The sequence below is a fragment of the Klebsiella sp. H-Nf2 genome, from assembly GCF_002806645.1.
Taxonomy (GTDB): domain Bacteria; phylum Pseudomonadota; class Gammaproteobacteria; order Enterobacterales; family Enterobacteriaceae; genus Klebsiella; species Klebsiella variicola.
This window is the reverse complement of the sequence record NZ_PIBL01000019.1, coordinates 1-55861: the sequence shown is the minus strand read 5'-3', so window position 1 is coordinate 55861 and position 55861 is coordinate 1. Positions and strand designations below refer to the sequence as shown.

Here is a 55861-nt window from a genome sequence, read left to right as displayed (position 1 = left end):
GCCACCGCGCCCAGTACCGAACCGGCGATGCGGTTTTCATCCTGGACCGGACGACGATGGGTCACCGTGACATTGCGGCATTCCTGACGCGGCGTTTTCACGGTTTCTTTAATCGGTGTACTGGAGACCACTTGCGCATACTGCGGGCCGCGATCTAACACGTTGAGACCAGCGACAGCTGCAACGCCCAGCGCGGCAGCCACGCCTATCCCTATACCCGCCAACATAGATTTATTCACGGGAGATCCTCCTTTGTTGCTGTTGATACAATTTTGCAACCGGACCCGGGAAGGCGCAAATCAGATAGCGGATGAAAAGTGCGAGAATTCGCAGCAAATCAAAGGGATTCAGAGGATTCTGAGCGGGATCGCCGCCGTTTCAGCAGACGAGCCCAGAGGCACCGCCAGGGTGCGCTCCGGGTAGAGACAACGATTAGTGCAGCTTAAGGCGCGGGCGAATGATGCGGTTGATGCGCCCGACCAGCATCATCAGGCCGGTCTTAAAGTAGCCGTGCAGGGCGATCTGGTGCATACGGTACAGGGAAATGTACACGAAGCGCGCAATGCGCCCTTCCACCATCATCGAGCCGCGCATCAGGTTACCCATCAGGCTGCCGACGGTGGAGTAATTAGACAGCGACACCAGCGAGCCATGGTCTTTATAGGTGTACGCCTTCAGCGGTTTGCCTTTCATCTGCGCCAGGATGTTGTTCAGCGCGCAGGTAGCCATCTGGTGCGCTGCCTGGGCACGCGGAGGGACAAAGCCGCCTTCCGGACGCGCACAGGAGGCGCAGTCGCCGATGGCGAAAATATCCGCGTCGCGGGTGGTCTGCAGCGTCGGCTCGACCACCAGCTGATTGATACGGTTGGTTTCCAGGCCGCCGATCTCTTTCATGAAATCTGGCGCTTTGATCCCGGCCGCCCAGACCATCAGATCCGCCTCAATATATTCGCCATCTTTGGTGTGCAGACCGCCCGCATCCGCGCTGGTGACCATGGTCTGCGTCAGCACCCGTACGCCCAGCTTGGTCAGCTCATTATGCGCCGCCCCGGAAATGCGCGGCGGCAGTGCCGGCAGAATACGCTCGCCCGCCTCGACCAGCGTGACGTTCAGCGCTTCGTTAGTCAGCCCTTTGTAGCCGTAGCTGTGCAGCTGTTTCACCGCATTATGCAGTTCAGCGGAGAGCTCCACGCCGGTAGCACCGCCGCCGACAATGGCGATGTTCACTTTACCGTTGGCACCCAAATTGGCGGAGTATTTGAGGAACAGGTTGAGCATTTCCTGATGGAAACGACGCGCCTGATGCGGGTTGTCGAGGAAAATGCAGTTCTCTTTCACGCCAGGGGTATTGAAGTCATTCGAGGTACTGCCCAGCGCCATCACCAGCGTGTCGTACGGCAGTTTACGCTCAGCCACCAACAGCTCGCCTTTTTCATTGCGCAGCTCGCCGAGGGTGATGGTCTTCCCTTCGCGGTTGATATCGACCACCGAACCCAGCTGGAACTGGAAACCGTGGTTGCGGGCATGGGCCAGATAGCTCAGCGCATCGACACCTTCATCCAGAGAACCGGTCGCCACTTCATGCAGCAGCGGCTTCCACAGATGGCTGTGGTTACGGTCCACCAGGGTGATTTTCGCTTTTTTATGGCGCCCTAACTTTTTCCCCAGCTGAGTTGCCAGTTCCAGTCCGCCAGCGCCGCCACCCACAATTACGATTTTTTTCAATGGCGTAGTCATGTGTACCCCTAAAATTATTAACCAATTGTTAAATAAAAGTTATGATAATAGCCTTTATTTAACAACAGGTTACGTCAATGAAACCATTCAGCACCGTCGAGAATACCATGAACGGTGCATTGGTCATACCAAAATTGATATGCATCAAGTTTTGTCGCGTATTTTTTCAGCGAAACCAATAAGTGTAGGCATAAAAAAACCCGCGCGGTGAACACGGCGCGGGTTTGGCGACAGGGGAAAAGGCTTAACCGAGGGTTTTAAACGCTTTCAGCCGCTGCAGGTGCGGCGAGATGTTTTTAAACTTATGGGTCTGCTCTTCATCCCAGATTATTTCATAATAATGGTGCAGGAGGTCGGCGGAACGCTGGCTGTCCAACGCTTCGTCCTGCCGGGAGAGCACCACCAGGCAGCGATCGCGATTCTTCTCACGGAAGTTGGTCACACACTTGGTGGCGATGTCAGCATACTCTTCCGGGCGGTCGATTTTGCCTTCCATGTTCTCATGCGGAAACAGGTTTGGATTGAACACCGCCTGGCGGATATCGCACAGAAAACCAATCCGCTCCGCCCAGTATCCGCCAAGGCCGACGCCGCAGATCAGCGGCCGGTCATCGGCGGTAAGCTGCAGCATTTTATCGACCTCTTTCAGCAAATGCTGCATGTCGTGCTTGGGGTGACGCGTACTGTAGCTAATCAACCGCACGTCCGGGTCGATAAACTGCAGCTGCATCACCTTCTCATGGTTACCGGGGCTGTTCGAGTCAAAACCGTGTAAATAGATAATCATCGCATCCTCACCAGACAACAACGCCCCACAGAGCGTTACGCGGACTTCGCCTCTTGCCAGCGCGCATGAAGCTGCTCCAGCTGGGCACTCACCGTTTTCCAACGGGCTGAATCCCTTAACTCCTGACGGGAAAAGGAACCTTTATGATACAATTTCGTAACACGCTCTGCTTTGATCGGCGACAGGTTATCCAGCACACTGACCGCGCCTTTACGATTATTGCAGACCAGTATCATATCGCAACCGGCGTCGAGCGACGCCTGACCGCGTTCGGCATAGCTGCCCATGATCGCCGCCCCTTCCATCGACAGATCGTCGGAGAAAATCACTCCGTCGAAGCCCAGCTCGCCGCGCAGCACCGTTTTTAACCAGTACGCTGAGCCGCTGGCCGGACGCGGGTCGAGCTCCGGGTAAATCACATGCGCAGGCATAATGGCATCCAGACGCTGTTCGGCGATGAGGCTTTTGAACACCGCCATATCGTGGTCGCGAATAACCGACGCCGGCCGCGGATCGAACGGAGTCTCTTTATGTGAATCGGCGGTCACCGCCCCGTGTCCCGGGAAATGTTTGCCGGTGGTTTTCATGCCCGCCGCGTGCATGCCGTCAATGAAGTGACGCGCTATCGCCAGCGCTTTTTGCGGATCTGCATGATAGGAACGTTCGCCGATCGCGGCACTGATATGGCCCACGTCCAGCACCGGCGCAAAGCTGATATCAATATCCATGGCGATCATTTCGCTGGCCATCAGCCAGCCGGCCTCAGCGGCCAGTTTGCCCCCCTCTTCCATTCCCAGCAGGGCGGCAAAAGACTGGGCTGCCGGTAAACGGGTAAAGCCTTCACGGAAACGCTGAACACGCCCCCCTTCCTGATCCACCGCCACCACCAGATGGTTCCGGGAGGCGTCGCGGATCTGGCGCACCAGCTCCCGTAGCTGCGCCGGATCATGATAATTACGGGTAAAGAGGATCAATCCTCCCACCAGCGGATGCGCCAGAATCTCTCGCTCTTCCGCATCCAGTTCATACCCTTCGACATCCAACATGACTGGGCCCACACTGACCTCTCTTATCCTTTACGTTCGTTGTCTAACTGACACCATATTTCATCTGCCAGCGTGATAAATTGCCGATCGCCGCTCTGCCGCCAGCGCATTTCATACCACCCCGCCATCAGCAGCAAGACCCACGGGCGCCAGCGTGCAACCTGCCGCCAAAGCTGCTGCGCGTCGATGGCCGCCCGCCGGGCATAGGCCGCCACCAGCTGGCGGCGCTGGTGAGGGGAAATCCACACCGCGGCCAGCTCCAGCGCGATATCGCCATCGCCGGCATATTCCCAGTCGATCAGCCTCAGGCCGGATTCGCTGTGGATAATATTGCCGGCATGGACGTCCATATGCAGCGGCGCCAGCCGCAGAGGACGGGGCTCGCCCTGGCGGCGCAGCCGCTGATGCCAGCGCAGCCAGCGCGGCGTGCGTCGTGCCGGATCGCACGTCTGCCAGTACTGGGCCAGCAGCGGTGCGAGGGTAACACGCCAGCCGAATCGCGGTTGCTGATGCACGTCATACAATAAGTCTGACAGCATCGGGCAGGCCGGTAACTCACTTTTCACCTCCCCCGCGCAATATTCCACCACCATCCAGCAGGGTGAGTAAAACAGCGGGGCTGGCGCCAGCCTGGCAGGCAGTTGGCGGAGCGCGCGATACTGACGGCGGAAATAACAGGAAGCGGCTGACGGGTCGTGCGGCTGACGCAGCACGTGCCGCCGGTCGCCGTCGCTGATAATCACACTGCCGCCGCTGAGGCCATTCTGGCTCAGCGAGGCGACAGGATGATAACGGGGGAAGAAGCGCGACAAGAGCTCATCGCGCGTCAGCTTATTGTTGCTGAACAGCACCTTTACCTGACCAGATAATCTCGCCGGTTTGCACCAGCATCAACTGCATCTTCAGTTCAGGCGCGTTGACGTTGCCGGTGGCATTGGAGTAAAGCACATACTGCGCGCCCACGTTGCGGGCGATACCCATGGCTTTGCTGCGGCTGCCGAGGCTGTCCTGCGGCGACAGGCCCAGCTGCTGTTTGGCGACCCCCAGCTGCTGCGCCGAGACCAGCGTAAACTTGCCGTTGCCGGCCAGCGCATTACGCAGCGCGGTAGTGGCTTCTCCCGCATTCAGCGTACCGTTGGTGCGGTTGTTCACGCTGTCAACCAGCAGAATGCTGCCCGCATTGACGCCGCTGGCCTGCAGCATCTGCCCCACCAGCGGCTGGACCGCGCCGTTCCAGTCATAATGACGCACGCGCGGCGCCGGCTGGCCCGACTGCTGATCCTGATGCTCAATGGGCCCCGGCTGCGACGGTACGGCAGGAACCGCCGGCACAGTCGGCACCGTTGGCTGCGGCTGCGCAGGCTGCTGCGGCTGCGGTTTGGCCTCTTCGACCGGCGCAGGCTTCTCACGTAACCCCGCACAACCTGCGAGGAATATCGCCAGTGCTGTGATTAACGCATAGCGACACATTTTCATCATTATAATTACCCCTTACAGATAAAGATAAAGGCGGGCCTTATGCGCCCCCAGGATATTGGCGCTACCATACAATGTCACCGAAGAGCGTGCCGGGACCACGATGGTGCGCGGCGCGTCCAGCGGGTGCATCTCCAGACCTCGGGCGTCATACCAGAAAAAACGATAATGCACGGTGACCGGCTGCTGGCGCTCGTTATACAGCGTTGAGGAGGCAGTGGCCTGGATCTCCGTCGCCACCACGGCAGGCTCGCTGGCGCTGATCCCGGCCGCCAGCACGCTCGATTCCATCACCAGCGCCTGCTGGTCAGAAACCGGGATCTCCGGATGTGAACTACACCCGGCCAGCAGTCCCGCCGCCAGGCAGGCGCCCAAAAGGGTCCTGAGCATGGCCTTAGCCTTTATGCGCCAGCATCGGGCCCAGCGGACGACCGCCCAGCAGATGCATGTGGATATGGTAAACTTCCTGGCCGCCATGGCGGTTGCAATTAACGATCAAACGGTAGCCATCGTCGGCAAGACCTTCATCGCGGGCGATCTTCGCCGCGACGGTCATCATCCGGCCCAGCGCCAGCTCATGTTCGGTGGTGACGTCATTCACGGTAGGAATCAGAACATTCGGGACAATCAGAATGTGGGTGGGCGCCTGCGGGGAGATGTCGCGAAAAGCGGTCACAAGCTCATCCTGATAGACAATATCCGACGGGATCTCCCGGCGAATGATTTTGCTGAAAATCGTTTCTTCTGCCATGACTGATTCCTTATTAGTTTTATCCCATACGCTGGCCTGCTTCTGCAGATAAACGCGGACGCACAGGTTCAGATAAGAGTATGAGCGACATCCTCCCTCTCTTTCAACCTGAAAGCAGTTTTTCTTATTCAACTATAGACTTAGCTGCTGAGGGATTAAGCATTTGCCGGACAATCTCCAGGGTTATCGCCTCAGAAAACCTCACCTCGTAACGTAAAAAAGGCAGCCAATAGGCTGCCTTAGTCTCCCCGATACTACGTCTTAACTGTTACGGATGTACTCATCCATTTCAGTTTTCAGGTTATCGGACTTGGTACCGAAGATGGCCTGTACGCCAGAACCTGCCACTACCACGCCAGCGGCGCCCAGTTTTTTCAGGCCAGCCTGGTCAACTTTCGCTACATCCGCCACGCTAACACGCAGACGAGTAATACATGCGTCGAGGTTGGTGATGTTCTCTTTACCGCCGAAAGCGGCGATCAGAGCCGGAGCCATCTCGCTGGTTGCGCCAGCTTTGCTCTCTTCGGTGGTATCTTCACGACCCGGTGTTTTCAGATCCAGGGCTTTAATCAGCACGCGGAAAATGACGTAGTACACGATCGCATAGCAGATACCGACAATCGGGAACAGCCACAGCTTGCTGCTGTTACCGGACAGGACGATAAAGTCGATCAGGCCGTGGGAGAACGAGGTACCGTCACGCATACCCAGCAGGATACAGATCGGGAACGCCAGACCCGCCAGAATGGCATGGATAACGTACAGGATCGGCGCCACGAACATGAAGGAGAACTCGATCGGCTCGGTGATACCGGTCAGGAACGAGGTCAGCGCGGCGGAGATCATGATACCGCCCACTTTGGCGCGGTTTTCCGGTTTAGCAGAGTGCCAAATCGCGATAGCCGCTGCCGGCAGACCGTACATTTTGAACAGGAAGCCGCCAGACAGTTTGCCCGCGGTCGGGTCGCCTGCCATGTAGCGCGGGATATCGCCGTGGAACACCTGACCAGCCGCGTTGGTGTATTCGCCGATCTGCATCTGGAAAGGTACGTTCCAGATGTGGTGCAGACCAAACGGCACCAGGCAACGCTCGATGAAACCGTAGATGCCAAACGCTACCACTGGGTTCTGATAAGCAGCCCACTGGGAGAAGGTCTGGATCGCGGAACCGATCGGCGGCCAAATGAAGGAGAGGATCACGCCGGTGAAGATAGCGGCCAGACCAGAGATAATCGGTACAAAGCGCTTGCCCGCAAAGAAGCCCAGGTATTCTGGCAGCTTGATGCGATAGAAGCGGTTGAACATGTACGCGGCGATAGCACCGGAGATAATACCGCCAAGCACGCCGGTATCAGCCAGGTGTTTTGCCGCAATCTCTTCAGCAGGTAAATGCAGCACCAGCGGCGCAACAACCGCCATGGTTTTCACCATGATGCCGTAAGCCACGACTGCAGCCAGTGCGGATACACCGTCGTTATTAGTGAAGCCGAGGGCCACACCGATAGCGAAGATCAGCGGCATGTTGGCGAAAACTGAACCGCCTGCTTCTGCCATAACGTGGGAGACCACGGCTGGCAGCCAGCTGAAGTTTGCGGAACCGACGCCCAGCAGGATACCTGCGATAGGCAGTACGGATACCGGCAGCATCAGCGATTTACCGACCTTCTGCAGGTTAGCAAATGCATTCTTAAACATAATTGAGAGTGCTCCTGAGTATTTGGTACTTTTTTACGTTTTCACGCATTGGCCCGGGGGGAGAACCGTGCCGTGGACAGGACATCTAAGCGCCCTTTATTTATTACACAGAGTAAAATAATTAACGGGATGATTGTTTGACGGCTATCACGTTTCAATCAGCCTTCCGGTAAAAATTTACATCAGCTTACATAAGTTGTATCTGGATGTTGCCAAAAAACCTTCACCGCCACTTTTGTGGCGGTGAACTTTACTCGCTTTGGTTATTAATTACGAGCCTTAAAATAATAGGCAGATCAAGCAGGTTGCAAGCGGGCGGGGTCAATGTGGAACAGGGTGGCAAAATTGTCAGTGGTCTGCTGGGCCAGTTGCTCCAGCGACACACCTTTCAGCACCGCCATGTATTCCGCAACGTCACGGACCAGCGCCGGCTGGTTCTCTTTGCCGCGATGGGGGACTGGCGCCAGATACGGCGAATCGGTCTCCACCAGCAGACGATCCAGCGGAACATAGCGCGCTGCATCGCGTAGCTGCTCGGCGTTACGAAAAGTGACGATGCCGGAAAACGAGATATAGAACCCCATGTCGAGCAATTTACCCGCTGTCTCCCTGTCCTCAGTGAAACAGTGTAGTACGCCACCGCAATCCGTCACGTTTTCTTCGCGTAAAATGGCCAGGGTATCGGCGCGCGCGTCGCGAGTGTGGACGATCACCGGCTTATTCAGCTCGCGGCCAATGCGAATGTGGTCGCGAAATGAGGTTTGCTGCTGGGCTTTGGTTTCCGGGGTATAAAAATAATCCAGACCGGTCTCCCCCATCGCCACAACGCCCTCTTCCGCCGCCAGCGTGCGCAGCGTCTCCACATCGTAGGGTTCGTCCTGGTTTAACGGGTGCACGCCGCAGGAGAAGACGACGTTATCACGCGTCCCCACCAGCTCGCGCATACTGCGGTAGCCGGGCAACGTCGTGGCGACCGCCAGGCAGAATTTCACATCACGCGCGGCCGCTTTTGCCAGAACGTCGTCGACGTTTTTGTGCAGGGTTTGATAATCCAGACCATCAAGATGGCAGTGGGAGTCGACTAAAAACATAATGTCTCACTCAGAGGTGGGATACGGGTAAAACCGTCCCGGGTTGCAGGTAATGTTCCCAGCGCAGCAAGCGCTCGGTGAGCAGCAGTTCGCGGTTGACGCCGACGACGTTCAGCAATTGCTCGCGGCAGGTACAGACGTCATGGGCGATCGCCTGCAGGCGGGCGGCGGGCAGGCTGTGCGCCAGCTGCTCCAGCAGCGGCCAGACGTCCGGGTTACTTACCAGGGCAATCCCCTGCTGTCGTTTTTGCGCATCGACCAGCAGCGATGCCAGCCAGTGCAGGCGAACCGCCACCTGTTCATGATTGAGTATCGGCAGCAATGCCAGCCAGTCGCCGCTCGCCAGGGTGCTTGCCAGCGCCTGACACAGCTGCTGACGCGCCGTCCACTGCGGCTCCTGTAACAGTTCGAGCGCCGCGGCTGGCGCGCTGGCGCACAGACGCAACGCCGTCAGTAGCGCCTCCTGCGGCAGGCTCACCTCACGCTCCAGCCAGGCCAGAGCATAAGATTCCGTCGGCGGCGACAGGTGGTGCAGACGACAGCGGCTGCGCAGGGTCGTCAGCAGACGCGCCGGCTCCTGGCACGCGAGGAAGAACCAGGTATTCTCCGGCGGCTCTTCCAGCGTCTTCAGCAACGCGTTGGCGGCGGCATCTGTCAGTAAAGCGGCATCGCTAATCCACACCACTTTCGCCCCGCCCAGGCGCGCGCGCTCATAGAGCTTTTCGTTGACATCGCGCACCGCATCAATGCCCAGCGCACTCTTGCCCTTTTCAGGGGCCAGCGGATAGTAATCAGGATGCGTGCCGGCCTGCATTAGCTGGCAGCTGTGGCAATGGCCGCAGCTTTTATGCCCTTCGGGCTGGCGGCACATCAGGAAGCGGCACAGCGCGTAAATCAACGCCTCACCGCCCATTCCGCTCAGAGACTGTAACAGTAAGGCGTGGTGGCCTCGTCCGGCCTGATAGCTACCGACCAGTTGCTCGAACGACGGGCGCAACCACGGATACCATTTCATGCCGGTTGCTCCGCCATCCACTGGGCAATCGTGGCGCGAATGTCGCGAGCGACGGCGTCGAGCGGCTGGGTCGCGTCAACCGTGCGGATCGACGGGTCTGCAGCGGCCAGCTCAAGGTAGCGCGCACGGGTGCGATTGAAGAAGTTCATGGACTCCTGCTCAATGCGATCAAGCTCGCCGCGGGCCCGGGCGCGCTGCAGCCCCACCTCCGGCGTGACGTCGAGGTACAGGGTCAGATTGGGGCGGAAATCGCCGAGTACCGCATCGCGCAGCGTCGCCAGCATCGTACGGTCGATTCCCCGGCCGCCGCCCTGATAAGCCTGAGTCGACAGATCGTGACGATCGCCGATCACCCACTGGCCGCGGGCCAGCGCAGGCTTAATCACGGTCTCCACCAGCTGGACGCGCGCCGCGTAAAACATCAGCACTTCCGCTTTATCATTAATGACTTCATCACCCGTGGACTGGATATCCAGCACCAGGCTACGCAGTTTTTCGGCAAGGACAGTGCCCCCCGGCTCGCGGGTAAACACCATATCGTGAATACCTGCCGACTGCAGCGTCTCCACCACCAGTTGACGTGCGGTGGTCTTCCCGGCGCCCTCCAGCCCCTCGATGACGATATAGTTACTGCGCATTTTTTTCCTTAAGTACTTTCAAATAGTCCTGCACCGCACGGTTGTGACTGGCCAGGTTTGTGGTAAACGTATGGCCCCCTTTTCCGTCGGCGACAAAATAGAGATATGACGTTTTCGCCGGATGGGCGGCCGCCTTCAGCGATGCCTCGCCCGGCACTGCGATAGGACCAGGCGGCAGGCCGCTGATGGTATAGGTATTGTATGCGGTCGGCGTCTCGAGATCCTTACGCGTTAACTTACCAGTATACCCCTCGCCCATCCCGTAGATCACGGTCGGATCGGTCTGTAAGCGCATACCGATGCGGAGACGGTTGATAAATACCGACGCGACGCGGTCGCGCTCTTCCGCCACCGCGGTCTCTTTCTCAATAATCGAGGCCATGGTCAACAGCTGGTTCTGATCGGCATAGGGCAGATTCTCCATCCGTCCTTCCCAGATCTTCGCCACTTCCGCGACCATTTTCTGATGCGCACGCTTGAGGATGGCGATATCGCTGGTATTGGCGGTGTACATCCAGGTATCCGGCCAGAACCAGCCTTCCACCCAGTCAGCATGCTCAAGACCTAACGCCTTAGCCACCGTCGCGTAGCTATCATCATCGAGAGTGTGCTTCACGTACGGGGCATCACGCAGCTGGCGAAGGTAGTCGCTGACGCGCATGCCTTCGACAAAGCGCAGCGGAAACTGCGCCTCTTTACCGCTGGCCAGCAGCTGCAGCATCTCGCGTACCGTCATCTGCGGCGTGAAGCGATAGGTCCCGGCTTTGAAGTGAGACAGCTCAGGTTCCACCCGCAGCAGCCACTGGAAAACGCGGGGGCGATTGATTACCTTTTCGCGATAAAGATCCTGACCCAACGCCAGACGGCCGGTACCGGTCTCCAGGGTGAAGATGGTCTCTTCTTTAATCAGCAGCTTGCTGTCCGCCAGCTGGCGTACCTTCCACATGCCTGCCGCTGCAGCGATGCCCAGCACCACCACCAACAGCAGAATAAAACGTAACATTTTCTTCATACTAACCAGACAGCTCACACAAAGGGGCTAAAAAATGGTAAAGCTCGCGCGAGGACCAGACGGTCTCCTCCCAGCGACGAACCGGCACCAGCGGCATCAGCGCATTGCAGATCAGCACTTCATCGGCTTCCCGCAATGCCTCAGGACGCGCTGTCACTTCGACAACGCGAAATGTCGATGGTGCCAGCTGCGCGATACAGTGCTGCCGCATAATGCCGTTGACCCCGGCGTAATCGAGTCGCGGAGTAAATACATCCCGTCCCTGACGCCAGAATAAATTCGCGGCACAGCATTCCGTAAGCCACCCGTCACTGTCAAGGACCAGCGCCTCATCGGCGTCCGTCTGCTCAAGATGAGAGCGGATCAGCACCTGCTCAAGGCGATTAAGATGCTTCAGGCCGGCAAGCCAGGGGTTACGACCCAGGGGCACCGGGCTCTGGGTCAGAGTAATGCCCTCCTCCCGCCAGCGCGCATAATGCGCCGGGAATGGAGAGACACTGAGAATGCGGGTGGGCGACACGCAGCCCGCCGTACTGTATCCCCTACCCCCAACGCCGCGGGTGAGGATCACCTTCAACACGCCCTGCGCGTGCGGCCGCGCCAGACGCTGCATCTCTTCGCTCAGCGTCAGCCAGTCGTGAAATGGTATTTGTAATTTTTCACAGGTTGTCTGCAAACGCGCCAGATGAGCCGTCAGCAGCGCAACCTGCCCCTGCTGAATGCGGGCGGTAGTAAAACAGCCGTCGCCAAACTGGGTGGCGCGATCGTTCGCTGCCAGCGTGTCCTGTGCAACGCCATTTATCAAGAACATAAAGGACTCCTTTTCACTGGTCAGTCAGTGTCTCAGGACCCAGAGCAGAGGACAAGCGGAGAAAACTGAATAAAAAAAGGCCCGACAAACGGGCCTTTTGTTAAAGCAGTACCGGGGCAAGCCCTGTCACACTTTTTTGAAGATCAACGAACCGTTAGTGCCGCCAAAGCCGAAGGAGTTGCACAGGGTGTACTCCAAACCGGAAACCTGACGCGCTTCGTGCGGAACGAAGTCGAGGTCGCAGCCGTCATCCGGGTTATCGAGGTTGATCGTCGGCGGAACCGCTTGATCGCGCAGCGCCAGGATAGAGTAGATCGACTCTACCGCCCCTGCCGCGCCCAGAAGATGCCCGGTCATGGATTTGGTGGAGCTCACCATGACGCGGCTCGCCGCATCGCCGAAGACAGACTTAACCGCCTGCGCTTCCGCTTTATCGCCAGCCGGCGTCGAGGTGCCGTGGGCGTTGACGTAGCCAATCTGACCAGGTTCGATGCCCGCATCGCGAATGGCATTCACCATCGCCAGCGCGGCACCCGCGCCATCTTCCGGCGGTGACGTCATATGATAAGCATCGCTGCTCATCCCAAAGCCAACGATCTCGGCATAGATTTTCGCGCCGCGTTTTTTTGCATGCTCGTACTCTTCCAGCACCACCATGCCCGCGCCGTCGCCCAGCACAAAGCCGTCGCGATCTTTATCCCACGGACGGCTCGCCGCCTGCGGGTTGTCATTGCGCGTGGAGAGCGCACGCGCCGCGCCGAAGCCACCCACGCCAAGCGGGGTACTGGCTTTTTCCGCACCGCCTGCCACCATCGCATCGGCATCGCCATAGGCGATAATGCGCGCGGCCTGGCCAATGTTGTGCACGCCTGAAGTACACGCGGTCGCGATAGAGATACTTGGTCCACGCAGACCAAACATGATGGTCAGATGCCCGGCCACCATGTTAACAATTGTGGAAGGAACGAAGAATGGGCTGATCTTACGCGGTCCGCCGTTAACCAGCGAACTGTGGTTTTCTTCGATCAAGCCGAGACCGCCAATACCGGAGCCGATAGCGGCGCCAATACGGGTTGCATTCTCTTCCGTCACTTCAAGGCCAGAATCCTGCATGGCCTGAACGCCAGCGACAATTCCATATTGAATGAAGGCATCCATCTTGCGCTGTTCTTTGCGCGAGATGATGTCCTCACAGTTAAAATCCTTTACTAAGCCAGCAAATTTCGTTGCATAGGCGCTAGTATCGAAATGGTCGATCAGGCTGATGCCACTCTGACCGGCAAGGAGAGCTTTCCAGGTAGACTCTACGGTATTGCCGACAGGAGACAACATGCCCAGTCCGGTCACAACTACACGACGCTTAGACACGTTTGTCCTCCAGGGAGGGAAAATAGATTCTTGTGGGACAAAAAAAAGATAAAACTCAGGCGGTCGAATGACCGCCTGGAGATGTTCACTTACGCCTGGTGGCCGTTGATGTAATCAATGGCAGCCTGAACGGTGGTGATTTTCTCAGCTTCTTCGTCCGGAATCTCAGTATCAAACTCTTCTTCCAGAGCCATTACCAGCTCAACGGTGTCAAGAGAATCAGCGCCCAGGTCTTCAACGAAGGAAGCATTGTTGGTAACTTCTTCCTGCTTAACGCCCAGCTGCTCGCCGATAATTTTCTTAACGCGTTCTTCGATAGTGCTCATACTCTTAAATTTCCTATCAAAACTCGCTTTCGCGATGGTTTTCGTAGTGTATAAAATGTTGAAAAATTTGCAACTAAATCCCGGCAGGTCTTACCACGATTTTGCGCTATTTTGAGGCCGTTTGCCCTAAGAACGCAAATCTTTTCGCACAAAACCGCACAGGGAACCGTGCGAAGTGCGCGGTTCCTGAACGTTTTGCACAAATCTCGGTCAGACCATGTACATTCCGCCGTTAACGTGCAGCGTTTCACCAGTGATGTAACTTGCTTCGTCAGAGGCTAAAAATGCAACCGCGCTGGCGATTTCATTTGGGGTGCCAAGGCGCCCCGCAGGAACTGCCGCCAGCGTACCCGCACGCTGCTCATCGGTCAGCGCACGCGTCATGTCCGTTTCAATAAAGCCCGGAGCAACAACGTTTACAGTAATACCGCGTGACGCAACTTCACGCGCCAGTGATTTACTGAAGCCAATCAGACCCGCTTTCGCCGCAGCGTAGTTGGCCTGACCCGCATTTCCCATGGTACCAACCACAGAACCGATAGTGATAATACGTCCATGACGCTTTTTCATCATAGCGCGCATTACCGCTTTTGACAGACGGAAAACAGATGACAGGTTGGTTTCGATAATATCGTTCCACTCATCATCTTTCATGCGCATTAACAGGTTGTCGCGAGTGATCCCGGCATTATTCACCAGGATATCCACTTCGCCAAACTCTGCGCGCACATTTTCCAGAACAGATTCAATAGATGCCGGGTCGGTCACATTCAACATCAGACCTTTACCGTTGGCACCTAAGTAGTCGCTGATGGCCTGCGCGCCGCTTTCGCTGGTCGCAGTACCGATAACTTTCGCGCCACGAGCGACGAGCGTTTCAGCGATTGCACGGCCAATACCGCGGCTTGCACCGGTAACCAGCGCGATTTTTCCTTCAAAACTCATGGTTTTCCTCTTTTATTGCTCAAGCGCCGCAGACATCGCCGCCGGCTCGTTAAGCGCGGAAGCGGTCAGGGTGTCAACAATACGTTTGGTCAGACCGGTGAGGACTTTACCCGGGCCAACCTCATACAGATGCGTTACGCCCTGAGCAGCCATAAACTCAACGGTTTTGGTCCACTGAACCGGGCTGTACAGCTGGCGCACCAGCGCGTCGCGAATGGCGTCTGGCGTGGTTTCGCATTTCACGTCGACGTTATTCACCACCGGAATCGTCGGCGCGTTGAAGGTGATTTTCTGCAGCTCCAGCGCCAGTTTTTCTGCAGCTGGTTTCATCAGCGCGCAGTGGGAAGGCACGCTCACCGGCAGCGGCAGCGCACGTTTGGCGCCTGCAGCTTTACATGCAGCGCCCGCACGTTCAACGGCCTCTTTGTGCCCGGCGATAACCACCTGGCCCGGCGAATTGTAGTTCACCGGCGAAACCACCTGCCCTTCGGCGGACTCTTCACACGCTTTGGCGATAGAAGCGTCATCGAGACCGATAATCGCGGACATGGCGCCGGTACCTGCCGGTACGGCTTCCTGCATGAATTTCCCGCGCAGTTCTACCAGACGAACGGCATCCGCGAAATCGATAACCCCTGCGCAAACCAGCGCGGAGTATTCGCCGAGGCTGTGACCCGCCAGCAGCGTCGGCGCTTTGCCGCCCTGCTGCTGCCAGACGCGGTACAGCGCCACGGAGGCGGTCAGCAGCGCCGGCTGGGTCTGCCAGGTTTTATTCAGTTCTTCTGCCGGGCCCTGTTGAGCCAGCGCCCACAGATCGTAACCCAACGCTGCGGAAGCTTCACCGAAGGTCTCTTCAATCACCGGCCAGGTGGCAGCCATATCGGCCAGCATACCTACGGCCTGAGAACCCTGTCCCGGGAACACAAAAGCAAATTGCGTCATGTTTAAATCCTTATACTAAAAACGAACCAGCGCGGAACCCCAGGTGAAACCGCCACCGAAGGCTTCCAGCAAAATCAGCTGACCGCGTTGAATGCGGCCATCGCGGACAGCCTCATCCAGCGCGCAAGGAACTGACGCCGCGGAGGTGTTGCCATGGCGGTCAAGCGTCACGACGACGTTATCCATCGACATGCCCAGTTTCTTCGCCGTCGCGCTAATGATACGCAGGTTAGCCTGATGCGGCACCAGCCAGTCCAGCGCCGAGCGCTCAAGATTGTTGGCTGCCAGCGTCTCATCAACGATATGCGCCAGTTCGGTGACCGCCACTTTAAAGACTTCATTGCCGGCCATCGTCAGATAGATCGGGTTTTCCGGATCGACGCGATCGGCGTTCGGCAGGGTCAGCAGTTCACCATAGCTACCGTCGGCATGCAGGTGCGTCGAGATAATGCCAGGCTCTTCAGACGCGCCCAGCACCACGGCGCCGGCGCCGTCGCCGAAAATAATAATCGTTCCGCGATCGGCCGGGTCACAGGTGCGCGCCAGCACATCGGCCCCCACCACCAGCGCATAATCCACCGCGCCGTTTTTCACGTACTGATCGGCGACGCTCAGCGCATAGGTGAAACCGGCGCAGGCGGCGGCGACGTCAAACGCCGGACAGCCCTTGACGCCCAGCATAGACTGAATCTGGCATGCCGAACTCGGAAACGCATGCGTGCCGGAGGTGGTCGCAACGATAATCAGACCAATTTGCTCCGCGGACACGCCCGCCATCGCCAGCGCCTGCTTTGCGGCTTCAAAGCCCATCGTAGCAACTGTTTCATGCGCTGCGGCAATACGACGCTCACGGATACCTGTGCGGGTGACAATCCACTCGTCAGAGGTCTCTACCATTTTTTCCAGGTCGGCGTTTGTACGCACTTGCTCGGGCAGATAGCTGCCGGTACCAATAATCTTCGTATACATGTACGCTCAGTCACTCTTGGGTAATATACCCGCCTCTTTCAACCTGCCGCGGCGTCAATCGTGGCCATTCGTCCCGCTTTGCTGTCGGGAGTTCACGTCACTGTCGCTTTCCGGCAGCGCGAAACCAGCTGGGTATAAAGATTCCAGGCGCGCGGCGATCCGTTGAGGAATTTGCCGCTGCACCGCCTGCACTGCCTGCTCTATCGCGACGCTAAAGGCGCGTTGATTGGCAGCACCATGACTCTTGATCACGGAACCGCGCAATCCTAACAGACAGGCGCCATTATACTGGTCGGGGTTGAGGTGACTGAATCGCCTCGCCAGGCTTTTTTGTAACCAACGTTTTAATAACAGCAGCCACCACGACCGTTTTTTGCCCTCTCCCTGAGATTTCAGCAGCGAAAGGAACATTCTGACAACACCTTCCATGGTTTTTAATGTGACGTTGCCCGTGAATCCATCACAAACCAGCACATCGGTTTTTCCGGTCAACAATTCATTGGCTTCAAGATAGCCGATGTAGTTGAGGGAAGGCAGCGTTTTAAGCACTGCGGCAGCATCGCGAATGCTGCTGAGGCCTTTCATCTCTTCTTCGCCGATATTCAGCAAGGCGACGCGCGGGTTGGTAATGCCAACCACTTCCTCCGCCAGCACCGCGCCCATGACGGCGAACTGCACCAGCATCGTGCTGTCGCAATCGACGTTGGCGCCGAGATCCAGCACCACGGTTTTGCCCTTCTGTTGGTGCGGAAGAACCGTCACCAGCGCCGGCCGCTCAATACCTTCGATCGGTTTCAGCAACAGTTTCGCCAGCCCCATCAGCGCGCCGGTGTTGCCGGCGCTGACGCAGGCTTCCGCCCGCCCTTCTTTCACAAGCTCCAGCGCCACGCGCATTGAGCTTCCGCGACTGCTGCGGATAGCCTGTGCGGGTCGCGCATCACTGGCAATAACTGACTGCGCAGGAATAACCTGCAGACGCGAACGTTGTTCGAAGTCAGCTTTGGCGAGTAATGGCGTGATGGCGTCGGGGTCGCCGACTAAAAGAAGTGTGAGTTGCGAATTAGAGTTCAGTGCCTGCAGTGCTGCAGGCACCGTCACGGATGGGCCAAAATCGCCCCCCATGACATCTAACGCCAGGGTTAGACGTGTCAAGGTATCGTCGCTGCCCGGTTCGGTGATTCCCCAGTTGCCCGGGGAGTCCTCACTAAGCTTCATCACGCTGGCACTCGCGAATATTCACGCTGCAGACGCAACAATTCGGGCATTGATGCCCCTGGTGACCGGGTTAACCGAGTTTCCAGGGACGCACACGCCCGCCATGGCCTGCAACGGGAAATCCTGCGAGTATCGCGTGATTACTTAGCGATAACCTTGCGACCGCGGTAGAAACCGTCGGCAGTGATGTGGTGACGCAGGTGCTTCTCACCAGAAGTTTTGTCTACAGACAGGCTGGTGACTGCGGTCAGCGCGTCATGGGAACGACGCATGCCACGTTTGGAACGGGTTGGTTTATTCTGTTGTACGGCCATGGACCTTACTCCTCAATTACTTACGCTTTAAGCTGGCTAATACGGCAAATGGATTTGGTTTTTGTGCCTCTTCAGGCAGTTCGCCAAAGACCATGTCCGCGTCGGACACTTCACAGTGTTCAGAATCATGCACCGGAACTACGGGCAGGGAGAGGATAATTTCATCCTCGACCATTGCCTGCAGGTCGATTTCACCGAATTCGTTAACCTCAATCGGCTCATACGCTTCCGGTAGTGCTTCGGCCTGTTCGTCATTTCTGACGGGGCTAAAACAATACGTGGTGTGGACGTGATGAGGGAACGGTTTCCCGCAACGCTGGCATTCGAGGGTTACCGTCACCTTTGCATCGCCAGTGATGACGGCGAGACGCTGGTTATCGATAGCGAACGACATGCTGCATTCCACATCGCTGTCCACGCTGACTACAGAATCGGCTACACGTTCAACCTGATCGCGGGCATAGATGCCTTCGTAATCAAGGCGTTTTTGAGCCGTGCGGACCGGATCAAGAGTCAGGGGTAATTTTACCTTTTGCATAGGGCGCGCATATTAACTTTGTAATGTCATAGAGTCAAAGAAAAAGGCAGCCTCAGGTTGCCTTTTGCCATTTATTCGCACACATTGCGGCGCATAGTTTAAGATGATGCTCTGCGAAGCGCTATATGTGGATGAAAAAATATGTCTGAACTTATCCTCGCGTCAACCTCTCCCTGGCGGCGCATGCTGCTGGAAAAACTGGGCTTACCGTTTGAATGTGCCGCGCCTGACGTTGACGAAACGCCGCTGCCGGAAGAATCCGCGCGTCAGCTTGTCACCCGGCTGGCACAAGCCAAAGCGCAAAGCCTGGCCACCCGCTACCCGCACCACCTTATTATAGGCTCCGATCAGGTTTGCGTATTAGACGGTGAGATCACCGGCAAACCGCACACCGAGGAAAAAGCCCGCCAGCAGTTGAGAAAGGCCAGCGGGACCATCGTCACCTTTTATACCGGTCTGGCGCTATACAACTCCGCCAGCGGCCATCTGCAAACCGAATGCGAGCCCTTTGACGTTCACTTTCGCCATCTCAGCGATAAAGAGATTGAAGGCTACGTCCGCAAAGAGAACCCGCTGCAATGCGCCGGGAGTTTCAAGAGTGAGGGGTTAGGAATTACGCTATTTGAAAGGCTGGAAGGCCGAGACCCAAATACCCTGGTCGGTTTACCCTTAATTGCGCTGTGTCAGATGCTGCGGCGAGAGAATAACAATCCGCTGTTAGGCTAAAGCGAAAAAAACGGCGGAACTGATTCCGCCGTTGTGCTTATTTGCTCTTACGTAGCACCTGTAAACAGTGCTTCAGCTGGTTATCCAGCGGCGCTTCAACGCGCATCACCTCCCCGCTCCCCGGGTGGGTAAACTTCAGCGCCGCCGCGTGCAGGAACAGACGGTTTAAGCCGGTACCGGAGAGCTGCTTGTCGAACTCGCGGTCGCCATAGCGATCGTCAAAAGCGATAGGATGGCCGGCATACTGGGTATGAACGCGGATCTGATGCGTGCGCCCGGTGACCGGGCTGCAGCGCACCAGCGTGGCGAATTCGTAACGCTCTTCAACTTTAAAGCGCGTCTCCGACGGTTTGCCTTCCTGACTCACGCGAACGATACGCTCTCCGCTCTGCAGAATGTTCTTCAACAGCGGGGCCTGCACCACTTTGGTATGCGACTGCCACTGACCGCGCACCAGCGCCAGGTAATCTTTCTGCATGCCTTTATCGCGCAGTTGCTCGTGCAGCGAACGCAGCGCTGAGCGTTTTTTTGCCACCAGCAGCACGCCGGAGGTATCGCGGTCGAGACGATGCACCAGCTCAAGGAAACGTGCCTCGGGGCGCAGGGCGCGCAGCCCTTCAATCACGCCAAAGCTTAGGCCGCTGCCGCCATGTACCGCAGTACCGGAAGGTTTGTTGAGCACCAGAATATGGTCGTCTTCATAGAGGATCACTTCAGAGAGCGCCGCTACTTTCTGCAGGTGTGGCGATACCGCCTCTTCTTCACGCTCTGCCACGCGCACCGGCGGGATACGGACTTCATCGCCCGCTTCCAGCTTATACTCCGGCTTCACACGCTTTTTGTTTACCCGCACTTCGCCTTTACGCAGGATGCGATAAATCATGCTCTTCGGTACGCCTTTCAATTGGGTACGCAAAAAGTTGTCGATACGTTGCCCCGCTTCATCAGCAGCAATGGCAATCATTTTTACGGTTGGGGTCTCAGTTTTCATGGTGCGCGATTCTAAATAGCCGGACGCATTAGCGCCACTCATTTTTATATGCTTATATTTATCATTATCCTGTTTTCACGGTTTACCTGTCCGCCATTTTGTTTGTTATTAGAACAATCTGTATGGGCAGGTGATAAAACTGTGAGTAACCGGGTGATAAAAGGTGAAAGTCAACTTGCTATAACAAGGTTAGCAATGGAATAATGAGACCGTTTTCCGTATTGCATCTTGTTAGAACAAGACATTAGCGGAATGACCAATTTTGTCTGACCGATCGCCCACGCAGCAATGGCGTAAGACGTTGTGATCTTTCAGACAGTTAGCGGGCTGCGGGTTGCAGTCCTTACCGGTACAGGCTCTATGGATTTCAAGTCGCAGGAAGGCGTCAACTCCGGGACTCCCGGGAGCTCATCTGGATCCTTTGATCGAGGTGAGCAGGTTAAGCCACCATGCCTGCAACGCGAAAGACGACGAGTATAAATGGAATATTCTCTGGTGATACATCCCAGGCTGTTCCCCTGAATAATTGCGCTGTGTTTCCGTTTGAAACACAGGCGACCGACACTCTGCGCCTCTTAAGCGCGCGACAACCGTGAGGTTGGCGACGTGAACCAGACACGAGGCCATCGGTTTTCCCCCGGAAAGGCATTACTCTGCCCGCAGCTTAGTCGTCAATGTAAGAATAATGAGTAAGTTACGATGAAAAGAATGTTAATCAACGCAACTCAGCAGGAAGAGTTGCGCGTCGCCCTTGTTGATGGGCAGCGCCTGTACGACCTGGATATCGAAAGCCCCGGGCACGAACAGAAAAAAGCGAACATCTACAAAGGCAAAATCACCCGCATTGAACCTAGCCTTGAAGCCGCGTTTGTCGATTACGGCGCTGAGCGTCATGGTTTCCTCCCCCTCAAAGAAATCGCCCGCGAATACTTCCCCGCTAACTACAATGCGCACGGTCGTCCTAATATCAAAGACGTGCTGCGTGAAGGTCAGGAAGTTATCGTGCAGATTGATAAAGAAGAACGCGGCAACAAAGGCGCTGCGCTCACCACCTTTATCAGCCTGGCAGGCAGCTATCTGGTCCTGATGCCGAACAACCCGCGCGCGGGGGGAATTTCCCGCCGTATCGAGGGTGACGATCGTACCGAACTGAAAGAAGCGCTGGCGAGCCTGGAGCTTCCGGATGGCATGGGCCTTATCGTTCGCACCGCTGGCGTCGGCAAATCTGCCGAAGCCCTGCAGTGGGACCTGAGCTTCCGTCTGAAACACTGGGAAGCGATTCAGAAAGCCGCGGAAAGCCGTCCGGCGCCGTTCCTGATCCACCAGGAAAGCAACGTGATTGTCCGCGCCTTCCGCGACTATCTTCGCCAGGACATCGGCGAAATTCTGATCGATAACCCGAAAGTGCTCGAGCTGGCCCGCCAGCATATCGCCGCGCTGGGTCGTCCGGATTTCAGCAGCAAAATCAAACTGTACACCGGTGAAATCCCGCTGTTCAGCCACTATCAGATCGAGTCGCAGATTGAATCCGCTTTCCAGCGTGAAGTTCGCCTGCCGTCCGGCGGGTCTATCGTTATCGATAGCACCGAAGCATTGACCGCTATCGACATCAACTCCGCTCGCGCAACTCGCGGCGGCGATATCGAAGAGACGGCGTTCAATACTAACCTCGAAGCGGCCGATGAGATTGCCCGCCAGCTGCGTCTACGCGACCTTGGCGGCTTGATCGTTATCGACTTCATCGATATGACCCCGGTTCGCCACCAGCGTGCGGTAGAAAACCGTCTGCGTGAAGCCGTCCGTCAGGACCGCGCGCGCATTCAGATCAGCCATATTTCGCGCTTCGGCCTGCTGGAGATGTCTCGCCAGCGCCTGAGCCCGTCGCTGGGCGAGTCCAGCCATCACGTCTGCCCGCGCTGCTCCGGCACCGGTACTGTGCGTGATAACGAATCGCTGTCGCTCTCTATTCTGCGTCTGATTGAAGAAGAAGCGCTGAAAGAGAACACCAAAGAAGTCCACGCTATCGTTCCGGTACCGATCGCCTCTTATCTGCTGAACGAGAAACGTGCAGCGGTGAGCGCTATCGAATCCCGTCAGGGTGATGTACGCGTCATTATCGTGCCAAACGACGAAATGCAAACGCCGCACTACTCCGTCCTGCGCGTGCGCAAAGGTGAAGAGACCTCAACGCTGAGCTATCTGCTGCCGAAGCTGCATGAAGAAGAGATGGCGCTGCCTGGTGACGAAGAGCCGGCAGAACGTAAACGTCCGGAACAGCCTGCGCTGGCCACCTTTGTGATGCCTGACGCACCGCCAGCACCGATGCTGGAAGAGCCTGTTGCCGCCCCTGTCGTCGTCGCAGCGACACCGGCCGTGGCCGCTGCACCGGCGCAGCCAGGACTGCTCTCGCGCTTCTTCAGCGCACTGAAAAATATCTTCTCTGGCACCGAAGAAGAAGCCAAACCTGCTGAAGTTCAGGTCGAGAAGAAAGCGGAAGAAAAACCGGAGCGTCAGCAGGAACGTCGTAAACCACGGACCAACAACCGCCGCGATCGCAACGACCGCCGTGATAACCGCGACAATCGTGACAACCGCGATAACCGCGATAACCGTGACAATCGCGACGCCCGTGCGGACAATGCCGAGGGCCGCGAGCCGCGTGAATCGCGTGAAGAAAACCGTCGCAACCGTCGCGAGAAGCAGCCGCAAAACGCAGAAGCGCGTGACGTTCGTCAGACCGTCGGCGATGATGCGGACAAGACCAAATCCCGTGACGAGCAGCAGCCGCGCCGTGAACGCTCCCGCCGCCGCAATGACGACAAACGTCAGGCGCAGCAGGAAACCAAGGTGCAGACGCGTGAAGAGCCGGAAGTGCAGGAGACTGAGCAGGAAGAGCGTGTGCAAACTCTGCCGCGTCGTAAACCGCGTCAGCTCTCCCAGAAAGTGCGCTTTGAGTCTACCGTCGCTGAGCAAACTGCCGAGATCGCGCCTGAGGCCGTTGTGGCTGAAGTCGCCGCCCCGCGCAGCGAGCCGGTGAACGCCGAACTGCCAGCGGTAGTGGAAAGCGTGGTGGAACACGACGAAAACGGCGAATCCCGTGAAGCTAACGGCATGCCGCGCCGCTCACGTCGTTCCCCGCGTCATCTGCGCGTCAGTGGGCAGCGTCGTCGTCGCTATCGTGACGAACGCTATCCGACCCAGTCGCCAATGCCGCTGACCGTCGCCTGCGCCTCGCCTGAGATGGCTTCCGGTAAAGTCTGGATCCGCTACCCGGTCGTTCGTCCGCAGGACCAGCTGCCGGAAGAGGTTCAGGTTCAGGACACCAGCGCCATTGAAGCCGTCGAAGCTGTAGCGGCACCGGTTGCCGTGGTTGAACCCGTCACTGCCGCGCCGGTTACCGTCGAGCCGGCGACCATGGAGCCAGTAACCGCTGAGCCGGTGGTCGTCGAACCCGTCGTCGCCGCCGAGCCGGTGATCGTTGATACTCCGGAAGTTGTCGAGCCAGCAGCTGTCGAGCCAGTCCCGGCCGAAGCGCCTCAGGCCATAGCGCCAGTGACGATCGACGCCGAGCCTGTCACGGTTGAACCTGAAGTGGTGGAAACGGCGCCTGTCGTTGAAGCGCCAGTAGAAACCATTGCGCCGGCTGCAGAAACCGTGGTGGAAGCACCGGTGACCGAAGCTGCCCCTACGGCCCCTGTCGAACCGGTCAAAGCTGAAACGCCGGTAAGCCAACCTGTGGTTGTGGCTGGCGATCGCCATGCTACCGCGCCGATGACCCGTGCGCCTGCTCCGGACTATGTCCCGGAAGCGCCGCGCCACAGCACCTGGGTGCGCCCGCCGTTCGCTTTTGAAGGTAAAGGCGCCGCCGGTGGTCATAGTGCGACCCATAAAGCCACCGCAGAACCGACCCGCCCACAGCCCGTCGAGTAAGCGTGCTTAATAAAAAAACCGGCCTCTGGCCGGTTTTTTTATGCGCTTTGCGGACGCTGCATCCCGGCCAGATCCGGCATGATCTCCCGCATCAGGTCAAGGAACTTACGCAAGCGTGTCGGATAATAGCGCGCCCAGGGATAAACCAGATGAACCGGCAGCGAGGCGGGACGCCACTGCGGGAACAGCTCAATCAGCCGTCCGGCGGCAATATCCTCCACGACCGTCCAGCTGGACACCATCGCCACCCCCAGCCCCGCCAGCGCGGTATTTCGCGCGACGTACAGGCTGTCAGTGCTCAGGCAGGGGGTGATGGCCGTCGAGACGATTTGCCCACTTTCCAGATGCCGGAGCCGTACCTCATGCTGATAAAAGGTATTAATGGCGATCCACGGCAGGCCGGATAGCGCCTCCAGCGAGGTTAACGGCGGGTACTTCGCCAGGAGTTCAGGGGAGGCCACCACACAGCGCGGCACTTCCGCCAGCAGCACGGATACCGTGGCTGGATCCACCTCCGCGCCAACGCGGATGGCGCAGTCGATATTATCGCTGAGAAAGTCGACGGTATTATCATTCAGCATCCACTCGACCGACAGTTGCGGATGACGCTGCAGAAATGCGACCAGCGGCGCCAGCAGCTGTTGCTGGCCAAAAGCATGGGGCGCCCGTACCCGCAGCACCCCCACGGGCTGATCGTCGGCAATACGCAGGTCATCCTCCAGCGCCAGCCAGGCGTCCACGACCTGACGGGCATGGCGATAACAGCGTTCGCCATCGTCAGTGAGCTTCATCGCATGGGTCGTGCGCAGGATCAACTTCACCCCCAGCAGTCCTTCAAGGGACTGCAGGCGGCGGCTGACGGTCGCCTGGGTGGTATCCATCTGCCCCGCGGCGGCGGAGAGTGAGCCGGCCTCTATAATACGAATATAGGTGCGCATCAGCTCAATGCGGTCTATACGCTCCTGTCTTTTCATTTTTCTTTTGCCTATACGTGCTACGTATAACCGTTTTACCACCAGCCCGGCTACCGCGCCAGCTGCATTCGGGGAAAAATAGCGCCATCGCATCTATGAGGTACTGATCATGACACCGACTTCCCTTTCCACCCGCGACGCAGGCTGGATTATCTTCATTCTCGCGCTCGGCGCTGGCTTTAGCGTTGCCTCTATCTATTATGCGCAGCCGCTGCTGCCGCTGATGGGCGCTAATCTCCACCTGTCGGTAGAAGGAATGGGCCTGGTCCCTACCCTGACGCAGGCTGGCTACGCGCTCGGCATTCTGTTCCTGCTCCCACTCGGCGACCGTCACGATCGCCGCCGGCTGATCCTGCTGAAGAGCGCAATGCTGGCGATCCTGCTGTTCCTGTGCAGCCTTACCGGCCAGCTCACCTCACTGCTGGTGGCCAGTCTGCTGATCGGCATGGCGGCCACCATGGCGCAGGATATCGTTCCTGCGGCGGCGATCCTCGCCCCGGCAGGTAAGCAGGGAAAAATGGTGGGCACGGTGATGACCGGACTGCTGCTGGGGATCCTGCTCTCCAGGACAGTCAGCGGCGTAGTGGGCGCCGTATTCGGCTGGCGGGTGATGTATCAGGCGGCTGCAGTCAGCGTTGCGCTGATTGGCCTGGTGATGTGGCGGGTCCTGCCACGCTTCGCCATTCACTCGACGCTGAGCTATCCGCAGCTAATGGCCTCAATGGCCCATCTGTGGCAGCGCTATCCGGCGTTACGCCGCGCCGCACTGGCTCAGGGGGCACTCTCTATCGCCTTCAGCGCTTTCTGGTCGACGCTGGCGGTGATGCTCTCAGAACACTATCACATGGGGAGCGCAGTAGCGGGTGGCTTTGGTATCGCCGGTGCCGCCGGGGCGCTGGCGGCACCACTGGCGGGCGGACTGGCCGATAAGTTTGGCGCCGGCAAAGTGACTCAGATGGGCGCAGCGCTGGTCACCCTCTCCTTCGCCCTGATGTTTATGCTGCCGCTGCTCCCTCTGCATGGCCAGCTGGCGCTGATTGCTCTCTCGGCTATTGGCTTCGATCTCGGCCTGCAGTCAAGCCTGGTGGCGCATCAGAACCTGGTTTACAGCCTGGAGCCGCAGGCCCGTGGCCGCCTTAACGCCCTGCTGTTCACCGTCGTCTTTATTGGAATGTCGCTGGGGTCAGTGCTGGGCAGCAAGCTGTACGTGCTGGCCGGCTGGAACGGAGTGGTCACGCTGGCCGTCGTCAGCGGGGCAATCGCCCTGGCGATCCGCCTGCTGGAGAATGCGCGCGTCATCGCAGCCGAACGCCGCACATCATAAAAAAACCCGCTTCGCCTGAGGCGAAGCGGGTTTCCTCTTACCCTCGCAATGGCTTACGCTGTGCGACGGGCAAACTCTTTTACGCGGAAACCCAACACCAGCAGCGTGGCGAAATAAGCCACCACTCCGGCGACCACCACCACCAGCAGGCGCATCAGACGGAACGGCATCGTCCCCTGAGACCACTCCGGCATGAGATGCATGACGCCCAGCAGCGCGGCGGCCATCACCACCACCGCCGCGATCAAGCGCAACAGGAAGGCTAGCCAGCCGGGCTGTGGAGTGAAAATTTTCTGTTTACGCAGTTGCCAGTACAGCAGCGCGGCATTGAGACAAGCCGCCAGGCCGATGGACAACGACAGACCCGCATGCTTGAGTGGGCCGATAAACGCCAGGTTCATCACCTGGGTCATAATCAGGGTGACAATGGCAATCTTGACCGGCGTTTTGATGTTCTGACGGGAATAGAAGCCAGGCGCCAGTACTTTCACCACGATAAGACCCATCAACCCCACGGAATAGGCCACCAGCGCACGCTGGGTCATCGCCGCATCAAAGGCGCTGAATTTACCGTACTGGAACAGGGCCACGGTCAGCGGCTTGGCGAGGATCCCCAGCGCCACCGCGCTCGGCAACGCCAGCAGGAAGCAAAGTCGCAGCCCCCAGTCCATCAGGCGGCAATACTCGTCATGGTTACCGCTGGCGAAGCTTTTTGACAATGACGGCAGCAGAATGGTGCCGAGCGCCACGCCCAGGACACCTGACGGAAACTCCATCAGACGGTCGGCATAGTACATCCACGACACCGACCCCGACACGAGAAACGAGGCGAAGATGGTATTGATGATAAGGGAGATCTGGCTCACCGACACGCCAAGGATTGCCGGCCCCATCTGCTTCACAACCCGCATTGCGCCAGCATCTTTCAAATTAATTCTGGGCAGAACCAGCATGCCAATCTTCTTCAGGTGCGGCAGCTGATAGGCCAGCTGCAGCACGCCGCCGACCGTCACCGCCCAGGCCAGCGCCAGCACCGGCGGATGGAAGTACGGCGCGGCAAACAGCGCAAAGCCAATCATGCTGACGTTGAGGAATGTCGGAGCAAAGGCCGGCACCGAGAAGCGGTTCCAGGTATTGAGGATAGCGCCCACCAGTGAAGCCAGGGAGATCAGCAAAATATAGGGGAAGGTAATGCGCAGCAGCTGGGTGGTCAGCGCAAATTTATCGGCGGTATCGGCAAATCCGGGCGCTGTAATGGTGATCACCCACGGTGCCGCCAGCATCCCGATAACGGTGACGATCGCCAGGGCCAGGGTCAGCAATCCGGAGACGTAAGAGACAAATACCCGGGTGGCATCTTCGCCCTGTTTGCTTTTATATTCGGCAAGGATCGGTACAAATGCCTGCGAGAAGGCGCCTTCGGCAAAAATACGCCGCAGCAGATTAGGCAGCTTGAAGGCGACAAAAAAGGCATCGGTCGCCATCCCGGCGCCAAAAATGCGCGCGACAATCGCATCGCGGGCAAAGCCCAGCACGCGCGAAAACATAGTCATCGAACTGACGGCCGCCAGTGATTTTAAAAGATTCATTACGCTATTATTCCAAACCCTGGAGTAAAACGCCCGCTAATGCGGGCGCTGGAAAGTGGCGATAGTCTACCGGGTTCAATATGAATTACTACTGTCAGTTGTTACAACGGATTATTCGCTGATGGCGTCACGCCAGAGCTTATCGACCACCCGCTGAGCCAGCAGCGCCTGTTCGCCTGCGGTTTCCGGAACCGTCTGATTTTGCACGCATTCGATGAAATGACGCGCACAGCCGACAAAACCGCGCTGCTCGAGGGTGGTTTGCCAGCCCGCCACCGGGCGCTGGACCACGCCAAGACCACACTCCTCCTGCCACTCGCGCATCTCGCTCACCGCATATAACCCGCCATCGGTGACCGCCTGCACCCACTCACGCTGGCTTCCGGCACGGCGGTGCATGCTGGTGGTGACCTGCAGCCTGGATGAACTGAACTGGTGTTCGGCATAGAGCATTTCGCCCTGCGGGGTGATCTGCAGCGCGCCGCCGCGCAGGCGCGCCTGGCCGTCAGCCAGCCACAACGCGGTATCTACCACATGCAGATAATCATCGAGAAGGGTAAAGCGCAGATCGTTGCCTACGCTATCGCTACGGTGCTTATCCATTCGCAGCGAGGCCGCCTCGCCCAGCCGCCCCTTCAGTTCACGATAGAGTGGCGCAAAGCGGCGATTGAAACCGACCATCAGCGTCAGATGACGCCGGGCAGCCAGCTCGACCAGCGCTTCCGCCTCGCTCAGTTTGTCCGCCAGCGGTTTATCCACACAAACATGAACCCCGGCATTCAGCAAGTGATTCACCACTTCATAATGTGAAGCCGTCGACGTATGGACAAAGACCGCATCACACTGCGCCGCCAGGGCATCCAGCGAATCAGCATACGGGATCCGCCAGGTATCGCAGATGCGCAACGCCTTCTCTTTTCCTGGCGACCAGGCCGCCTGCAGCGTCCAGCTTTCCGCAGCGCCTAACACCGGCAACCACGCTTTTTGCGCAATGCCCCCTAAGCCAACCACCCCAATGCGCAGTCTTGTCCCCACGTTTAGTCCCCCAGATGGTGTAACAGCGAGTCAAGGCGCGCTTTCAACTCTGCCACCTCGCCTTCCAGTGCTTCAACCCGGGCACGCAGATCGTCATCGTCTTCCAGCGGCGAGAGTGCTTCCACCGTGGTGATCAGCGTGTCCATGTCATCGCAAAACAGATGCATATAGCGGCTTTCCCGTTTCCCCGGCTCCCGGGGCAGACGAGCGACAAAGGGGCCATCTTCGCGTGTGGCCAGCCCTTCCAGCACGCTTTCCACTTCCGCCATATCGCTGAACTCATGCATCCGCTGCGCCCGGCTGCGTAATTCACCCGGCGTCTGGGCGCCGCGCAGCAGCAGCGTCGTCACCACCGCCACCTCGCCGGCGCTGAGTTTCAGATCGCCAAATTCGGAGTTGCAAAAACGCTGCTCATATTTGGTGACCCGATTGCCAAACCCGCTGACCGTGCGCAGATAGTGGCGCTTCACCAGGGTATCCAGCAGCGTCTGGACCTCGCCTTCGCTCAGCGACATCACCGGCTCGCGGTTGGTTTTCTGATTACAGGCGGTCACCACGGCGTTCACCGACAGCGGGTACTGCTCGGGCGTGGTGACCTGCTTTTCCAGCAGACAGCCAATGACGCGCGCTTCGTGCGCGGTTAACTGATATTTCATCCTCTCTCCTTAGCGCCCTGCTGACCAGTCCGGCGTCGTTAGCGCCGTCAGTACATGGTCACGCCACTGCCCGTCAATCAGCAGATAATCTTTGGCATAACCCTCTTTTTCGAACCCCAACCGTGCCAGCAGCGCGCCGCTGCGCTGATTATGCGGCATATAGTTGGCCATAATGCGATGAATATGCTGCGTGCGCTGCATATAGCGAATCGCGGCGGTCAGCGCTTCAAACATCAGCCCCTGCCCTTGCCACTTTTCGCCAATGGAGTAGCCGAGATAACAGGCATGGAATGATCCGCGAACCACATTGGAGAAATTCGCCACGCCAACGATCTCTTTTTCCTCCGCATCGAGCAGCGCGAAATAAAAGGCTGACCCCTGCTTATGAAACTCGCCGATCATCGACAGGCGCGCCTGCCACCCGGAGGGATAGCAGTGGCTGTCGTCACGTACCGGCTCCCAGGGTTTTAAGAATACTTTATTCTCGGCGTAATAATCGGCCAGACGCCAGGCGTCACGATCGTGGACCAGGCGCACCACCAGCCGGTCCGTCGTCAAACGCACCTTCGGCACGTTACTGCGATAGCCAAACATTTCCTTTTCAGTCCCCCTGACTTCAATCTTGCTCTCATCACTATACCTGTCCTGCACGATAGTGTGAAAACAGCAACATACCATTTTCTGCGCCATCTCCTCTTTTCGATGAATAGGCTCAATCGATCTTGCTTTTTGATAAAAAAATATTGTCGCAAGGGTGCTGGGAAAAGCAGCAGATTGCCCGCAGAATATCCTCGCTTATCTCTATTTTTCCCTGGAGGGGAAATGTCCCGCGTCTCGCAGGCAAGGAGCCTGGGTAAATATTTCCTGTTAGTCGATAACATGCTGGTCGTGCTGGGCTTTTTTGTCGTCTTTCCGCTGATCTCCATCCGCTTTGTCGATCAGATGGGCTGGGCAGCGCTGATGGTCGGCATTGCGCTCGGCCTGCGCCAGCTGGTGCAGCAGGGATTAGGTATCTTTGGCGGCGCCATCGCCGACCGCTTCGGCGCCAAACCCATGATTGTCACCGGCATGCTGATGCGCGCCGGCGGCTTCGCGGCGATGGCTGTCGCCCATGAGCCGTGGGTGTTGTGGTTATCGTGCATTCTCTCCGGACTCGGCGGGACGCTGTTCGATCCGCCGCGGGCCGCGCTGGTGGTCAAACTAGTGCGCCCGCATCAGCGCGGCCGCTTTTTCTCCCTTTTGATGATGCAGGACAGCGCCGGCGCGGTGATTGGCGCCTTGCTGGGCAGTTGGCTGCTACAGTATGACTTCCGCCTGGTGTGCAGCGCCGGGGCTGCGCTGTTTATCGCTTGCGCGGCGTTTAACGCCTGGTATCTGCCAGCATGGAAACTGTCGACGGTGAAAACGCCAGTCCGTGAGGGGCTGGGCAGGGTGCTGCGGGACAAACGCTTCGTCACCTATGTCCTGACGCTGACGGGCTATTACATGCTGGCGGTGCAGGTGATGCTGATGCTGCCGATCATGGTGAACGACATCGCCGGTTCGCCGGCCGCCGTGAAGTGGATGTACGCCATCGAAGCCACCATTTCGCTGACCCTGCTCTATCCCATTGCCCGCTGGAGCGAGAAACGCTATCGCCTTGAGCACCGGCTGATGGCTGGTCTGCTGGTGATGACGCTGGCGATGCTGCCGATTGGCATGACCAGCAGTTTGCAGCAGTTATTTACCCTAATCTGCCTGTTTTACATCGGTTCGATCATTGCTGAACCGGCCAGGGAGACGCTGGGCGCCTCGCTGGCAGATGCCCGTGCACGCGGCAGCTATATGGGGTTCAGCCGCCTGGGACTCGCCTTCGGCGGCGCGCTGGGTTACGCGGGCGGCGGCTGGCTGTTTGATGCCGGGAAAGCCGCGGGCCAGCCCGAACTGCCGTGGCTGATGCTCGGCGCCATCGGCTTTATCACCTTCCTTGCCCTGTGGTGGCAATTCAGTCCGAAACGCTCTGCCTCCGGCATGCTGGAGCCGCGTACCTAGACCGTACGTCCGTGGTTTCTCCTGCCTTTCAGCCTATTCTGCTGGCATGAAGGGTGCTGACAGGTCATGATGCTTTGTGTCAGGATGAATGATGGTACGAGCTTGAGGAGCCCCATGAAAAAGATATTGATCGCCGCTGCGCTGATTGTCAGCGGTCTGCTGAGCGGCTGTAACCAGTTGACCCAATACACGGTAAGCGAGCAGGAGATAAACCAGGCGCTGCAGAAGCGTAACCATTTCGCCAAAGATATTGGTCTGAAAGGTGTTGCCGATGCCCATATTGAACTGCAGAACCTGACCAGCGCTATTGGCCGCGAAGAGCCGGGCAAAGTCACGCTGACCGGTGTCGCCAACGTCGATCTGAACTCCCTGTTCGGGACGCAGAAAGCGACGATCGATCTGAAGCTCAAAGCGCTGCCAACGTTTGACAGAGACAAAGGCGCTATCTTCCTGCAGGAAATGGAGGTGGTCGATGCCAAAGTGGCGCCCGAGAAGCTGCAGTCGGTGATTCAGGCTCTGCTCCCCTATCTGAATCAGTCGCTGCGCAGCTACTTCAGCCAGCAACCGGCCTATGTCCTGCGTGAAGACGCCAGCACCGGCGAAGCGCTGGCGAAGAAATATGCCAAGGGCATAGAGGTGAAACCGGGCGAAATTGTCATCCCCTTTACCAATTAATCTTCAGGGCGCTACGGCGCCCTGAATTTTTTACGGAAATGAGTGCAAAGGAAAACGTTTACGCTTATCCTTAGTGCCCGGCAAAAAACAGCCCTGATGACTGAACCTATTAGCCGGAGCCTTCCATGACAGCACAATCCCAGGTATTGAAAATCCGCCGCCCAGACGACTGGCATATCCATCTGCGTGATGACGATATGCTGAAAACCGTCGTGCCTTACACCAGTGAGTTTTATGGCCGGGCGATCGTGATGCCGAATCTGGTGCCGCCTGTCACCACCGTCGCGGCGGCTATCGCCTATCGCCAGCGCATTATGGACGCCGTCCCGGCCGGGCACGATTTTACCCCGTTGATGACCTGCTATCTGACAGACTCTCTCGACCCGGCGGAGCTGGAGCGCGGCTTTAACGAAGGTGTGTTCACCGCCGCCAAGCTCTACCCGGCAAACGCCACCACCAACTCCAGCCACGGTGTCACCAGCACCGACGCCATTATGCCGGTGCTGGAGCGGATGGAAAAACTGGGCATGCCGCTGCTGGTTCACGGCGAAGTGACCCACGCCGAGATTGATATTTTCGATCGTGAAGCGCGCTTTATTGAGACGGTAATGGAACCCCTGCGTCAGCGCCTGCCCGGCCTGAAGGTGGTTTTTGAACATATCACCACTAAAGATGCCGCCGAGTATGTACGTGACGGCAATGAGTTATTAGCGGCCACCATCACCCCGCAGCATCTGATGTTTAACCGCAACCATATGCTGGTGGGCGGCATTCGCCCGCACCTGTACTGCCTGCCGGTGCTCAAGCGCAATATTCATCAGCAGGCGCTGCGCGAACTGGTCGCCAGCGGTTTCAGCCGCGCCTTCCTCGGCACCGACTCCGCGCCGCACGCCCGCCACCGTAAAGAAGCCAGCTGCGGCTGCGCCGGTTGCTTCAACGCCCCGACCGCCCTCGGCAGCTACGCCACCGTTTTTGAAGAAATGAACGCTCTGCAGCACTTTGAAGCCTTCTGCTCGCTGAACGGCCCGCGCTTCTACGGTCTGCCGGTCAATGAAAGCTATGTTGAGCTGGTGCGTGAAGAGACCACGGTCGTTGACAGCATTGCGCTGCCCAATGATAGCCTGGTCCCGTTCCTGGCGGGTGAAACCGTTCGCTGGACGATGAAGCGATAAAAAACGTAGCCCCCTGTTGTCAATGCTCAGTAGATACTGTATAAATAACCAGTATCAAACACAGGGGGCAATTATGCGCATCGAAGTGTCTATCGCCAAAACGACCGCCTTACCCAACGGCGCGCTGGAAGCGCTGAATAACGAACTCTCCCGGCGTATCGCCGAGCAATTCCCGGCCATCGACAGCCAGGTGAGCGTACGCTACGCCACCGGTAACCAGCTCACGGTGTTCGGCGCCCTGAAAGAAGACAAAGACCGGATAAGCGAAATCCTGCAAGAAACCTGGGAAAGCGCGGACGACTGGTTTGTCCACGATCTATCCTGAAGCATGGCGGGATCCAGTCACTCTGGTTTGCTCCCTCATTGTGCTTTTCTTTGCCGGGTCGCCCCGGCTTTTTTATCCCCGCCTCATGTTCAGAATATTCCTGATTATTCTGCTTAATATCGACTAAAATGGTCATTTCCCACGCTTATCTTGAGTAAAAAAGCGGCAAAACAAGAAAATCATGCTGCCTTTCATTTAATTTCTCGAGTTTATTCTTGATCCCTGATATAATTAACTTGCTTCAAAAAACATGCATTAAACCTCGAGAATTGTTGTCTTTTAACATATGAATAAGGGGTTATGATGGAAAAAAATAATGAAGTCATTCAGACCCATCCCCTCGTTGGATGGGACATCAGCACCGTTGATAGCTACGATGCGCTGATGTTGCGCCTGCACTACCAGAACCCCACTCAAGAAAACAGTCATGATGCTGAAATTGGCCAGACGCTATGGCTAACGACGGACGTCGCACGTCAATTTATTTCAATCCTGGAAGCAGGCATTGCGAAGATTGAATCTGGCGAATACCAGGAAAACGAGTACCGCAGACATTAACGCGATACATGGGATGACTTAACAATAGTCTTAACAGGCACCTGCGGGTGCCTGAATTATTTTCGGGCTTGTATAAGCGAAGGGAGTTAATTACCCTGCTAACAAGGCAATTACCCGGAACTCACCATGCAATACGATCTTATCATTATCGGCAGCGGATCGGTCGGCGCCGCCGCTGGTTATTATGCGCGTCGTGCCGGACTCAATGTTCTGATGACCGATGCCCACCAGCCTCCCCATCAGGAGGGCAGCCATCATGGCAGTAGCCGTCTTATCCGTCACGCTTATGGCGAAGGTGAAAAATATGTTCCGCTGGTGCTGCGTGCCCAGCAGCTGTGGGATGAACTGGCTGAAATCAGTGGCGAAGCCGTTTTTGAACGCACCGGCGTCATTAACCTCGGCCCCGCCAGCTCTCCTTTCCTGGCCAACGTCGCCGCCAGCGCCAGGGCGTTCAAACTTGAGGTTGAAGAGTTAGATGCCCAGGCCGTCATGCAGCGCTGGCCGGAGATACGCCTTCCCGACGACTATCGGGCGATTTTCGAACCGGCTTCCGGCGTACTGCGCAGTGAGCTGGCTGTCGAGACCTGGATCCGTCTGGCACGGGAAGCAGGCTGCGCGCAGCTATTCAACTGCCCGGTCTCGGCCATTCATCACCATGCAGACGGAGTCACCATTGATACCCTTGACGGTGAATATCACGGAAAGAAATTGCTGATCAGCGCCGGCACCTGGGTCACCCGCCTGCTTCCGGAGCTTCCTGTTCAGCCGGTACGCAAGGTCTTCGCCTGGTTCCAGGCCGATGGCCGTTACAGCAGCAAGAATCATTTTCCGGCGTTCACCGGCGAGTTGCCCAACGGCGATCAATACTACGGTTTCCCGGCGGAAGATAATGAGCTGAAGATCGGCAAGCATAACGGCGGCCAGCCTATCGCCACGCCGCAGGAGCGATCGGCGTTTGGCGCCGTCGGCAGCGATGGTTCCGAATCCTTTCCGTTTTTACGTAACGTCCTGCCCGGGATCGGCGGCTGTCTGCACGGCGCCTCCTGCACCTATGACAACACGGTCGATGAGGATTTTATCATCGATACGCTCCCAGGCAGACCTGACACACTGCTGATCACCGGTCTGAGTGGCCACGGCTTTAAGTTTGCGCCGGTGCTGGGAGAAATTGCCAGTCAGTTTGCTCAGGGACAGACGTCGACCTTTAACCTGACGCCCTTCTCGCTGGCGCGCTTTAGCTCATAATGGAATGCGGCACGCTTGTCGCCGGGGAAAAAAACGGCCTCTGTCGAGGCCGCTAGTCATTGAGAATGGTTATGCGTCGCCTGTTTAATATGCTGGTCAACAACGTGCGCGAGCACTTTATGATCTACCTTGCGCTGTGGTTGCTGCTGGCGATCATCGATCTCGTCTGGTTATGGTTTTTCTGACGACTCCGGCTCGGGGATCCCGAGTTTGGTATTCAGTCGGCCACGCGATTTGTTAAAGATTTTATTGCCGTTTTCGCGTCCGGCGCGCAGCTGGCGCTGCTCTTCTTCCGGCAGCTTATGCTCTTCCATGCAGGCTTCGCTACAGCAACCGGCAAACTTCTCAGCGCAGCTCGGGCATTGAATAAACAACAGATGGCAGCCATCATTCAGACAATTGGTATGGGTGTCGCACGGTGCGCCACACTGGTGACAGTGCGCGATGACGTCATCGGAGATCCGCTCGCCCATGCGCTCATCAAAGACAAAGTTTTTGCCAATAAAACGGACCGGTAGCCCCTGCTCACGGGCGCGGCGGGCGTACTCAATAATCCCACCCTCGATGTGCCAGACCTGATTGAAACCGTTATGCTTCATCCAGGCGCTGGCTTTTTCACAGCGAATACCGCCGGTGCAATACATGACAATTTTCTTGTCTTTGTGGTCCTGCATCATGTCGACGGCTTTCGGCAACTGATCGCGGAAGGTGTCCGCCGGGATCTCCAGCGCGTTTTCGAAATGGCCCACTTCATATTCATAGTGGTTACGCATATCGATAAACACCGCATCCGGATCGTCAAGCATGGCATTGACGTCCGCCGCCTTGAGATAATCTCCCACATTGGAAGCATCGAAAGAAGGATCGTCGATACCATCGGCAACAATACGGTCGCGCACTTTCAGACGCAGCACCCAGAACGATTTCCCATCGTCCTCCAGGGCGATATTGAAACGCAGCCCCACCAGCGCCGGATCGAAGCCATACAGAAACTCACGCAGCGCTTCAACATTGCTTTCCGGCACGCTGATTTGCGCGTTGATCCCTTCCCGGGCCAGATAAATACGACCAAAGACCTTCAGCTGGGTTAAGGCAACCCATAACGCATCGCGAGTGGCCTGCGGGTCGACAATGGTGAAATACTTATAGAATGAGATCGTCGTGCGCGGCTCGGTCTCAGCCAGCATTTGCGCCTTTAACGTCTCATTTGAAATGCGGTTGTGTAACACTGGCATGGTGTACCTGCTCGACATAGAAATGAGGAAATAAACGGCGGGCATGATATAGCAAAGCTTATTAATTTACATCCCTACATTTTACGCTACATTTTTCTCACCCGGTCGCGCCCCGCTTAACAAAACGAGCTGACTGTCGCCGCCTTTGGCTGGCCGGTAAAAAAATGCGATAATATAAGATGTTGCTCACTGATACGGGTATGAAATGACTCATTTGCCTAAATTTTCTCCGGCGCTGTTGCATCCGCGCTATTGGCTGCTGTGGCTGGGTATTGGCCTGCTGTGGCTGGTTGTCCAACTGCCCTATCCGCTGATTTACCGCCTGGGAAATGCCATCGGCCGACTGGCCATGCGCTTTATGAAGCGTCGGGCGAAGATAGCCTACCGCAACCTTGAACTCTGCTTCCCGGAGAAAAGCGAGCAGGAACGTCACCGAATGGTGGTGATGAATTTTGAATCAGTGGGTATGGGACTGATGGAGACGGGAATGGCCTGGTTCTGGCCGGTTCGTCGTATCGCCCGCTGGACCGACACCATCGGCTTTGAGCATATCCGCGATGTGCAGGCGCAGCAGCGCGGCATTCTGCTGATCGGTATTCACTTCCTGACCCTCGAAATGGGCGCGCGAATGTTCGGTATGAACGAGCCGGGAATTGGCGTCTACCGTCCCAACGACAACCCGGTGATCGACTGGCTGCAGACCTGGGGCCGCTTGCGCTCAAATAAGGACATGATTGACCGTAAGGATCTGAAAGGGATGATCCGGGCGCTGAAAAAAGGTGAAGTGGTGTGGTACGCGCCGGATCACGATTACGGCCCGACCGCCAGCGTCTTTGCCCCGCTGTTTGCCGTCGACCAGGCGGCGACCACCTCCGGCACCTGGATGCTGGCGAAAATGTCCAAAGCCTGCATCGTCCCCTTCGTCCCGCGTCGCAAACCGGATGGTAAAGGTTATGAACTGATTATCCTGCCGCCAGAGTGTTCCCCGCCGCTGGACGACGCGGAAACCACGGCCGCCTGGATGAACAAGATCGTTGAGCAGTGCATCATGATGGCCCCGGAACAATATATGTGGCTCCACCGCCGCTTCAAAACCCGCCCCGAGGGCATGCCCTCCCGCTACTGATCCCTTTTCCCGGCCGCGCATGTGGCCGGGAATGCGCTTCTCGCTCATGCTTTATGCTCTGCTTTAGCTTTAAAAGCTCTCCTCCATTGCGGCATTTATTTCCCAGGCGCATAATTAGCAGGCTCATATTTTCTCTTAATTTGACCTGCCGCGCAGGCCAGTGGAACCCTATGTCCTCTGCTGATACCCCCATTAACTGGAAACAAAATCTGACCGTGACCTGGCTCGGCTGCTTTTTAACTGGCGCCGCCTTCAGTCTGGTCATGCCCTTTCTGCCACTCTATGTCGAACAGCTCGGGGTCACCGGGCATAGCGCGCTGAACATGTGGTCCGGGCTGGTCTTTAGTATCACCTTCCTCTTCTCCGCCATTGCCTCACCGTTCTGGGGCGGTCTTGCTGACCGCAAAGGACGAAAAATTATGCTGCTGCGTTCCGCCCTCGGAATGTCCGTAGTCATGATGCTGATGGGGATGGCACAGAATATCTGGCAGTTTTTGCTATTGCGTGCGCTGCTCGGCCTGCTGGGCGGCTTCATTCCTAACGCCAACGCCCTGATTGCGACGCAGATCCCGCGCCATAAAAGCGGCTGGGCGCTGGGTACGTTGTCAACCGGCGCGGTGAGCGGCGCCCTGCTCGGCCCGCTGGCGGGCGGCTTTCTGGCCGACCACTGGGGCCTGCGTACCGTCTTCTTTATGACCGCGGCGGTGCTGTTTATCTGCTTCCTGTTTACCCTGTTTTTAATCCGTGAAAATTTTGTGCCGATCGCCAAAAAAGAGATGCTCAGTGCCAGAGAGGTTTTCTCCTCGCTACAGAATCCCAAACTGGTGCTCAGCCTGTTTGTGACCTCGCTGATAATCCAGGTGGCCACCGGCTCGATTGCGCCGATTCTGACGCTTTACGTGCGCGACCTGGCCGGCAACGTCAGTAACATCGCCTTTATTAGCGGGATGATCGCCTCGGTGCCGGGAATAGCCGCGCTGATGAGCGCCCCTCGTCTGGGCAGGCTCGGGGATCGTATCGGACCGGAAAAGATCCTCATCGTCGCGCTGGTTATCTCGGTGCTGCTGCTGATCCCGATGTCGTTTGTTCAGACTCCACTGCAGCTGGGTATCCTGCGTTTCCTGCTCGGCGCCGCAGACGGGGCACTGCTGCCGGCGGTGCAAACCCTGCTGGTGTATAACTCCACCAGCCAGATCTCCGGGCGTATCTTTAGCTATAACCAGTCGTTCCGCGATATTGGCAACGTTACCGGCCCCCTGATAGGCGCCTCGGTGTCCGCCAACTACGGTTTCCGCGCGGTATTCCTGGTCACCGCTGGCGTGGTGTTGTTTAACGCCATTTACTCGACCCTCAGCTTGCGCCGACCTGTAGCGGAAGTGTCGCAGCCTGACCGCCATTCAGTAAATTAATGTCCAGAGGGGCCCTGCCCCTTGACGCCATGGCTACCGCCTTCTATAGATTGAATCGTGTTCAATTCATATTCTTCTCAGGAGATTCGCTATGCCAAAGGATTCGATGTTCTATGCCACGCTCGAAGAAGCTATTGATGCAGCACGCGAAGAATTTCTCGCCAATAATCCTGACAGCGATGAAGAGAGCGCTAACGTTGAGCAGCTCAATATTCAAAAGTATGTGCTGCAGGATGGTGATATCGCATGGCAGGCCGAATTTTTTGCAGACGAAGACGAGCAAGGCGAATGTTTACCGATGCTCAGCGGCGAAGCTGCGCAGAGCGTCTTCGACGGGGATTATGATGAGATAGAGCTACGCCAGGAGTGGCTGGAAGAAAATACGCTTCATGAGTGGGATGAAGGCGAATTCCAGCTCGAACCCTCGCTGGATACCGAAGAGGGACAGACGGCAGCAGACGAGTGGGACGAGCGTTAATCAGTTATAGGGCCCGTGGCTGGCGTCCAGCGGCAGTAGCAGCGTATCGAATACCAGCGAGAACGGCAGGTCCAGAACGGTGAGATAGCGCCATGCTGAGTCGCGAACGTCCCACTGCACGCCCGGGTAATATTGATTGCCATGCCCCTGCCCGGGCACCGTCCGGCTGATAATGCTGCCGCAGCCGCTCAGCAGCAGCGCCATGGCAATGATCGATAATATTCGCATCCACAACCTCGTGTTTCAGATAAAAAAATACCGGCATCGCTGCCGGTATTTTCCTTTACGTACGGCTTATTTCGTTTTCAGCGCCAGCGGATTAAGCGCTAACTGCTGATAGGCGTTGACCCACGATGAATACTTCTCCGGCGCGGCCCAGACGCGATAGTGCAGACGCGACATGGTCACCGGGTCGCTCAACAACACCAGTCGACGATCGCGGTTCAGCTTATCCGGCGTTTCGTTCAGCGCCTGCTCAACGTGGCGCTCGCGAGCGATCTCAAGGATATGACCATGACGGTGGCGCGCGGTGGCCATCGCCGTGGCGAGGGCGTTAAACGACGGATTGAATACCGCGTGCATAAAGCCATCGTCCAGCGAACGCTGACGGTTCAGCGTCAGGTACGCGTCGGTATCCTTAAGTACCTGCGGCGGCGAATACTCTTCCGGGATCAGGAACAGCTTCCAGCGCTTGCTGCGCAGGCCTACCGTCGCCCGGCTGGAGATCGCCGACACAAACGGCGACAGGATCAGCGAGACAACAATCGGCGCCAGCCAGAACAGGAAGCGCAGATCCAGCCATGCCATTCCGACTGCCCACACCAGCCCCAGCAGCATTTGAGAACCGTGACGCATAAAGGCTTCTCCCCACGGCGTGGAGTCATCATCACGCTGCGGCGAATTCCACACCACTTCCCAGCCGAGGAAGGCGCTGACCACGAAGACGGTGTGAAACAGCATGCGAACCGGTGCCAGCAGGACCGAGAACAGGACCTCCAGCAGCAGAGAGAGCGTGACGCGGATAAACCCGCCGTACTCTTTCGGCCCTTTACACCACACCAGAATAATACTCAGCAGCTTCGGCAGGAACAGCAGCACCATGGTCGAAGCGAACAGCGCGATGGCCAGCTCCGGACGCCACTGCGGCCACACCGGGAACAGCTGACGCGGCTGCAGGAAGTACTGCGGCTCGGTCAGGGCATGCACCACCTGCAACGCCGTCGACAGGGCAAGGAACATAAACCATAGCGGCGCTGACAGGTACGACATTACGCCGGTGAGGAATACCGCCCGGTGAACCGGGTGCATCCCTCTGACGAGGAACAGGCGGAAGTTCATCAGGTTGCCCTGACACCAGCGACGGTCGCGTTTCAGCTCGTCCAGCAGGTTCGGCGGCAGCTCCTCATAGGAGCCCGGCAGATCGTAGGCAATCCACACCCCCCAGCCGGCACGGCGCATTAGCGCGGCTTCGACGAAGTCGTGCGACAGGATCGACCCGGCAAAGTTACCCTCGCCCGGCAACGGCGCCAGCGCGCAGTGCTCAATGAACGGCTTCACGCGGATAATGGCGTTGTGTCCCCAGTAGTGGGACTCCCCCAGCTGCCAGAAGTGCAGACCCGCCGTAAACAGCGGACCGTACACCCGGGTGGCAAACTGCTGGCAACGCGCATACAGCGTGTCCATGCCCGAGGCGCGCGGGGATGACTGGATGATCCCGGCGTTCGGGTTCGCTTCCATCAGGCGCACCAGGCTGCTCAGACACTCACCGGTCATCACCGAGTCAGCGTCCAGCACCACCATATAGCTATACTGGCTGCCCCAGCGACGGCAGAAGTCATCGATGTTGCCGCTCTTACGCTTCACGCGACGACGACGGCGACGGTAGAAGATCTGCCCTTCGCCCTGCACTTCGGCAATCAGCTCCATCCACGCCTTTTGCTCAGCAACACAGATATCGGGGTTATAGCTGTCGCTGAGAATATAGACGTCGAAATGAGCAGCGTTACCGGTCGCTTTCACCGACTCCCACGTCGCCCGCAGTCCGGCGAAAACGCGATCAACGTCTTCGTTACAGATCGGCATAATAAGCGCCGTACGGTGCGCCGGGTTCAACGGTTCGTCACCGACCGTCGAGGCGGAAATACTGTACTTGTCGCGGCCAATCAATAGTTGCAGAAAGCCCATTAACGCGGTCCAGAAGCCGGCGGAAACCCAGCAGAACAGCACCGCGAAGAGGATCAGGATGCCGCTCTGCAACACATACGGCAGCAACTGCATGAAAGAGATCCACAGGTTCTGCCCCACCATGTCGGCCGGGTTGATCAACGCCCAGCCCTGATAAGGCAGAATGGTTTTCATATACCAGGTGGCCACCACGGTCTGCGACAGCGTCAACAACAGCAGGATGTAGCGACGAATGCTCCCGACGGTACGCCATTTTTGCTCGCTCTCACGCTCTTCTTGCGTCAGGCGGGAGAGATAGCGTGGCGTGACATCGCGTCCGCGCAGACGGTCCCAGAAGCGGCCGACCGGGTTAGTACGCCACGGGTCCGGGATCATCGAAGAGCGCCTGGCTTTCGGCATAGCATGCAGTTGGGTACGACCTTCGTCATCCTTCACCAGCTGATCGCCAGAAAGAGAATCCGGCCAACTGTGCGCCAGTCGCGCTTTCACTGATCCTAACGGGGCGTCGTCTTCGCGGGCGAAATGCCGATGTTCGTCATCCAGGGCCTGGTGAACGGCCTGCAGACTGGTGTCCGGCAGCGCCGATTTCTCGGCGTCCGACAGCGGCAATGCGTCAATGTACTTCGTTATCTTATTCATTGGCAGGCAGCTGATAGCTCCAGGTTTCGCTCAACGTGTCATCACCGTTAACCAGTGCGGCACGCATTTCCGTCGTTTTCTTCGGATCTTTGACCTTCAAACGCAGGATCATCCGCCAGCCTTTGGTCACTGGATTGTAACGCACGGTATTTTCAACGATTTCCGCGTTATCGCCGGTGCTCGCCTGAGCAGCGACCGGGGTATCCGCTGGCAGTTTCTTCATATCGGCGCCGGTGAAGTCGACAATGAAGGCAACCGTGCCGTCCGGCTGGCGGATCAGGTTCGACTGCTTCACGTCGCCGGTAGAGCGGCGGGTCTGCATAACGTAGGCGTTATCTGGCGCATGCAGCTTGTCTTCATCGCGGCTGAAGGTGATGGTGTATTTGAAATTCATCTCCTTGCCCGGCTCCGGCAGTTGATCCGGCGTCCAGTAAGTCACGATATTATCGTTCGTTTCATCGTTGGTCGGGATTTCAACCAGCTCGATTTTCCCTTTGCCCCAGTCCCCTTTCGGGGTGATCCAGGCGCTCGGACGCAGGTCATAACGATCGTCGAGATCCTCGAAGCGCGAGAACTGACGGCCGCGCTGCAGCAGGCCGAACCCTTGCGGATTTTCCATCGCATAGCTGCTGACAGCCAGGTGTTTCGGGTTGTTCAGCGGACGCCAGATCCACTCGCCGTTACCGGCCAGGATCGACAGACCATTGGAGTCGTGCAGCGCCGGACGATAGTTGAGCGTCGGAGAAGGCTGGTTGGAACCGAACAGGAACATGCTGGTCAGCGGCGCCACACCCAGTTTGCCGACTTTGTCACGCAGGTAAACTTTGGACTGCACGTCCACGACGGTGTCGCGTCCCGGCATGATCACAAAGCGATAAGCACCGGTTGCCCGCGGGGAATCCAGCAGCGCATAGATAGTCAGACGCTTGTCAGTGGCTTTTGGACGTTCGATCCAGAACTCACGAAAACGTGGGAATTCTTCGCCGGACGGCAGCGCGGTATCGATAGCCAGGCCACGCGCGGACAGACCGTAAACCTGACCCTGACCCAGCACGCGGAAGTAGCTGGCACCGAGCATGCTGACGATTTCATCGTTCTTATCTTTGCTGTTGATCGGATACAGTACTTTGAAGCCAGCGAAACCGAGGTCTTTCACTGTGTCTTTATCGTGCTGGACGTTACCAAAGTTAAAATAGTCCGGACTATATTTAATTTTGCGCACGCTGGTCGCCGTCACTTCATTGATGGTGACCGGCGTGTCGAAGTACATCCCCTGATGGTAAAATTCAAGCTTGAATGGGGTTTTCTGGTTATTCCAGTAAGCTTTATCGTGATTAAACTGAATTTGCTGGTAGTCCGCGTATTTCATGTCGCGGAAAGCGGAGGGCAGGTTACTCTTCGGCGCTTCATAGCCTTTCCCGGCTAACGTTTTGGCCTCTTTTGCAACGTCATCAATGCTAAACGCCCATGCAGATGAAGTACACAGGGACAACATTACGGCTGCGCTTAACCAACGCATTTTCATCATCTGTGGTTTATGTTTCATATAAGTAAGCACTTCCCCCTTTGTGTGCTTAAATCGATCCGATCTATTTTAATGGAAACTCAGGCAATCCGACAACATAATCCCTGCTTTGTTCAGCCTGGCGGCACAGGGAATAAACAGTTCGCTGTCCCGTTTGCACTTTGAGTGCTTATCCTGGAGACAGTTACCCCGAGTTCATGTAGGGTTGCTGATAATGTAAGCGTTATCACCTTGAGTGATAAGACGAATTATCTGAGATTGTCGTGAATCGTATGAATAATACTCCGGTACAGCGTGAATATTTCTTCGACAGCATCCGCGCCTGGTTGATGCTGCTGGGGATCCCTTTCCACATTTCGCTGATTTATTCCAGCCACAGCTGGCATGTCAACAGCGCCGAACCCTCGTGGTGGTTGACGCTGTTTAATGACTTCATCCATGCCTTTCGCATGCAGGTCTTCTTCGTCATCTCCGGCTATTTCTCCTACATGCTGTTTCTGCGCTACCCGCTGAAAAAATGGTGGAAAGTGCGCGTCGAACGAGTCGGTATTCCGATGCTGACCGCCATCCCGCTGCTGACGCTGCCACAGTTTATTATGCTGCAGTACGTCAACGGCAAGGCGGAAAACTGGCATACCCTTTCCATATACGACAAATTTAACACCCTGGCCTGGGAGCTTATTTCCCACCTGTGGTTTTTACTGGTTCTGGTGGTACTGACCTCGCTGGGGGTGGTGCTGTTTAAATGGCTGACGCGCCGCCCGGCTGGCCACGGCCTCGCCTTCAGTGACACTGTCACCATGGGCCAGTTGACGATGATTTTCCTTGCGCTGGGGGTCTTTTACGCGCTGATCCGTCGGTCCTTGTTCCTGATCTACCCGCCCCTGCTGAGCAATGGTCTGTTTAATTTCGTTGTGATGCAGACGCTGTTCTATCTGCCCTTCTTTGTGCTGGGCGCACAGACCTTCATTAACGCGCGCTTAAAGACCATGTTCACCACTCCGTCACCGTGGTGCTGCGCAGCGGCGCTGCTGGGGTTTATCGCCTACCGGCTGAATCAGCAGTATGGGTCCGGCGACGGCTGGATGTATGAAACCGAATCGGTGATTACTATGGTGTTGGGGCTGTGGATGGTCAATGTGGTCTTTTCGCTCGGCCATCGACTGCTGAACTTCCAGTCGGCGCGCGTGACCTATTTCGTCAATGCCTCGCTGTTTATTTACCTGGTGCACCACCCGCTGACGCTGCTTTACGGGGCGTGGATCACCCCGGCCATCAAGTCCAATACCTTAGGCTTTATTGTCGGGCTGGTTTTTGTGGTGGGTATCGCGCTGATCCTGTATGAAATTCACCTGCGCATTCCGCTGCTGCGTTTCCTGTTCTCCGGTAAACCGATGAACAAACCGGCCAAAACCCCGGCTTCGGCCAGCTAATTTGCCGCGGGTGCGGCACGCCAGGCGTGTCGCATTACGCCTGCTCGTCAAAAAGCCGGTCGAAAATCATATTATACAGAGCTTCTAAATCTGCCTTATCGACCGGGGTCGAGGCGCTGAGCTCACAGCGATAGGCGGCCCCCTCGGTCAGAACGGCGATGAGCTCTGATGCGGCATTGCGTCGCGCATCGCTGAGCCCGGGATGGTAGCGCTGCGACAGACGCCCTCCTTCCTCTTTCAAACGCCGATCGGCCTGCACCAGGATCTCGCGCAAGCGTGGGTTACGCGAGGCTTCGGCGTTGATCTCCATCAGCAGATAATTGTCGCTTTTGGTGGCTGCCGACGTCGGGATCCTGCCGGCCAGCACCGCCGCTTTGCGCGCCAGATTGTGGTTCTCATCGATCATCTCCCCGACCCTGGCGTGGACGATTTCGCTGACAATCGCTTCGATGATCGCCTCTTTGCTGGCAAAAATACGATACAGCTGACCAACGCTCAGGCCCGCCTCGCGGGCAATATCGGCAACGGAAGCGCCATGCAGCCCCTTTTCAGCAAAACACCTTTGCGCAGCGGCAACGATCTCTGCGCGGCGCGCCTGCTGCTTCTGCTGTACTTTTCCTTCTGACACCCTGCTCCCTCCTGCTATCCATCTTTCCCGTCAATACCGGCGGTTATCATAGCCTATTCTGGTGGATCAGGGGTATGACGCCAGCAGGCGGCGATAGATAGCCGCCGTTTCCTCATCAAAACAGACGAACAGGACGCGCTCAAGGGGATTATAGCGAGTGAGAAACGCGGTGACGGTGCGCACGGCGATCTCCGCCGCTTCCTCTTTCGGATAGCCATACACGCCGGTGCTGATCGCCGGAAACGCAATGGAGCGATAGTTGTTTGCCGTGGCCAGCTGCAGACTGTTTTTGTAAGCATCCGCCAGGGTTTGCGCTTCCATGTGGTCGCCGCCGTGCCAGACCGGGCCCACGGTGTGGATCACCGCGCTGGCGGGAAGATCGCCCGCAATAGTGATCACCGCATGACCGGGAGGACATTCGCCCTGCTGCTGCAACACCTGTTTACAAGCCGCCAGCAGCGCCGGACCAGCCGCCCGGTGGATCGCGCCATCCACCCCGCCGCCGCCCAGCAGCGAGGGGTTTGCCGCATTAACAATCACATCGACATCAAGCGTCGTAATATCGCCGAGAATTACCTCAGGTTGAACAGCCATTTCTCCTCCTGTCGGCATAGCGCGTGGATACGGCTTTCTGCCGATACTAGGGCATTCCCGCCCCCGGGAGCAAGATTATCCCTCAGCACTGGCGACGGGAAGCTAAAAAAAACAGGACCCTAAGGGTCCTGTTGAGCCTGTTGTTTCGCCGGTCAGGCGTTGTCATTAGCGAACGATTTATGTTTGCCCGCGCGGGCCGCCAGCCACAGGCCACTATTCTTCATGGCATAGCCAAAAACCAGACCCAACGCCAGGGAGGGCGCCACCAGGCGCCAGTCGCCGTCTGCCGCAAAAGTCGCGCAGGCGCCGATAAAGGTGCCCGGTACAAACGACAGCAATGTCTGTCGCGCCTGAATGCACATCAGGAAAGCGACGATACCGGTCATCATATAGCTGAGGATCTGCAGCTGCGGGGCCAGTGCGCTACCGTGGATAATCACTAATGCCCAGACCACGCCGCTCATTACCGTACACGAGGAGATTGCCAGACCTTTCAGACCGCCCTGCGGGCAGGCGAAATAGGCCGTACAGCCGAGGAAACCGGCCCAGCTCAGCAGGCCGAGAGCGACCGCCACCCATCCCCAAATTCCGGAGAGAATGCCCGTCGTTAATGCGATTGCGAAGAGTATGTTCATGGCGCGTATCCTAGCAGATACGCGCCGGAAGAATGAGATCTAAAACACAGTATATGAATGAACCTAATTTCAGTTGCATTAAAATAGTGATTTACATCACATATTATTGCTCATCTTCTTCCTGAAGCTCGTCCCACATCGCGGCGATGGCGTCGCGGGTCAATGGCGCCATGGTGCGCCAGAACGGCGTGTGGGCATGGGCTTCGACTTTGCCCAGCATCGTCCCGCACCATGGCAGGATATAGTCAGCAAAGAGGAACTCCAGCGTCTCGCTCTGGTCTTCTGTAGCATGATCCTCCAGCCAGGAGGCGGCCAACAGCAGCGATCCGAAATGATCCGCCGGACCCTCCCCTGTCGGGATGCCGTGTTCGCTCATAAAAGCCCGTACTTCTGCTTCCGAGGAACCCTCCACCCACGCGCTACGGTACGGCGGCACGCTGCAGGCTTCACCGACGAACAGCGCATTATAGTCCGTCGCCAGGGACTGCATCTCACAGCTTTTCTGCAGACGCGCCAGCAGTTCATCCTGCTCAAGCGGCCAGCTGGCAGCCAGTTTGCCCTCACGTATCAGGGTAAACAGCGGCACCAGCAGCGGGTCCTGCGGTTGACGGTAATACAGCGAACCCAGCACGCGGCAGAGGATTGAAAACTCGTTCATTCAGTTATTCCAGTTATACAAATTAAAGGTCAGCAAATTCCGGGATCGCCGGCATGCCCCGCGACTCGAGGAAGTTGAGCAGGCGACGCGGAGAAACGTTGAGGATCCTCTCCTCCGGAAAATCGACCGCATCAAGGATCTTGCGGCATTCGGTAAATTCCCCGAGGGTAAAGGCAGTGTGAGAGTCCGAGCCCAGCGCCACCCATCCCCCGGCATCACGCACCGCCGCAGCGATAGCTCGACAGTTATCTTCACTGCCTACACGCGATGAAATAAAAGAGGAGTTATTAATCTCCAGCGCCACCTGATAGCGGGCCGCCGCTTCGGCAATGGCCGGGATATCCACCGGGAATTTCGGATTACCCGGATGGCTAATCATATGCACCTTACCGCTGGCCATCGCGGCGATCATCGCCTGCGTATGGGTGTCACGATCCTGCGGCGGGAACACCGGCTCATGGAATCCGGCGATGATCAGATCAAGCGAGGTTAACATCGGCCCGGAGCAGTCGATCTCACCTTCGATATTTTTAATATTCGACTCAATACCGCGCAGGATCCCCACCCCGTCTACCAGGCGGGGCCAGATGCGCATATTAACGAAGTGCCAGTAGTGCGGGGCATCCGCCATATCCGGGCCATGGTCGGTGATGGCGAAGAGTTTGATCCCTTTACGCTTTGCTTCCGCAATATAATCGTGCAGGGTGCTGTAGGCGTGGGTGCTGGCGACGGTATGCATGTGCAGGTCAACGGGATACATCACATTCTCCTCTTCTGTTTGCCGCAAGAATAGCAGGAAACCGGGCTATTGATTAGCAAAAACCCCGCCGTGGCGGGGTTCTCTCGTCTTAATAACCGCGCTGGCGGTCGACCTGACCGCTTACCGGTTCCCCTCGCTCAAGCCGGTTAATGGTCCCCGCAATGTAGGTGATAGCTTCCATTGGACGGGTCACTGCCGCCACATGGGGGGTCATGGCCACCCGCGGATGCGCCCATAGCGGGCTCTCCTGCGGCAGCGGTTCGCGACTGAAGACATCGAGCATCGCCCCTTTGAGCTTACCGCTGTTCAGCGCCGCCAGCAGATCCTCTTCAACGACATGCACGCCGCGAGCAAGGTTAAGGACATAGCTCTCATCCGGCAGCTGCGCCAGCAGCGTTTGGTTAATAATACCGGCGGTTTCGGCGGTATTCGGCAGCAGGTTGATCAGCACGCGAGTGCCCTGCAGGAATTCGCCCAGCTCGGCCTGACCGGCGAAGCTCTGCACCTGTGGCCAGGATTTGCGGCTACGGCTCCAGACGCGAAGCGGGAACCCCCAGGATTGCAAGCTTTCCGCGACCTTCGCCCCCAGCACGCCGGCACCCATAATACCGACGGTAAATTCGTCGGCGCGATACTCGGGCAGCGGCTGCCAGCGGGAAGCCAGCTTCAGCGCCTGATAGTCATCAAAGCGGCGGAACCAGTGCAACACCTGGCTCACGGCATACTCCTGCATCTGCCGTCCCATACCGGTATCTTCGAGGCGAAACAGCGGAATAGACAGCGGCAGCATATCCGGATGGTCGCGCAGCTTACTCAGGATCGAGTCCACGCCCGCCCCGAGGGCAAACACGGCCTTCAGCGCCCGGCCCTGCAGCATCTCTACCGGCGGATGCCAGACCAGGGCATAGTCAGCCGGCTGGTTGTCACCCGCTTTCCACTCGCGCACCCGCGCACCGGGTAACTGTTTTTCCAGCTCACGGATCCAGAATGGGGTATCAAAGGTCTGATGGTAAAAAATAATCTCCATAGGGGCTCCTGATAGCAGACGCCTTTGGCCGATTGACGCTGGCGTCTTATTTTACTCATTGTTTTCTATTGGTTTGCCAGCATAACAAAATTCTCCCGAGCGAAAAGGGAAAAGGCACTGGCGACAAAAAAAACGGATTTCGCGCGTTTAAGGAGCAAGTTGCTCGAAGTTTGTCTAAACGCGCTTTTTTTGCAAAAAGTTGATTGACGGGCGATACGTATTTCCCTACATTAGCGCCCGTTCCCGACAACAACGGGAAAGACAATATGGTGAGGTGTCCGAGTGGCTGAAGGAGCACGCCTGGAAAGTGTGTATACGGCAACGTATCGGGGGTTCGAATCCCCCCCTCACCGCCATATTCGAGATGAGAGCCTGTACGCAAGTACGGGCTCTTTTCTTTTATATTCTCCGCTGGGGGGGATGAGAATCCCCGACCGGGGTTCGACAACTGGCGCAGCCAGTTGGACAGACCGCGAGCCTGCGAGCGGGCTGCCCCGCAGGGGCGAGCGAAGCGAGTCAATCCCCCCCTCACCGCCATATTCGAGATGAGAGCCTGTACGCAAGTACGGGCTTTTTTTTCGCATGTAGCACCCGCCGGGGGGATGAGAATCCCCGACCGGGGTTCGACAACTGGCAACGCCAGTTGGACAGACCGCGAGCCTGCGAGCGGGCTGCCCCGCAGGGGCGAGCGAAGCGAGTCAATCCCCCCCTCACCGCCATATTTTAAGAAGAGCTCGTACGAAAGTACGGGCTTTTTTTCGCCTGTGGCACCCGCCGGGGGGATGAGAACCCCCGACCGGGGTTCGCCAACTGGCTTTGACATTACTCAGTATTGTCAAAGCCAGCCTTTGGTTCACACGATTAACAGCGCAGCGAAGATGTTCGCCTACACTATCCCCTCTTCCGCTTTGAGCCACCCGGCATAACGAAAATCATATCGCTCCGGATGGTGTAGGTTATGCATTAACGAAAAGTGCTTTGTTACTTGCGTATCGACCTTAACTCAATGTAAAAATGAATGAACACTCATTCATTTTAGCACATGACAACATAGAAGGTACCAATGACTAGCAAAACACTGCGACTTATATTTCCTCAATGGCAAGGCGGTAACAATCCTCCCTACTATCTTGGCTCACAGCTCCTCTCGTTTCTCTCTCCTGAAGCAAAAGGGCCCGTTGAGACCGTTCCTGTTGAGTTGCCAACAACAGAGCCATTGCCAGGGATTAATGACATCACGGCTAAGCCATCCCTCATCAGGCAGCTCAGTAATGCTGCCACACTGATTGAAAAGCATGATCCCAATAGCATTGTCATTTTAGGCGGAGACTGCCTAGTTTCGCTGGCGCCTTTCGCCCACCTGCTCGATAAGTACGGAGACAAACTCGGTGTGCTCTGGATTGACTCGCATCCTGACGTGCAGACTGCTGAACAATATCCAAACGCGCATGCCCATGTGCTTGGTGCGCTAATGGGTACGGGTGATAACGATTTAGTTGCCCATGTAAGAACCAAACTTAACCCGTCAAAAATAATGATTGCCGGTATCCACGATCCACTTCCTTATGAAGCTGAATACCTCACTCGCCATAACATTACGACGCTAGCACCTGAACAGGTTAAAAGCGGCGAAGATGAAGTCCTGGAGTGGATATCGAAAGAAAAGATTGCGTATCTGGCGATCCATATCGATCTGGACGTTCTCGACCCGTCTCTGTTCCGCTCCGTTCTTTTTGCAAAACCGGGGCGCGGAAAACACGATTTTGGCGACGTTGCTGAAGGCAAACTGACGATTGAGGATGTACTCAATCTGATTGCGGCAGCGACGACAAAAGCAGTCCCCGTTGGCCTGACAATTGCTGAACATTTGCCCTGGGACAGGGCTGAATCTCAAGAACATGCTCAGTGAATTACCCCTGCTAAAGTAAGACGAAATCCAGGAGCCAGACGACAGAGTTTAGCTCTGGCTCCTTGCATAAAAGCGCGTTAAAGTCTGGGCACCGAATTAACCAAGATGCCGATATGTTAAAAAAAACCGAAACCTACCATAAGCTGATTACGGCTGCTGCTGCCTGCTTTGCGGAAAAAGGCTTTAGTGCGACAAGCGTACGTGAAATCTCTACCCGGGCAGGAATCAGTCAAGGAGCAATGTATACGTATTTCAAAAGTAAGGATGAGCTTGTTAAGGCTATTGTACTGGAAGAACAGAACTCCGCGTTGACTGCCCATAATGCGACCTATGCAGGCTCTTATTTTGATCGCCTTTGTGCACAAGTTACGTCCTGTATTAGCGAGATCGGTTACCCTATCACGCATCAACTTTGGGTTGAAATCATGGCTGAGTCTGCGCGTAATCCAGAACTGCGAAAAACGTATATCTCCAGCGATGACATCATGCGGAAAAGCTTCGCGCGGCTCATCCAGGAGGGTATCGCTGCCGGAGAGTTTCGTCGCGATATTAATCTTGAAGAAGTCACGATCATTATTTTTGCCCTTATTGACGGTTTAATCGCTCGCCAGGCAATAAACACGGCCTTCTCATTCAGGGATGATCTGCCAATGTTTTTTGACGTTATGGCAAAATTGCTTAAATAATACCAGACGGTCATAGTAAAACGATGTATCGAAAAAACCAGGGGTTGCTTAAAACAGCCAACGCTCTCAAGCGGCAAACGACTCACACAGTGAGCAATCTTTCACGCCCCTACGCGATTGCGAAGAGTGCGTGAAAAAGTACGGACGCTTTTCACATATGAGTTCCGACAAAAAACCTCTGCCTCCCCATCAATCCTCCTCCATCCGCTGATACTCTTCGCTGAGGTAGTCCACCAGTGCCCTGACGGAGGGCAGCAGCCCGCGCCGCGAGGCAAATACTGCATGGATCACTTCCCGCCGCGGCTGCCACTCATCCAGTACCACCTCTAACTCCCCTGACGCCAGCTGATCGCGCACCATTAATAAAGGAAGCTGTACCACGCCTACGCCGGCCATCGCCGCCTCGCGCAGCGCCAGCATATCGGTGGTCACCATTCGCGGCGTGAAATACACTTCCGCTCTCGCTCCCTCAGGCCCGGTGAGCTGCCATTTATGCTGATGCTTGTTCGCTCCCAGGCTGAGCCCCGGCCAGGCACTCAGTTCAGAGGGCGCCTGCGGGCGCCCGAGTCGGGAAATCAGCTCCGGACTAGCCACCAGCCGGTGCCCGCGGTCCGCCAGCACGCGCATCACCAGATCGCTATCCTCGATGGGCCGGGGACGGACGCGGATCGCCACATCAATCCCCTCCCCGACCACATCCACCCGGCGGTTGGTCGCCTCAAGATGCAGCGTTACCCCGGGATAGCGCGCCATAAATCGCGCCAGCATCGGTCCAATATGGACATGCAGCAAGGTGACCGGACAGGTGATCCTGACGCTACCGCGCGGCTCGGCGCGCAGCGTCTCGACCGCCTGCTGCGCCGCCTCGGCCTCTATCAGCATCGCTTTGCAATGCTGATAAAAGGTCTGCCCGACCTCAGTAACCGCGAACTGACGGGTGGTTCGCTGAATCAAACGCACGCCCAACCGCTCCTCGAGTTGCGCAATGCGGCGGCTGAGCTTGGATTTCGGCTGGTCAAGCGCTCGCCCCGCCGCGGCGAAACCGCCATGGTCTACCACCTGGACAAACCAGGCGAAGTCATTGAGATCCTGCATCCTTCCTCCATTGTTCCATTTTTGGAACAGTATAGGTCATTTTTGCTCACTACCGCACACGTCGTCCCGGATATAAGCTTATTCACATCAGATACCGATACACAGGAGAAAGCCATGAAACAGATTACAGGAGTCTACACCGCGCCTGCGCAGCATTGGGTAGGTGACGGCTTCCCGGTTCGTTCGATGTTTTCTTATCAGACGCACGGCCAGCAGCTGAGTCCCTTCTTACTGCTCGACTATGCCGGGCCGTACACCTTTCCGGCAGGCAGCGATAAACGCGGCGTCGGTGAGCATCCGCATCGTGGATTCGAAACCGTCACCATCGTCTACGCCGGTGAAGTAGAGCATCGTGACTCCACCGGACGCGGCGGAGTGATTGGCCCGGGCGACGTGCAGTGGATGACGGCGGGCGCCGGGATCCTGCACGAAGAGTTCCACTCGGAAGCCTTCACCCGCAGCGGCGGCGAGCTGAAGATGATCCAACTGTGGGTCAACCTGCCCGCCAAAGACAAAATGACGGCCCCCGGCTATCAGAGCATTACCGCCGGGACGATCCCCAGCGTCGCGCTGGCGAATGGCGCCGGACAAGTTCGAGTTATTGCCGGCCAGTATGACGACGTCAGCGGCCCGGCCCATACCTTCTCACCGCTTAATGTGTGGGATCTGCAGCTGAATCAGGGGCACGACCTCACGCTGCGCCAGCCGGAAGGCTGGAGTACCGCGCTGGTGGTGCTGGAAGGGGAAGTGATCATCAACGGTTCCGAGTCCGCCCGCGAAGGTCAGTTGGCCGTCCTGAGCCAGACAGGAGACGCCCTGCATCTGGAGGCGACCGCCCAGGCAAAAGTTCTGCTGATGGCCGGCGAACCGCTGCAGGAGCCGATTGTGGGTTATGGCCCCTTTGTCATGAATAACAAAACGCAGATCGCAGAAGCCGTTCGCGATTTTAACAGCGGCCGCTTTGGCCAAATCTAACTGATTGAGGTGAATACTATGTCTACTCCCGCTAACTTTAACGGTGCTCGTCCGGTGATTGATGTTAACGATACCGCAATGCTGTTGATTGACCACCAGAGCGGCCTGTTCCAGACCGTCGGCGATATGCCAATGCCAGAGCTGCGCGCTCGCGCCGCCGCGCTGGCCAAGATGGCGTCGCTTGCCGGGATCCCGGTGATCACCACCGCCTCCGTGCCGCAGGGGCCGAACGGTCCGCTGATCCCGGAGATTCATGAAAACGCGCCGCATGCGAAATACATCGCCCGTAAAGGCGAGATTAACGCCTGGGATAACCCGGAATTCGTCGCCGCGGTGAAAGCGACCGGTCGTAAGACGCTGATTATCGCCGGAACCATTACCAGCGTTTGCATGGCCTTCCCGGCTATCGCCGCTGTCGCCGACGGTTATAAAGTGTTTGCCGTGATTGACGCTTCCGGCACCTACAGCAAAATGGCGCAGGAAATCACCCTGGCTCGCGTGGTACAGGCTGGCGTAGTGCCGATGGATACCGCTGCCGTCGCCTCTGAGCTGCAGCGCACCTGGAATCGCCCGGACGCCGCAGAATGGGCGGAGGTGTACACCAAAGTCTTCCCGGCCTACCAACTGCTGATCGAAAGCTACAGCAAAGCGCAGGACGTGGTGAAGAATAACGAACAGCTGGATTCTCAGCGCTAAAAACCCCGCCCCGCTGTACCGCAGCGGGGTGTTGTTCATTGCGTGAGCGAACGGTAGAGAAAGAAGAAAATATGCTTGACCGTTTTAACGCAACTCCCTATAGTAGCGCCCCGTTGCCCACCCAAGGTGAGCAGCAAGACAATATGGTGAGGTGTCCGAGTGGCTGAAGGAGCACGCCTGGAAAGTGTGTATACGGCAACGTATCGGGGGTTCGAATCCCCCCCTCACCGCCATATTCGAGATGAGAGCCTGTACGCAAGTA

Annotated in this window: 56 protein-coding genes, 2 tRNA genes, 1 other RNA gene and 1 pseudogene (1 of these 60 cut by a window edge); 21 read left to right on the top strand and 39 right to left on the bottom strand. The window is 57.1% G+C overall.

Annotation, left to right across the window (positions count from 1 at the left end; genetic code table 11):
- The 22 genes from CWM58_RS26695 to yceD form a co-directional block, all read right to left on the bottom strand.
- On the bottom strand, positions 1-239 hold the start of the coding sequence (locus CWM58_RS26695; protein ID WP_008805999.1) for a glycine zipper 2TM domain-containing protein. It extends 301 nt beyond the left edge of the window; the window shows 239 of its 540 coding nt (coding positions 1-239); it begins with the start codon at positions 237-239; its stop codon lies beyond the left edge, outside the window.
- A gap of 193 nt (positions 240-432) precedes the next feature.
- Entirely contained in the window at positions 433-1737 is a 1305-nt protein-coding gene (locus CWM58_RS26690; RefSeq protein ID WP_008805997.1) for an NAD(P)/FAD-dependent oxidoreductase, read from the bottom strand.
- 244 nt (positions 1738-1981) lie between these two features.
- Complete coding sequence (gene ycfP / locus CWM58_RS26685) at positions 1982-2524, bottom strand: alpha/beta hydrolase YcfP (RefSeq protein WP_002900775.1); 543 nt, start codon at positions 2522-2524, stop codon at positions 1982-1984.
- A gap of 35 nt (positions 2525-2559) precedes the next feature.
- Positions 2560-3570: a beta-N-acetylhexosaminidase gene (gene nagZ, locus CWM58_RS26680; protein WP_165785858.1), complete on the bottom strand. Its 1011-nt coding sequence runs from the start codon at positions 3568-3570 to the stop codon at positions 2560-2562.
- Positions 3571-3593: 23 nt separating this feature from the next.
- Positions 3594-4421 carry a thiamine kinase gene (thiK, locus tag CWM58_RS26675; protein WP_100682164.1) on the bottom strand — a complete coding sequence of 276 codons (828 nt, stop codon included), beginning with the start codon at positions 4419-4421 and terminating at the stop codon, positions 3594-3596.
- Positions 4402-5040 carry a penicillin-binding protein activator LpoB gene (gene lpoB / locus CWM58_RS26670; protein WP_162678317.1) on the bottom strand — a complete coding sequence of 213 codons (639 nt, stop codon included), beginning with the start codon at positions 5038-5040 and terminating at the stop codon, positions 4402-4404. The genes thiK and lpoB overlap by 20 nt, the downstream gene beginning before the upstream one ends.
- 21 nt (positions 5041-5061) lie before the next feature.
- Positions 5062-5436, bottom strand: coding sequence for a YcfL family protein (locus tag CWM58_RS26665; RefSeq protein ID WP_002900683.1), 375 nt, complete (start codon positions 5434-5436; stop codon positions 5062-5064).
- 4 nt (positions 5437-5440) lie between these two features.
- Positions 5441-5797 (bottom strand): purine nucleoside phosphoramidase, encoded by a 357-nt coding sequence (gene hinT / locus CWM58_RS26660; protein ID WP_004204571.1) that lies wholly within the window; start codon positions 5795-5797, stop codon positions 5441-5443.
- Between the two features lie 261 nt (positions 5798-6058).
- Positions 6059-7492 (bottom strand): PTS glucose transporter subunit IIBC, encoded by a 1434-nt coding sequence (ptsG, locus tag CWM58_RS26650; protein ID WP_008805993.1) that lies wholly within the window; start codon positions 7490-7492, stop codon positions 6059-6061.
- Between the two features lie 296 nt (positions 7493-7788).
- Positions 7789-8583, bottom strand: a complete 795-nt coding sequence (locus tag CWM58_RS26645; RefSeq protein WP_100682163.1) for a metal-dependent hydrolase — start codon at positions 8581-8583, stop codon at positions 7789-7791.
- A gap of 10 nt (positions 8584-8593) precedes the next feature.
- Positions 8594-9598 (bottom strand): DNA polymerase III subunit delta', encoded by a 1005-nt coding sequence (gene holB / locus CWM58_RS26640; RefSeq protein ID WP_100682162.1) that lies wholly within the window; start codon positions 9596-9598, stop codon positions 8594-8596.
- A complete protein-coding gene (gene tmk, locus CWM58_RS26635; RefSeq protein ID WP_008805990.1) occupies positions 9595-10236 on the bottom strand; it encodes a dTMP kinase in 642 nt (213 codons plus the stop codon). Before tmk ends, holB begins: the two co-directional genes overlap by 4 nt.
- The gene (gene yceG / locus CWM58_RS26630) at positions 10226-11248 is read right to left on the bottom strand and encodes a cell division protein YceG (RefSeq protein ID WP_100682161.1); all 1023 of its coding nucleotides are present in this window, start codon (positions 11246-11248) and stop codon (positions 10226-10228) included. The genes tmk and yceG overlap by 11 nt, the downstream gene beginning before the upstream one ends.
- 1 nt (position 11249) lies before the next feature.
- Positions 11250-12059 carry an aminodeoxychorismate lyase gene (pabC, locus tag CWM58_RS26625; protein ID WP_100682160.1) on the bottom strand — a complete coding sequence of 270 codons (810 nt, stop codon included), beginning with the start codon at positions 12057-12059 and terminating at the stop codon, positions 11250-11252.
- A gap of 126 nt (positions 12060-12185) precedes the next feature.
- Positions 12186-13427, bottom strand: coding sequence for a beta-ketoacyl-ACP synthase II (gene fabF, locus CWM58_RS26620; RefSeq protein WP_061155078.1), 1242 nt, complete (start codon positions 13425-13427; stop codon positions 12186-12188).
- An 89-nt stretch (positions 13428-13516) separates the two neighbouring features.
- On the bottom strand, positions 13517-13753 hold the full coding sequence (acpP, locus tag CWM58_RS26615; protein ID WP_000103754.1) for an acyl carrier protein: 237 nt from the start codon (positions 13751-13753) through the stop codon (positions 13517-13519).
- 210 nt (positions 13754-13963) lie between these two features.
- Complete coding sequence (gene fabG / locus CWM58_RS26610) at positions 13964-14698, bottom strand: 3-oxoacyl-ACP reductase FabG (RefSeq protein ID WP_002899294.1); 735 nt, start codon at positions 14696-14698, stop codon at positions 13964-13966.
- 12 nt (positions 14699-14710) lie between these two features.
- Entirely contained in the window at positions 14711-15640 is a 930-nt protein-coding gene (fabD, locus tag CWM58_RS26605) for an ACP S-malonyltransferase (RefSeq protein WP_061155079.1), read from the bottom strand.
- Positions 15641-15655: 15 nt separating this feature from the next.
- Positions 15656-16609 carry a beta-ketoacyl-ACP synthase III gene (locus CWM58_RS26600; RefSeq protein ID WP_002899288.1) on the bottom strand — a complete coding sequence of 318 codons (954 nt, stop codon included), beginning with the start codon at positions 16607-16609 and terminating at the stop codon, positions 15656-15658.
- Positions 16610-16663: 54 nt separating this feature from the next.
- Positions 16664-17761, bottom strand: coding sequence for a phosphate acyltransferase PlsX (gene plsX, locus CWM58_RS26595; RefSeq protein WP_206052723.1), 1098 nt, complete (start codon positions 17759-17761; stop codon positions 16664-16666).
- Positions 17762-17964: 203 nt separating this feature from the next.
- Entirely contained in the window at positions 17965-18138 is a 174-nt protein-coding gene (rpmF, locus tag CWM58_RS26590) for a 50S ribosomal protein L32 (RefSeq protein WP_000290724.1), read from the bottom strand.
- Between the two features lie 16 nt (positions 18139-18154).
- Positions 18155-18676, bottom strand: coding sequence for a 23S rRNA accumulation protein YceD (gene yceD, locus CWM58_RS26585; protein WP_008805983.1), 522 nt, complete (start codon positions 18674-18676; stop codon positions 18155-18157).
- A gap of 141 nt (positions 18677-18817) precedes the next feature.
- Here yceD and CWM58_RS26580 point away from each other — a divergent pair, with 141 nt between their 5' ends.
- Positions 18818-19402 (top strand): Maf family protein, encoded by a 585-nt coding sequence (locus tag CWM58_RS26580; RefSeq protein ID WP_061155081.1) that lies wholly within the window; start codon positions 18818-18820, stop codon positions 19400-19402.
- 37 nt (positions 19403-19439) lie between these two features.
- On the opposite strand, the gene rluC is transcribed toward CWM58_RS26580, so the two are convergent.
- Positions 19440-20393: a 23S rRNA pseudouridine(955/2504/2580) synthase RluC gene (rluC, locus tag CWM58_RS26575; RefSeq protein WP_077274739.1), complete on the bottom strand. Its 954-nt coding sequence runs from the start codon at positions 20391-20393 to the stop codon at positions 19440-19442.
- 699 nt (positions 20394-21092) lie between these two features.
- Here rluC and rne point away from each other — a divergent pair.
- Positions 21093-24323, top strand: a complete 3231-nt coding sequence (gene rne, locus CWM58_RS26565) for a ribonuclease E (protein ID WP_100682159.1) — start codon at positions 21093-21095, stop codon at positions 24321-24323.
- Between the two features lie 38 nt (positions 24324-24361).
- Here the strand turns inward: rne and CWM58_RS26560 are convergent, their stop codons facing one another.
- Complete coding sequence (locus tag CWM58_RS26560; protein WP_165785856.1) at positions 24362-25390, bottom strand: LysR family transcriptional regulator; 1029 nt, start codon at positions 25388-25390, stop codon at positions 24362-24364.
- 16 nt (positions 25391-25406) lie between these two features.
- Between CWM58_RS26560 and CWM58_RS26555 the strand changes: the two genes are divergently transcribed.
- On the top strand, positions 25407-26621 hold the full coding sequence (locus CWM58_RS26555) for an MFS transporter (RefSeq protein WP_100682158.1): 1215 nt from the start codon (positions 25407-25409) through the stop codon (positions 26619-26621).
- 53 nt (positions 26622-26674) lie between these two features.
- On the opposite strand, the gene murJ is transcribed toward CWM58_RS26555, so the two are convergent.
- The 4 genes from murJ to rimJ all read right to left on the bottom strand — a co-directional run bounded on the left by murJ (position 26675) and on the right by rimJ (position 30495).
- Positions 26675-28210, bottom strand: a complete 1536-nt coding sequence (murJ, locus tag CWM58_RS26550; RefSeq protein ID WP_061155086.1) for a murein biosynthesis integral membrane protein MurJ — start codon at positions 28208-28210, stop codon at positions 26675-26677.
- 111 nt (positions 28211-28321) lie between these two features.
- Positions 28322-29233: a Gfo/Idh/MocA family protein gene (locus tag CWM58_RS26545; protein ID WP_165785859.1), complete on the bottom strand. Its 912-nt coding sequence runs from the start codon at positions 29231-29233 to the stop codon at positions 28322-28324.
- Positions 29234-29247: 14 nt separating this feature from the next.
- Complete coding sequence (locus CWM58_RS26540; RefSeq protein ID WP_012542247.1) at positions 29248-29901, bottom strand: YceH family protein; 654 nt, start codon at positions 29899-29901, stop codon at positions 29248-29250.
- 9 nt (positions 29902-29910) lie between these two features.
- The gene (rimJ, locus tag CWM58_RS26535; RefSeq protein WP_008805973.1) at positions 29911-30495 is read right to left on the bottom strand and encodes a ribosomal protein S5-alanine N-acetyltransferase; all 585 of its coding nucleotides are present in this window, start codon (positions 30493-30495) and stop codon (positions 29911-29913) included.
- 228 nt (positions 30496-30723) lie between these two features.
- Here rimJ and mdtH point away from each other — a divergent pair, with 228 nt between their 5' ends.
- The 7 genes from mdtH to CWM58_RS26495 all read left to right on the top strand — a co-directional run bounded on the left by mdtH (position 30724) and on the right by CWM58_RS26495 (position 36092).
- Entirely contained in the window at positions 30724-31932 is a 1209-nt protein-coding gene (gene mdtH, locus CWM58_RS26530; RefSeq protein WP_074386341.1) for a multidrug efflux MFS transporter MdtH, read from the top strand.
- 114 nt (positions 31933-32046) lie between these two features.
- Complete coding sequence (locus CWM58_RS26525; RefSeq protein ID WP_061155089.1) at positions 32047-32607, top strand: lipoprotein; 561 nt, start codon at positions 32047-32049, stop codon at positions 32605-32607.
- A 125-nt stretch (positions 32608-32732) separates the two neighbouring features.
- Positions 32733-33779 carry a dihydroorotase gene (gene pyrC / locus CWM58_RS26520; protein WP_061155090.1) on the top strand — a complete coding sequence of 349 codons (1047 nt, stop codon included), beginning with the start codon at positions 32733-32735 and terminating at the stop codon, positions 33777-33779.
- Between the two features lie 73 nt (positions 33780-33852).
- Positions 33853-34104, top strand: coding sequence for a DNA damage-inducible protein I (dinI, locus tag CWM58_RS26515; protein WP_061155091.1), 252 nt, complete (start codon positions 33853-33855; stop codon positions 34102-34104).
- Positions 34105-34407: 303 nt separating this feature from the next.
- Positions 34408-34662, top strand: a complete 255-nt coding sequence (bssS, locus tag CWM58_RS26505) for a biofilm formation regulator BssS (protein WP_008805969.1) — start codon at positions 34408-34410, stop codon at positions 34660-34662.
- Between the two features lie 126 nt (positions 34663-34788).
- Positions 34789-35907 (top strand): N-methyl-L-tryptophan oxidase, encoded by a 1119-nt coding sequence (solA, locus tag CWM58_RS26500; RefSeq protein WP_100682156.1) that lies wholly within the window; start codon positions 34789-34791, stop codon positions 35905-35907.
- A gap of 71 nt (positions 35908-35978) precedes the next feature.
- On the top strand, positions 35979-36092 hold the full coding sequence (locus CWM58_RS26495) for a DUF2770 family protein (protein WP_002898988.1): 114 nt from the start codon (positions 35979-35981) through the stop codon (positions 36090-36092).
- Here CWM58_RS26495 and CWM58_RS26490 read toward each other — a convergent pair.
- Positions 36078-37142, bottom strand: coding sequence for a rhodanese-related sulfurtransferase (locus tag CWM58_RS26490; RefSeq protein WP_100682155.1), 1065 nt, complete (start codon positions 37140-37142; stop codon positions 36078-36080). The two genes, CWM58_RS26495 and CWM58_RS26490, sit on opposite strands and share 15 nt — an antisense overlap.
- Positions 37143-37347: 205 nt before the next feature.
- On the opposite strand from CWM58_RS26490, the gene CWM58_RS26485 reads away from it, so the two are divergent.
- From CWM58_RS26485 to CWM58_RS26470, 3 genes are all read left to right on the top strand, one after another.
- Positions 37348-38268 carry a Kdo(2)-lipid IV(A) acyltransferase gene (locus tag CWM58_RS26485; RefSeq protein WP_004140735.1) on the top strand — a complete coding sequence of 307 codons (921 nt, stop codon included), beginning with the start codon at positions 37348-37350 and terminating at the stop codon, positions 38266-38268.
- Between the two features lie 170 nt (positions 38269-38438).
- Positions 38439-39677 (top strand): multidrug efflux MFS transporter MdtG, encoded by a 1239-nt coding sequence (gene mdtG, locus CWM58_RS26475; protein WP_100682154.1) that lies wholly within the window; start codon positions 38439-38441, stop codon positions 39675-39677.
- Between the two features lie 91 nt (positions 39678-39768).
- Complete coding sequence (locus tag CWM58_RS26470; protein WP_012542251.1) at positions 39769-40155, top strand: MysB family protein; 387 nt, start codon at positions 39769-39771, stop codon at positions 40153-40155.
- Here the strand turns inward: CWM58_RS26470 and CWM58_RS26465 are convergent, their stop codons facing one another.
- The 3 genes from CWM58_RS26465 to mdoG all read right to left on the bottom strand — a co-directional run bounded on the left by CWM58_RS26465 (position 40156) and on the right by mdoG (position 44524).
- Positions 40156-40383 (bottom strand): YceK/YidQ family lipoprotein, encoded by a 228-nt coding sequence (locus CWM58_RS26465; RefSeq protein WP_008805964.1) that lies wholly within the window; start codon positions 40381-40383, stop codon positions 40156-40158.
- 66 nt (positions 40384-40449) lie between these two features.
- Positions 40450-42978: a glucans biosynthesis glucosyltransferase MdoH gene (gene mdoH, locus CWM58_RS26460; RefSeq protein WP_061155095.1), complete on the bottom strand. Its 2529-nt coding sequence runs from the start codon at positions 42976-42978 to the stop codon at positions 40450-40452.
- Positions 42971-44524, bottom strand: a complete 1554-nt coding sequence (gene mdoG, locus CWM58_RS26455) for a glucans biosynthesis protein MdoG (RefSeq protein WP_012968580.1) — start codon at positions 44522-44524, stop codon at positions 42971-42973. Before mdoG ends, mdoH begins: the two co-directional genes overlap by 8 nt.
- Before the next feature lie 251 nt (positions 44525-44775).
- On the opposite strand from mdoG, the gene mdoC reads away from it, so the two are divergent.
- Positions 44776-45936 carry a glucans biosynthesis protein MdoC gene (gene mdoC, locus CWM58_RS26445; protein WP_100682173.1) on the top strand — a complete coding sequence of 387 codons (1161 nt, stop codon included), beginning with the start codon at positions 44776-44778 and terminating at the stop codon, positions 45934-45936.
- A gap of 34 nt (positions 45937-45970) precedes the next feature.
- Here the strand turns inward: mdoC and CWM58_RS26440 are convergent, their stop codons facing one another.
- From CWM58_RS26440 to ghrA, 6 genes are all read right to left on the bottom strand, one after another.
- Positions 45971-46564: a TetR/AcrR family transcriptional regulator gene (locus tag CWM58_RS26440; protein WP_012968582.1), complete on the bottom strand. Its 594-nt coding sequence runs from the start codon at positions 46562-46564 to the stop codon at positions 45971-45973.
- Positions 46565-46630: 66 nt separating this feature from the next.
- A complete protein-coding gene (gene ymdB, locus CWM58_RS26435; RefSeq protein ID WP_100682153.1) occupies positions 46631-47158 on the bottom strand; it encodes an O-acetyl-ADP-ribose deacetylase in 528 nt (175 codons plus the stop codon).
- A 152-nt stretch (positions 47159-47310) separates the two neighbouring features.
- Entirely contained in the window at positions 47311-47793 is a 483-nt protein-coding gene (locus tag CWM58_RS26430) for a DUF1097 domain-containing protein (protein WP_100682152.1), read from the bottom strand.
- A gap of 103 nt (positions 47794-47896) precedes the next feature.
- On the bottom strand, positions 47897-48451 hold the full coding sequence (locus tag CWM58_RS26425) for a molecular chaperone (RefSeq protein WP_100682151.1): 555 nt from the start codon (positions 48449-48451) through the stop codon (positions 47897-47899).
- Positions 48452-48473: 22 nt separating this feature from the next.
- On the bottom strand, positions 48474-49211 hold the full coding sequence (locus tag CWM58_RS26420) for a phosphatase (protein WP_008805956.1): 738 nt from the start codon (positions 49209-49211) through the stop codon (positions 48474-48476).
- An 88-nt stretch (positions 49212-49299) separates the two neighbouring features.
- Positions 49300-50238 carry a glyoxylate/hydroxypyruvate reductase GhrA gene (gene ghrA, locus CWM58_RS26415; protein WP_100682150.1) on the bottom strand — a complete coding sequence of 313 codons (939 nt, stop codon included), beginning with the start codon at positions 50236-50238 and terminating at the stop codon, positions 49300-49302.
- Between the two features lie 268 nt (positions 50239-50506).
- Here ghrA and CWM58_RS26410 point away from each other — a divergent pair.
- From CWM58_RS26410 to CWM58_RS26395, 4 genes and pseudogenes are all read left to right on the top strand, one after another.
- Positions 50507-50594: transfer RNA gene (locus CWM58_RS26410), tRNA-Ser, on the top strand.
- Between the two features lie 43 nt (positions 50595-50637).
- Positions 50638-50775, top strand: a non-coding RNA gene (locus CWM58_RS26405) — RtT sRNA.
- Between the two features lie 526 nt (positions 50776-51301).
- Positions 51302-52166 (top strand): annotated as a pseudogene (locus CWM58_RS26400) (arginase family protein).
- A gap of 94 nt (positions 52167-52260) precedes the next feature.
- Positions 52261-52833 (top strand): TetR/AcrR family transcriptional regulator, encoded by a 573-nt coding sequence (locus CWM58_RS26395; protein WP_100682172.1) that lies wholly within the window; start codon positions 52261-52263, stop codon positions 52831-52833.
- A 189-nt stretch (positions 52834-53022) separates the two neighbouring features.
- Here the strand turns inward: CWM58_RS26395 and CWM58_RS26390 are convergent, their stop codons facing one another.
- Entirely contained in the window at positions 53023-53928 is a 906-nt protein-coding gene (locus CWM58_RS26390; RefSeq protein ID WP_048265383.1) for a LysR family transcriptional regulator, read from the bottom strand.
- Positions 53929-54042: 114 nt separating this feature from the next.
- On the opposite strand from CWM58_RS26390, the gene CWM58_RS26385 reads away from it, so the two are divergent.
- The 3 genes from CWM58_RS26385 to CWM58_RS26375 all read left to right on the top strand — a co-directional run bounded on the left by CWM58_RS26385 (position 54043) and on the right by CWM58_RS26375 (position 55832).
- A complete protein-coding gene (locus tag CWM58_RS26385; protein ID WP_061155105.1) occupies positions 54043-54903 on the top strand; it encodes a pirin family protein in 861 nt (286 codons plus the stop codon).
- Between the two features lie 18 nt (positions 54904-54921).
- Positions 54922-55599, top strand: a complete 678-nt coding sequence (locus CWM58_RS26380; RefSeq protein WP_002898927.1) for an isochorismatase family protein — start codon at positions 54922-54924, stop codon at positions 55597-55599.
- Between the two features lie 145 nt (positions 55600-55744).
- Positions 55745-55832, top strand: a tRNA-Ser gene (locus tag CWM58_RS26375).
- Positions 55833-55861: the final 29 nt, after the last annotated feature.

What these genes read in the sequence shown, in the direction of transcription:
- CWM58_RS26690 (WP_008805997.1), bottom strand. Translation starts at nt 1,737, where the DNA reads ATGACTACGCCATTGAAAAAAATCGTAATTGTGGGTGGCGGCGCTGGC.
- ycfP (WP_002900775.1), bottom strand. Translation starts at nt 2,524, where the DNA reads ATGATTATCTATTTACACGGTTTTGACTCGAACAGCCCCGGTAACCAT.
- nagZ (WP_165785858.1), bottom strand. Translation starts at nt 3,570, where the DNA reads ATGTTGGATGTCGAAGGGTATGAACTGGATGCGGAAGAGCGAGAGATT.
- lpoB (WP_162678317.1), bottom strand. Translation starts at nt 5,040, where the DNA reads ATGTGTCGCTATGCGTTAATCACAGCACTGGCGATATTCCTCGCAGGT.
- CWM58_RS26665 (WP_002900683.1), bottom strand. Translation starts at nt 5,436, where the DNA reads ATGCTCAGGACCCTTTTGGGCGCCTGCCTGGCGGCGGGACTGCTGGCC.
- hinT (WP_004204571.1), bottom strand. Translation starts at nt 5,797, where the DNA reads ATGGCAGAAGAAACGATTTTCAGCAAAATCATTCGCCGGGAGATCCCG.
- ptsG (WP_008805993.1), bottom strand. Translation starts at nt 7,492, where the DNA reads ATGTTTAAGAATGCATTTGCTAACCTGCAGAAGGTCGGTAAATCGCTG.
- CWM58_RS26645 (WP_100682163.1), bottom strand. Translation starts at nt 8,583, where the DNA reads ATGTTTTTAGTCGACTCCCACTGCCATCTTGATGGTCTGGATTATCAA.
- holB (WP_100682162.1), bottom strand. Translation starts at nt 9,598, where the DNA reads ATGAAATGGTATCCGTGGTTGCGCCCGTCGTTCGAGCAACTGGTCGGT.
- tmk (WP_008805990.1), bottom strand. Translation starts at nt 10,236, where the DNA reads ATGCGCAGTAACTATATCGTCATCGAGGGGCTGGAGGGCGCCGGGAAG.
- yceG (WP_100682161.1), bottom strand. Translation starts at nt 11,248, where the DNA reads ATGAAGAAAATGTTACGTTTTATTCTGCTGTTGGTGGTGGTGCTGGGC.
- pabC (WP_100682160.1), bottom strand. Translation starts at nt 12,059, where the DNA reads ATGTTCTTGATAAATGGCGTTGCACAGGACACGCTGGCAGCGAACGAT.
- acpP (WP_000103754.1), bottom strand. Translation starts at nt 13,753, where the DNA reads ATGAGCACTATCGAAGAACGCGTTAAGAAAATTATCGGCGAGCAGCTG.
- fabG (WP_002899294.1), bottom strand. Translation starts at nt 14,698, where the DNA reads ATGAGTTTTGAAGGAAAAATCGCGCTGGTTACCGGTGCAAGCCGCGGT.
- fabD (WP_061155079.1), bottom strand. Translation starts at nt 15,640, where the DNA reads ATGACGCAATTTGCTTTTGTGTTCCCGGGACAGGGTTCTCAGGCCGTA.
- CWM58_RS26600 (WP_002899288.1), bottom strand. Translation starts at nt 16,609, where the DNA reads ATGTATACGAAGATTATTGGTACCGGCAGCTATCTGCCCGAGCAAGTG.
- rpmF (WP_000290724.1), bottom strand. Translation starts at nt 18,138, where the DNA reads ATGGCCGTACAACAGAATAAACCAACCCGTTCCAAACGTGGCATGCGT.
- yceD (WP_008805983.1), bottom strand. Translation starts at nt 18,676, where the DNA reads ATGCAAAAGGTAAAATTACCCCTGACTCTTGATCCGGTCCGCACGGCT.
- CWM58_RS26580 (WP_061155081.1), top strand. Translation starts at nt 18,818, where the DNA reads ATGTCTGAACTTATCCTCGCGTCAACCTCTCCCTGGCGGCGCATGCTG.
- rluC (WP_077274739.1), bottom strand. Translation starts at nt 20,393, where the DNA reads ATGAAAACTGAGACCCCAACCGTAAAAATGATTGCCATTGCTGCTGAT.
- rne (WP_100682159.1), top strand. Translation starts at nt 21,093, where the DNA reads ATGAAAAGAATGTTAATCAACGCAACTCAGCAGGAAGAGTTGCGCGTC.
- CWM58_RS26560 (WP_165785856.1), bottom strand. Translation starts at nt 25,390, where the DNA reads ATGCGATGGCGCTATTTTTCCCCGAATGCAGCTGGCGCGGTAGCCGGG.
- CWM58_RS26555 (WP_100682158.1), top strand. Translation starts at nt 25,407, where the DNA reads ATGACACCGACTTCCCTTTCCACCCGCGACGCAGGCTGGATTATCTTC.
- murJ (WP_061155086.1), bottom strand. Translation starts at nt 28,210, where the DNA reads ATGAATCTTTTAAAATCACTGGCGGCCGTCAGTTCGATGACTATGTTT.
- CWM58_RS26540 (WP_012542247.1), bottom strand. Translation starts at nt 29,901, where the DNA reads ATGAAATATCAGTTAACCGCGCACGAAGCGCGCGTCATTGGCTGTCTG.
- rimJ (WP_008805973.1), bottom strand. Translation starts at nt 30,495, where the DNA reads ATGTTTGGCTATCGCAGTAACGTGCCGAAGGTGCGTTTGACGACGGAC.
- mdtH (WP_074386341.1), top strand. Translation starts at nt 30,724, where the DNA reads ATGTCCCGCGTCTCGCAGGCAAGGAGCCTGGGTAAATATTTCCTGTTA.
- CWM58_RS26525 (WP_061155089.1), top strand. Translation starts at nt 32,047, where the DNA reads ATGAAAAAGATATTGATCGCCGCTGCGCTGATTGTCAGCGGTCTGCTG.
- pyrC (WP_061155090.1), top strand. Translation starts at nt 32,733, where the DNA reads ATGACAGCACAATCCCAGGTATTGAAAATCCGCCGCCCAGACGACTGG.
- dinI (WP_061155091.1), top strand. Translation starts at nt 33,853, where the DNA reads ATGCGCATCGAAGTGTCTATCGCCAAAACGACCGCCTTACCCAACGGC.
- bssS (WP_008805969.1), top strand. Translation starts at nt 34,408, where the DNA reads ATGGAAAAAAATAATGAAGTCATTCAGACCCATCCCCTCGTTGGATGG.
- solA (WP_100682156.1), top strand. Translation starts at nt 34,789, where the DNA reads ATGCAATACGATCTTATCATTATCGGCAGCGGATCGGTCGGCGCCGCC.
- CWM58_RS26495 (WP_002898988.1), top strand. Translation starts at nt 35,979, where the DNA reads ATGCGTCGCCTGTTTAATATGCTGGTCAACAACGTGCGCGAGCACTTT.
- CWM58_RS26490 (WP_100682155.1), bottom strand. Translation starts at nt 37,142, where the DNA reads ATGCCAGTGTTACACAACCGCATTTCAAATGAGACGTTAAAGGCGCAA.
- CWM58_RS26485 (WP_004140735.1), top strand. Translation starts at nt 37,348, where the DNA reads ATGACTCATTTGCCTAAATTTTCTCCGGCGCTGTTGCATCCGCGCTAT.
- mdtG (WP_100682154.1), top strand. Translation starts at nt 38,439, where the DNA reads ATGTCCTCTGCTGATACCCCCATTAACTGGAAACAAAATCTGACCGTG.
- CWM58_RS26470 (WP_012542251.1), top strand. Translation starts at nt 39,769, where the DNA reads ATGCCAAAGGATTCGATGTTCTATGCCACGCTCGAAGAAGCTATTGAT.
- CWM58_RS26465 (WP_008805964.1), bottom strand. Translation starts at nt 40,383, where the DNA reads ATGCGAATATTATCGATCATTGCCATGGCGCTGCTGCTGAGCGGCTGC.
- mdoH (WP_061155095.1), bottom strand. Translation starts at nt 42,978, where the DNA reads ATGAATAAGATAACGAAGTACATTGACGCATTGCCGCTGTCGGACGCC.
- mdoG (WP_012968580.1), bottom strand. Translation starts at nt 44,524, where the DNA reads ATGAAACATAAACCACAGATGATGAAAATGCGTTGGTTAAGCGCAGCC.
- mdoC (WP_100682173.1), top strand. Translation starts at nt 44,776, where the DNA reads ATGAATAATACTCCGGTACAGCGTGAATATTTCTTCGACAGCATCCGC.
- ymdB (WP_100682153.1), bottom strand. Translation starts at nt 47,158, where the DNA reads ATGGCTGTTCAACCTGAGGTAATTCTCGGCGATATTACGACGCTTGAT.
- CWM58_RS26430 (WP_100682152.1), bottom strand. Translation starts at nt 47,793, where the DNA reads ATGAACATACTCTTCGCAATCGCATTAACGACGGGCATTCTCTCCGGA.
- CWM58_RS26425 (WP_100682151.1), bottom strand. Translation starts at nt 48,451, where the DNA reads ATGAACGAGTTTTCAATCCTCTGCCGCGTGCTGGGTTCGCTGTATTAC.
- CWM58_RS26420 (WP_008805956.1), bottom strand. Translation starts at nt 49,211, where the DNA reads ATGTATCCCGTTGACCTGCACATGCATACCGTCGCCAGCACCCACGCC.
- ghrA (WP_100682150.1), bottom strand. Translation starts at nt 50,238, where the DNA reads ATGGAGATTATTTTTTACCATCAGACCTTTGATACCCCATTCTGGATC.
- CWM58_RS26395 (WP_100682172.1), top strand. Translation starts at nt 52,261, where the DNA reads ATGTTAAAAAAAACCGAAACCTACCATAAGCTGATTACGGCTGCTGCT.
- CWM58_RS26390 (WP_048265383.1), bottom strand. Translation starts at nt 53,928, where the DNA reads ATGCAGGATCTCAATGACTTCGCCTGGTTTGTCCAGGTGGTAGACCAT.
- CWM58_RS26385 (WP_061155105.1), top strand. Translation starts at nt 54,043, where the DNA reads ATGAAACAGATTACAGGAGTCTACACCGCGCCTGCGCAGCATTGGGTA.
- CWM58_RS26380 (WP_002898927.1), top strand. Translation starts at nt 54,922, where the DNA reads ATGTCTACTCCCGCTAACTTTAACGGTGCTCGTCCGGTGATTGATGTT.